This is a genomic window from Burkholderia sp. Ed8 (assembly GCF_040761425.1).
Classification (GTDB): Bacteria; Pseudomonadota; Gammaproteobacteria; order Burkholderiales; family Burkholderiaceae; genus Burkholderia; species Burkholderia seminalis.
Genome location: NZ_CP142886.1, coordinates 792899 through 850023 on the forward strand (window position 1 = coordinate 792899; position 57125 = coordinate 850023).

General features: G+C 68.4%; 50 protein-coding genes and 1 pseudogene (2 of these 51 running past the window's edge). 25 read left to right on the forward strand and 26 right to left on the reverse strand.

Features of this window, described 5'->3' with window-relative positions; translation table 11 throughout:
- The 4 genes from tauA to VXM69_RS17620 all read right to left on the reverse strand — a co-directional run.
- Positions 1 to 907, reverse strand: partial view of a taurine ABC transporter substrate-binding protein gene (tauA, locus tag VXM69_RS17605; RefSeq protein ID WP_034189202.1) — the 5' portion only. Its footprint begins 110 nt before the window's first position; the window shows 907 of its 1017 coding nt (coding positions 1–907); it begins with the start codon at positions 905 to 907; the stop codon falls past the left edge of the window.
- 252 nt (positions 908 to 1159) lie between these two features.
- Positions 1160 to 2152: a lipoyl synthase gene (gene lipA, locus VXM69_RS17610; protein ID WP_034189201.1), complete on the reverse strand. Its 993-nt coding sequence runs from the start codon at positions 2150 to 2152 to the stop codon at positions 1160 to 1162.
- On the reverse strand, positions 2145 to 2891 hold the full coding sequence (gene lipB, locus VXM69_RS17615; RefSeq protein ID WP_367189961.1) for a lipoyl(octanoyl) transferase LipB: 747 nt from the start codon (positions 2889 to 2891) through the stop codon (positions 2145 to 2147). Before lipB ends, lipA begins: the two co-directional genes overlap by 8 nt.
- An 84-nt stretch (positions 2892 to 2975) precedes the next feature.
- Complete coding sequence (locus tag VXM69_RS17620) at positions 2976 to 3302, reverse strand: DUF2917 domain-containing protein (RefSeq protein WP_034189295.1); 327 nt, start codon at positions 3300 to 3302, stop codon at positions 2976 to 2978.
- A gap of 102 nt (positions 3303 to 3404) precedes the next feature.
- Here VXM69_RS17620 and VXM69_RS17625 point away from each other — a divergent pair, with 102 nt between their 5' ends.
- Positions 3405 to 4397, forward strand: a complete 993-nt coding sequence (locus tag VXM69_RS17625) for a transcriptional regulator GcvA (RefSeq protein ID WP_034189199.1) — start codon at positions 3405 to 3407, stop codon at positions 4395 to 4397.
- On the opposite strand, the gene VXM69_RS17630 is transcribed toward VXM69_RS17625, so the two are convergent.
- The 10 genes from VXM69_RS17630 to VXM69_RS17675 form a co-directional block, all read right to left on the reverse strand.
- Positions 4394 to 4702, reverse strand: coding sequence for a YbeD family protein (locus VXM69_RS17630; protein ID WP_034189198.1), 309 nt, complete (start codon positions 4700 to 4702; stop codon positions 4394 to 4396). The two genes, VXM69_RS17625 and VXM69_RS17630, sit on opposite strands and share 4 nt — an antisense overlap.
- Positions 4702 to 5628 (reverse strand): D-amino acid aminotransferase, encoded by a 927-nt coding sequence (locus VXM69_RS17635; RefSeq protein WP_034189197.1) that lies wholly within the window; start codon positions 5626 to 5628, stop codon positions 4702 to 4704. The genes VXM69_RS17630 and VXM69_RS17635 overlap by 1 nt, the downstream gene beginning before the upstream one ends.
- Positions 5629 to 5676: 48 nt before the next feature.
- A complete protein-coding gene (locus VXM69_RS17640; RefSeq protein WP_034189196.1) occupies positions 5677 to 6987 on the reverse strand; it encodes a D-alanyl-D-alanine carboxypeptidase family protein in 1311 nt (436 codons plus the stop codon).
- Positions 6988 to 7616: 629 nt separating this feature from the next.
- Complete coding sequence (locus tag VXM69_RS17645) at positions 7617 to 8261, reverse strand: alpha/beta hydrolase (RefSeq protein WP_049032355.1); 645 nt, start codon at positions 8259 to 8261, stop codon at positions 7617 to 7619.
- A gap of 13 nt (positions 8262 to 8274) precedes the next feature.
- Entirely contained in the window at positions 8275 to 8592 is a 318-nt protein-coding gene (locus VXM69_RS17650; protein WP_011694422.1) for a ferredoxin, read from the reverse strand.
- A 154-nt stretch (positions 8593 to 8746) separates the two neighbouring features.
- Positions 8747 to 9898: a VanZ family protein gene (locus VXM69_RS17655; protein ID WP_049032354.1), complete on the reverse strand. Its 1152-nt coding sequence runs from the start codon at positions 9896 to 9898 to the stop codon at positions 8747 to 8749.
- Positions 9899 to 9917: 19 nt separating this feature from the next.
- The gene (locus VXM69_RS17660; protein WP_034189294.1) at positions 9918 to 10541 is read right to left on the reverse strand and encodes an ABC-type transport auxiliary lipoprotein family protein; all 624 of its coding nucleotides are present in this window, start codon (positions 10539 to 10541) and stop codon (positions 9918 to 9920) included.
- A gap of 83 nt (positions 10542 to 10624) precedes the next feature.
- The gene (locus VXM69_RS17665) at positions 10625 to 11554 is read right to left on the reverse strand and encodes an MlaD family protein (protein WP_034189193.1); all 930 of its coding nucleotides are present in this window, start codon (positions 11552 to 11554) and stop codon (positions 10625 to 10627) included.
- A gap of 24 nt (positions 11555 to 11578) precedes the next feature.
- Positions 11579 to 12493, reverse strand: a complete 915-nt coding sequence (locus VXM69_RS17670) for an ABC transporter ATP-binding protein (RefSeq protein ID WP_034189192.1) — start codon at positions 12491 to 12493, stop codon at positions 11579 to 11581.
- A complete protein-coding gene (locus VXM69_RS17675) occupies positions 12490 to 13683 on the reverse strand; it encodes an ABC transporter permease (protein ID WP_226194153.1) in 1194 nt (397 codons plus the stop codon). Before VXM69_RS17675 ends, VXM69_RS17670 begins: the two co-directional genes overlap by 4 nt.
- Before the next feature lie 258 nt (positions 13684 to 13941).
- Between VXM69_RS17675 and VXM69_RS17680 the strand changes: the two are divergent.
- Positions 13942 to 16005 (forward strand): annotated as a pseudogene (locus VXM69_RS17680) (bifunctional 2',3'-cyclic-nucleotide 2'-phosphodiesterase/3'-nucleotidase); the annotation flags it as partial.
- 8 nt (positions 16006 to 16013) lie between these two features.
- Positions 16014 to 16859, forward strand: coding sequence for a tetratricopeptide repeat protein (locus VXM69_RS17685; RefSeq protein ID WP_367189962.1), 846 nt, complete (start codon positions 16014 to 16016; stop codon positions 16857 to 16859).
- A 357-nt stretch (positions 16860 to 17216) separates the two neighbouring features.
- Here VXM69_RS17685 and VXM69_RS17690 read toward each other — a convergent pair whose 3' ends face one another.
- From VXM69_RS17690 to VXM69_RS17705, 4 genes are all read right to left on the reverse strand, one after another.
- The gene (locus VXM69_RS17690; RefSeq protein ID WP_167361878.1) at positions 17217 to 18344 is read right to left on the reverse strand and encodes a fimbrial protein; all 1128 of its coding nucleotides are present in this window, start codon (positions 18342 to 18344) and stop codon (positions 17217 to 17219) included.
- 37 nt (positions 18345 to 18381) lie between these two features.
- Entirely contained in the window at positions 18382 to 21012 is a 2631-nt protein-coding gene (locus tag VXM69_RS17695) for a fimbria/pilus outer membrane usher protein (RefSeq protein WP_059558816.1), read from the reverse strand.
- A 200-nt stretch (positions 21013 to 21212) separates the two neighbouring features.
- Positions 21213 to 22025, reverse strand: coding sequence for a fimbria/pilus periplasmic chaperone (locus tag VXM69_RS17700; RefSeq protein ID WP_319001974.1), 813 nt, complete (start codon positions 22023 to 22025; stop codon positions 21213 to 21215).
- Positions 22026 to 22077: 52 nt separating this feature from the next.
- The gene (locus tag VXM69_RS17705) at positions 22078 to 22668 is read right to left on the reverse strand and encodes a fimbrial protein (protein WP_034189185.1); all 591 of its coding nucleotides are present in this window, start codon (positions 22666 to 22668) and stop codon (positions 22078 to 22080) included.
- A 1024-nt stretch (positions 22669 to 23692) separates the two neighbouring features.
- On the opposite strand from VXM69_RS17705, the gene VXM69_RS17710 reads away from it, so the two are divergent.
- The 3 genes from VXM69_RS17710 (at position 23693) to VXM69_RS17720 (ending at position 25832) form a co-directional block, all read left to right on the forward strand.
- A complete protein-coding gene (locus tag VXM69_RS17710) occupies positions 23693 to 24610 on the forward strand; it encodes a biotin--[acetyl-CoA-carboxylase] ligase (RefSeq protein ID WP_049035986.1) in 918 nt (305 codons plus the stop codon).
- A complete protein-coding gene (locus VXM69_RS17715) occupies positions 24607 to 25392 on the forward strand; it encodes a type III pantothenate kinase (protein WP_124608988.1) in 786 nt (261 codons plus the stop codon). Before VXM69_RS17710 ends, VXM69_RS17715 begins: the two co-directional genes overlap by 4 nt.
- Positions 25393 to 25589: 197 nt before the next feature.
- Positions 25590 to 25832: a hypothetical protein gene (locus VXM69_RS17720; RefSeq protein WP_034189182.1), complete on the forward strand. Its 243-nt coding sequence runs from the start codon at positions 25590 to 25592 to the stop codon at positions 25830 to 25832.
- Between the two features lie 16 nt (positions 25833 to 25848).
- Here VXM69_RS17720 and rfaE2 read toward each other — a convergent pair whose 3' ends face one another.
- From rfaE2 to VXM69_RS17750, 6 genes are all read right to left on the reverse strand, one after another.
- Positions 25849 to 26334 carry a D-glycero-beta-D-manno-heptose 1-phosphate adenylyltransferase gene (rfaE2, locus tag VXM69_RS17725; RefSeq protein ID WP_006477674.1) on the reverse strand — a complete coding sequence of 162 codons (486 nt, stop codon included), beginning with the start codon at positions 26332 to 26334 and terminating at the stop codon, positions 25849 to 25851.
- 150 nt (positions 26335 to 26484) lie between these two features.
- Entirely contained in the window at positions 26485 to 27363 is an 879-nt protein-coding gene (locus VXM69_RS17730; protein WP_034189181.1) for a diiron oxygenase, read from the reverse strand.
- Between the two features lie 466 nt (positions 27364 to 27829).
- On the reverse strand, positions 27830 to 29056 hold the full coding sequence (locus VXM69_RS17735) for a patatin-like phospholipase family protein (protein ID WP_200086521.1): 1227 nt from the start codon (positions 29054 to 29056) through the stop codon (positions 27830 to 27832).
- Positions 29057 to 29080: 24 nt separating this feature from the next.
- The gene (locus VXM69_RS17740) at positions 29081 to 29824 is read right to left on the reverse strand and encodes a PhaM family polyhydroxyalkanoate granule multifunctional regulatory protein (RefSeq protein ID WP_367189964.1); all 744 of its coding nucleotides are present in this window, start codon (positions 29822 to 29824) and stop codon (positions 29081 to 29083) included.
- Between the two features lie 81 nt (positions 29825 to 29905).
- A complete protein-coding gene (locus VXM69_RS17745; RefSeq protein ID WP_367189965.1) occupies positions 29906 to 30733 on the reverse strand; it encodes an enoyl-CoA hydratase/isomerase family protein in 828 nt (275 codons plus the stop codon).
- A gap of 109 nt (positions 30734 to 30842) precedes the next feature.
- Entirely contained in the window at positions 30843 to 31835 is a 993-nt protein-coding gene (locus VXM69_RS17750) for a fumarylacetoacetate hydrolase family protein (protein ID WP_034189177.1), read from the reverse strand.
- Positions 31836 to 31965: 130 nt separating this feature from the next.
- Here VXM69_RS17750 and VXM69_RS17755 point away from each other — a divergent pair, with 130 nt between their 5' ends.
- The 5 genes from VXM69_RS17755 to metH all read left to right on the forward strand — a co-directional run bounded on the left by VXM69_RS17755 (position 31966) and on the right by metH (position 38743).
- Entirely contained in the window at positions 31966 to 32832 is an 867-nt protein-coding gene (locus VXM69_RS17755; RefSeq protein WP_034189176.1) for an IclR family transcriptional regulator, read from the forward strand.
- Positions 32833 to 32939: 107 nt separating this feature from the next.
- Positions 32940 to 34205 carry a DUF3108 domain-containing protein gene (locus VXM69_RS17760; RefSeq protein WP_367189966.1) on the forward strand — a complete coding sequence of 422 codons (1266 nt, stop codon included), beginning with the start codon at positions 32940 to 32942 and terminating at the stop codon, positions 34203 to 34205.
- Positions 34206 to 34459: 254 nt separating this feature from the next.
- A complete protein-coding gene (locus VXM69_RS17765) occupies positions 34460 to 34717 on the forward strand; it encodes a DUF3567 domain-containing protein (protein ID WP_006477667.1) in 258 nt (85 codons plus the stop codon).
- Positions 34718 to 34918: 201 nt separating this feature from the next.
- Positions 34919 to 35986: a homocysteine S-methyltransferase family protein gene (locus VXM69_RS17770; protein ID WP_034189174.1), complete on the forward strand. Its 1068-nt coding sequence runs from the start codon at positions 34919 to 34921 to the stop codon at positions 35984 to 35986.
- Positions 35987 to 36025: 39 nt separating this feature from the next.
- Positions 36026 to 38743: a methionine synthase gene (gene metH, locus VXM69_RS17775; protein ID WP_049030054.1), complete on the forward strand. Its 2718-nt coding sequence runs from the start codon at positions 36026 to 36028 to the stop codon at positions 38741 to 38743.
- A 111-nt stretch (positions 38744 to 38854) separates the two neighbouring features.
- Here metH and VXM69_RS17780 read toward each other — a convergent pair whose 3' ends face one another.
- Positions 38855 to 39178, reverse strand: coding sequence for a DUF1840 domain-containing protein (locus VXM69_RS17780; RefSeq protein ID WP_011353361.1), 324 nt, complete (start codon positions 39176 to 39178; stop codon positions 38855 to 38857).
- Positions 39179 to 39378: 200 nt separating this feature from the next.
- Here VXM69_RS17780 and argS point away from each other — a divergent pair, with 200 nt between their 5' ends.
- The 6 genes from argS to VXM69_RS17810 all read left to right on the forward strand — a co-directional run bounded on the left by argS (position 39379) and on the right by VXM69_RS17810 (position 47382).
- Complete coding sequence (gene argS / locus VXM69_RS17785; RefSeq protein WP_034189171.1) at positions 39379 to 41160, forward strand: arginine--tRNA ligase; 1782 nt, start codon at positions 39379 to 39381, stop codon at positions 41158 to 41160.
- 81 nt (positions 41161 to 41241) lie between these two features.
- Positions 41242 to 42129: an SPOR domain-containing protein gene (locus VXM69_RS17790; protein WP_049032406.1), complete on the forward strand. Its 888-nt coding sequence runs from the start codon at positions 41242 to 41244 to the stop codon at positions 42127 to 42129.
- Between the two features lie 70 nt (positions 42130 to 42199).
- Positions 42200 to 42838 carry a thiol:disulfide interchange protein DsbA/DsbL gene (locus VXM69_RS17795; protein ID WP_034189169.1) on the forward strand — a complete coding sequence of 213 codons (639 nt, stop codon included), beginning with the start codon at positions 42200 to 42202 and terminating at the stop codon, positions 42836 to 42838.
- Between the two features lie 19 nt (positions 42839 to 42857).
- Complete coding sequence (locus VXM69_RS17800) at positions 42858 to 43631, forward strand: SDR family oxidoreductase (protein ID WP_049032404.1); 774 nt, start codon at positions 42858 to 42860, stop codon at positions 43629 to 43631.
- A gap of 320 nt (positions 43632 to 43951) precedes the next feature.
- Positions 43952 to 45547 (forward strand): ABC transporter substrate-binding protein, encoded by a 1596-nt coding sequence (locus VXM69_RS17805; protein WP_069706975.1) that lies wholly within the window; start codon positions 43952 to 43954, stop codon positions 45545 to 45547.
- Between the two features lie 191 nt (positions 45548 to 45738).
- Positions 45739 to 47382, forward strand: a complete 1644-nt coding sequence (locus VXM69_RS17810) for an ABC-F family ATP-binding cassette domain-containing protein (protein WP_367189967.1) — start codon at positions 45739 to 45741, stop codon at positions 47380 to 47382.
- A 16-nt stretch (positions 47383 to 47398) separates the two neighbouring features.
- Here the strand turns inward: VXM69_RS17810 and VXM69_RS17815 are convergent, their stop codons facing one another.
- A complete protein-coding gene (locus tag VXM69_RS17815; protein WP_367189968.1) occupies positions 47399 to 48478 on the reverse strand; it encodes an MBL fold metallo-hydrolase in 1080 nt (359 codons plus the stop codon).
- 304 nt (positions 48479 to 48782) lie between these two features.
- On the opposite strand from VXM69_RS17815, the gene aceK reads away from it, so the two are divergent.
- From aceK to bioD, 8 genes are all read left to right on the forward strand, one after another.
- Positions 48783 to 50600 (forward strand): bifunctional isocitrate dehydrogenase kinase/phosphatase, encoded by a 1818-nt coding sequence (gene aceK / locus VXM69_RS17820; protein WP_034189164.1) that lies wholly within the window; start codon positions 48783 to 48785, stop codon positions 50598 to 50600.
- Positions 50601 to 50668: 68 nt separating this feature from the next.
- Positions 50669 to 51439, forward strand: a complete 771-nt coding sequence (gene can / locus VXM69_RS17825; RefSeq protein WP_034189163.1) for a carbonate dehydratase — start codon at positions 50669 to 50671, stop codon at positions 51437 to 51439.
- A 102-nt stretch (positions 51440 to 51541) separates the two neighbouring features.
- On the forward strand, positions 51542 to 52219 hold the full coding sequence (locus VXM69_RS17830) for an SDR family oxidoreductase (protein WP_034189162.1): 678 nt from the start codon (positions 51542 to 51544) through the stop codon (positions 52217 to 52219).
- 39 nt (positions 52220 to 52258) lie between these two features.
- Entirely contained in the window at positions 52259 to 52696 is a 438-nt protein-coding gene (locus VXM69_RS17835) for a YchJ family protein (protein WP_301742857.1), read from the forward strand.
- 106 nt (positions 52697 to 52802) lie between these two features.
- Positions 52803 to 54068, forward strand: coding sequence for a CocE/NonD family hydrolase (locus VXM69_RS17840; RefSeq protein ID WP_034189160.1), 1266 nt, complete (start codon positions 52803 to 52805; stop codon positions 54066 to 54068).
- 467 nt (positions 54069 to 54535) lie between these two features.
- On the forward strand, positions 54536 to 55882 hold the full coding sequence (gene bioA / locus VXM69_RS17845) for an adenosylmethionine--8-amino-7-oxononanoate transaminase (RefSeq protein WP_069706972.1): 1347 nt from the start codon (positions 54536 to 54538) through the stop codon (positions 55880 to 55882).
- Positions 55879 to 57063 carry an 8-amino-7-oxononanoate synthase gene (bioF, locus tag VXM69_RS17850; protein WP_034189158.1) on the forward strand — a complete coding sequence of 395 codons (1185 nt, stop codon included), beginning with the start codon at positions 55879 to 55881 and terminating at the stop codon, positions 57061 to 57063. Before bioA ends, bioF begins: the two co-directional genes overlap by 4 nt.
- Positions 57060 to 57125: the start of a dethiobiotin synthase gene (gene bioD, locus VXM69_RS17855; RefSeq protein ID WP_034189157.1), read on the forward strand. The gene runs 657 nt beyond the window's last position; the window shows 66 of its 723 coding nt (coding positions 1–66); its start codon is at positions 57060 to 57062; the stop codon falls past the right edge of the window. Before bioF ends, bioD begins: the two co-directional genes overlap by 4 nt.

Consider the following 57125-nt stretch of genomic DNA (forward strand, 5'->3'; position numbering starts at 1 on the left):
ACTTCGCGGCGCCCGATTGCGCGCCGCCGCCGAGCCACGTCGGCGACGCCTGCTCGGCTGCCGTCGGAAACGCGTAGAGCGCGAGGCTCGCCGGCACGTCCTGCGCGTTCGCGCCCGACACCTTCGCGACCGCGGCGACCTGCGGCGAGCCGACCTTCCATGCCGCAGCATGCGTGCGGTAGTCGGCGTCCGCCGCCGCGAGCACCTTCACGAAGCGCGTGACGAACTCGGGATTCTCGCGCGCGAACTTGCGGCTCACGACGAAGCCGTCGAAGGTCGCCTTGCCACTTTCTTTCGCAACCTGGCCCGACGTCGTCAGCACGGTGCCCGACTGCTTGACCTTCGCGAGCACCGGATCCCAGATGTAGGTCGCGTCGATGTCGCCGCGCGCCCATGCGGCCGCGACTTCGGGCGGACGCAGGTTGACGATCTTCACGTCGTTCGGATTGACGCCCGCTGCCTGCAGCGCGACGAGCGTATGGAAGTGCGACGTCGATACGAACGGCACACCGATCTTCTTGCCCTTCAGCGATGCGACGTTCGTGACGCCCGAGCCGTTGCGCGCGACGAGCGCCTCGGCGTCGTTGATGTTGTCGAGCACCCAGAACAGCGAGATGTCGAGCCCCTGCGACAGACCGGCGGCGATCGGGCTCGACCCGGCTTCGCCGAGCTGCACGGAGCCCGACGCGAGCGCGCGGATCACGTCGGCGCCGCTGTCGAGCTTGCGGAACGTGACCTTGTAGCCGGTCGCCTTTTCGACTTCACCGCTCGCCTGCGCGTAACGCCACGGCACGACCATGTCCTGGTACGCGATCACGACTTCGCGCGATTCGGCGTGCGCCGCGCCAAGCGCGGCAAAGGCGGTCAGCGCGACGACGGCGCGGCGGATGAAGCTGAAACGGGACATGCGGCTCTCCTTCGGAATGCGGGCATTGCTGCGGGAGAGCCGACTTTACGAGCTTTGTGTGCCGCGAGAGCGAACTTATCCTGCGAAGCTATCGATGCCGTTTCAGCTTTGCTTTCCACGTTCGACCGGATCGCATGTCCGGTCCGGTGGCGATTGCCGTGCGGCAGCACGGACGGCCGGCGCGGCAACGAAAAAGCCCGCATCGCTGCGGGCTTGTTTCGACTGCATGAGACTGCTGCGCGAACGCGGCGCTCAGACCACGCCGGCCCCGTGCGCCTGCAGATCGGCGTGATAGCTCGACCGCACCATCGCGCCGACGGCCGCGTGCGTGAAGCCCATCTTGTACGCCTCTTCCTCGTACATCTTGAACGTGTCCGGATGCACGTACGCGCGCACCGGCAGGTGGTGCTCGGACGGCTGCAGGTACTGGCCGATCGTCAGCATGTCGACGTCGTGCGCGCGCAGGTCGCGCATCACCTGCAGGATTTCCTCCTCCGTCTCGCCGAGGCCGACCATCAGGCCCGACTTCGTCGCGACGTCCGGATGCTGCGCCTTGAAGTCCTTCAGGAGCTTCAGCGAGTGCGCGTAGTCCGAACCCGGGCGCGCTTCCTTGTACAGGCGCGGCACCGTTTCGAGGTTGTGGTTCATCACGTCGGGCGGTGCGGCGTTCAGGATCGAGATCGCGCGGTCGAGACGGCCGCGGAAGTCCGGCGTCAGGATCTCGATGCGCGTTTCCGGCGACTGCTCGCGCACTTCGCGGATGCACTCGACGAAGTGGGCGGCGCCGCCGTCGCGCAGGTCGTCGCGGTCGACGCTCGTGATCACCACGTACTTGAGCTTCAGCGCGGCGATCGTGCGCGCGAGGTTCTTCGGTTCGTCGGCGTCGAGCGGATCGGGGCGGCCGTGGCCGACGTCGCAGAACGGGCAGCGGCGCGTGCACTTGTCGCCCATGATCATGAACGTCGCGGTGCCCTTGCCGAAGCATTCGCCGATGTTCGGGCAGCTCGCTTCCTCGCACACGGTGTGCAGGTTGTGCTCGCGCAGGATCGTCTTGATCTCGTTGAAGCGCGAGCTGCCGGTGGCCGCCTTCACGCGGATCCACTCGGGCTTCTTCAGCTTCTCGATCGGAATGACCTTGATCGGGATGCGCGCCGTCTTCGCCTGCGCCTTCTGCTTGGCGGTCGGATCGTAGGCAGCGGTGGCGGCCGAATCGGCCGGTGCGGGAGAAGCGGTAACGTCAGTCATTCGATTGTTCCAGTGCCTGCGGCTTGTCGGCGGCCGCGGATGCGCCGTCGAGGTTGGCGATCAGACGGCGCACCAGCGTGTGCGCGACGTCGTTCCAGTCGGCGGCAACCTCGAGGCTCGCCATGTCGACGGTTTCCAGTCCGGCATAGCCGCACGGGTTGATCGCAAGAAACGGGCGCAGATCCATCTTCACGTTCAGGCTGAGCCCGTGATAGCTGCAGCCGTTGCGGATCTTCAGGCCGAGGGCCGCGATTTTCGCGCCCTCGTGCACGCCGGATGCCACGTAGATCCCCGGCGCGCCCGCCTTGCGGACCGAAGCGAGATTATACGCCGCGAGGGTTTCGATCACGGCCTCCTCGATCTTCGTCACGAGCGTGCGCACCATCAGCTTGCGCCGGCGCAGGTCCAGCAGCAGGTAGACGACGATCTGGCCGGGGCCGTGGTAGGTGATTTGTCCGCCGCGGTCGACCTTCACGAGCGGCACGCCGCTGTCGGCCACCAGCAGGTGGGCCGGGTCGCCGGCCTGGCCGAGCGTGTAGACGGGCGAATGCTCGACCACCCAGATCTCGTCGCCGGTATCGGCCGTACGCACGTCGGTGAACGCGCGCATCGCGTCGAAGCTCGTCTCGTAGGCCTCGAGGCCCCGCCAGCGCACGGTGACCGGCTGGGCCGGGGAATCGGCGGGCGATGCGGAAACGGCGACAGGGGTGGACACGATGTAAACCGGCGAAACGGACATGGACGGTAGTTTACCGAAAACCCATGGGTCTCGCCGGCCTTGGGACGGGGACGGATCGCCGGTATCCGTCGGACGACATGCAGGTCAGACCGTGCGCCAGCCGTCGTGGAACAGCGCGCTCACGCGTTCGCGCAGCCGTGCCAGCCCGCCGAGCGCGACCTCCCGGGGCGGCCGCGACACCGAGAACGCGACGCACGCGCCCTCGCGGCCTTCCGCGCTGAGCCACAGCCGCTCGCCGCGGCGCAGCTTCAGCGTCTCGCCGTCGACCAGGAAGTAGTCGTCGACGTCGTTGCTGCGCGTGGCCCAGACCGGCCCGCATTGAACGATCAGCCGCGTGCTGCGTTGTACCTTCATCGGTACGGTTTCGCCCGCCGGGATTTCGAACGTGATGCTTGAAGAGATTTCTTGCATGATCGACTCCGCCAATAAGTGCTTCGATGGCTACAATCGTAGACACTTCAAGGCGTCCGACAAAACGACCAATTTTCACGTCGATGTGAGGAAAATTAGCAAATGGACCTCCGCCAGCTGCCTGCGCTGAATGCGATTCGCGCGTTCGAAGCCGCCGCCCGTCACGAGAATTTCTCGCGCGCCGCCGACGAGCTGTACGTCACGCACGGCGCGGTCAGCCACCAGGTTCGCGCACTCGAGGAGGAGCTCGGCGTGCAGCTGTTCACACGCAACGGCAAGCGGCTGTGCCTGACCGACGCCGGCATGCGCTACGCGCAGCAGATCCGCACCGCGCTGATGGTGATCGCGGACGCGACGCGCGAGGTGCGCTCGAGCGACCGCGACCGGCGGCTCGTCGTGTCGATGCTGTCGTCGTTCGCCGCGCGCTTCATCACGCCGCGCATCGGCTCGTTCATCGAGCGGCATCCGGAAATCGACGTCGAGCTGCAGTCGACCAACTCGCTCACCGATTTCGCGCGCGACGACGTCGACCTCGCGATCCGCTTCGGCTCCGGCACCTATCCGGGGCTGCACGTCGAGCCGCTGTTCGAGGAGGTGTTCTTTCCGGCCTGTGCGCCGACGCTGAACGGCGGCAAGCTGCCGCAAACGCCCGCCGATCTCGTCCACTACAATCTGCTGCGCTCGGACGACGAGCTGTGGCGGCCGTGGTTCGACGCGGCCGGGCTCGATACGCTGACCGAGCCGAAACGGGGGGTGCTGTACCAGGATTCGTCGAACCTGCTGCTGGCCGCGATCGACGGCCAGGGCATCGCGCTGGTACGCCGCTCGCTCGCGGTACACGACCTGCTCGACGGGCGCATCGTGCGCCTGTTCGACATCGACGGGCAGAGCCCGTGGCACTATTTTTTCGTGTGCCCGCCGCCGCTTCTGAACACGCCGCGCGTGCAGGCGTTCAGGACCTGGCTGTTCGAGCAGGTCGTGGAATACAAGCGGCTGTGCGACGAGCTGGACGCGCGGCGCGCGGCGGGGAAGACCCCCGCCGAGTGCGCGCGGGAAGGAGGATGGAAAGCGCTCAGGCGGCTGGAAGGCGCTTAAAGAACGACCTTGACCATCGGATGGCCGGTCAGTGCGCGGTAGATGCTGTCGAGCTGCTCCTGGCTCGTCGCGCGCACGGTGATCGTGAGGCCCGTGTAATTGCCGCCGCTCGACGCGCGCTCCTCGATCTTCTCGACATCGATCTCGTTGTCGTGAACGGCCACGACCTTGAAGATCGTGTCCTTGAACTCCGGATGCGCCTTGCCCATGATCTTGATCGGGAAATCGCACGGAAACTCCAGCAGCGACTCCTTCCGGGTATCGATCGCGCCGGTCACCTCGATGGTTTTGGTCGGTTCGCTCATCACTTTCTCCGGGTTAGGTCAAACTGTTCAAACTCGCGTGCCTTCGCACGCTGGTACGCGTCGTACAACGCCGCGAACACGGGGCCCGGCTTGCCGCCCTGGACGGGCAGGTCGTCGAGCAACGTGACGGGCAGCACTTCCTTCGTGGCCGACGTGATCATGATCTCGTCGGCCGCGCGCAACTCCACTTCGCTGATCTCGCGCGCGACGAACGGGATCTTGCATTCGTCGGCCAGCTGCTCGACCAGCGCGTAGCGGATCCCTTCGAGGATCTTGTTGCTGCGCGGCGGTGCGATCAGCTCGCCGTTCTTCACGATCCACACGTTCGACGACGAACCTTCGGTCAGGTTGCCGTCGCGCAGCTGCAGCGTCTCGAACGCGTCGCGCTCCGCCGCATGCTGCGCCATCAGCACGTTGCCGAGCAGCGAGATCGACTTGATGTCGCAATGCAGCCAGCGGCGATCCTCGGCCGTCACGCAGCGCACGCCCTTCGCGCGCTCCTCTTCCGACGGCAGGCGCAGCGGGCTCGTCATCGCGAACACCGTCGGCACCGCGTTCGCCGGGAACGCATGGCCGCGCTTCGCGACGCCGCGCGTCACCTGCAGGTAGACGAGCGCGTTGCCGTCGCCGAGGCCTTCGGCATTCGCCGCGACCACGCGCTCGATCAGCGCGCGCCAGCCGGCCGCGTCGTGCGGATCGTCGATGCCGATCTTCTTCAGGCTGCGCGCGAGCCGCTCCAGATGCTGATCGATCCGGAACGGCACGTGCGCGCCGTCGTGCGCATAAACGGGCACGACTTCATACACGCCGTCGCCGAAGATGAACCCGCGGTCGAGCACCGGCACACGGGCTTCGGACAGCGGCACCAGTTCCTCCTGCGACGCAACGCTGAGGTAGACGATCGGTTCGAATTCGGCTTGGCTCATAGTGATGACAGATGGGGATGAAGTCGTGAAAACAAAGGCCCGTCGGGCTTACTTCTTCTTGCTGAACATCAGCAGGATCGAGTCCCAGATACGCCCGAAGATACCCGCTTCCGGCACCGCCTGCAGTGCGACGACCGGGAATTCGGACAGCGTCTTGCCGTCGGCGACGATCTTCACGGTGCCGACCTGCTGGCCTTCCGCGAGCGGCGCGATCAGCGGCGCGTTGACGTCGACCTCCGTCTTGACCTTGTCGCCGAGGCCGCGCGGCACGGTCGCCCACTGGTCGCTCTTCACGCCGACCTGCACGGTGTTTTCCTTGCCCTTGTAGAGGCGCGGCGTCGAGATCGCCTGGCCGCCCTTGAACAGGCGCACCGAATCGAACGCGCTGTAGCCGTAGTTCAGCATCTTCATGCTGTCCTGCGTGCGCTCGCCTTCCTTCTGCTCGCCCATCATCACCGACACCAGGCGGCGCTGGCCGTCGACGCCCGGAATCGCGCGCTTCGCCGATGCGATCAGGCAGTAGCCGGCCGCCTGCGTATGGCCCGTCTTCAGGCCGTCGACCGTCGGATCCAGCCACAGCAGGCGGTTGCGGTTGCCCTGGCGGATGTTGTTGTACTTGAATTCCTTCTCCGAGAAGATGCTGTAGTACTGCGGAAAATCGCGGATCAGGTGCGCGGACAGCTTCGCGAGGTCGCCGGCCGTCGTGTAGTGGTTCGGGTCGGGCATGCCGTTCACGTCGGCGAAGTGCGTGCCCTTCATGCCGAGGCGCTGCGCTTCGTCGTTCATCAGCGTGACGAACTGCCCTTCGCTGCCGCCGACGAGTTCGGCCAGCGCGATCGCGGCGTCGTTGCCCGACTGGATGATCATCCCGTACACGAGGTCATGCACGGACACCGGCTTGTTCGCCTCGATGAACATGCGCGACTCGTCGCGGCCGACGCGGCGCACGGCGTCGCTCGGCGTGACGATCTGTTCCATCGAGATCTTCTTCTTGTCGAGCGCCTCGAACACGAGGTACGCGGTCATCAGCTTCGTCAGCGAGGCCGGCTCGACGCGTTCGTCCGCATTGCCCGATGCAAGCACCGTGTTGCTGGTCGCGTCGACGAGCACCCACGAGCGCGCGTTCACGCCCGGCGGCGGCACCGCGCCCGGCATGTAGGTCGCGGGCGCGCCGGTGAACTGCTCGGCGGCCGGCGCCGCATGCGCGGCCTTGGCCTTGGCGGCCGGTTTCGCCTCGGCGACGACGATCGTCGATGCGAGCGCGACGGGCAGCATCACGCCGAGCGCGACGTTGCGCGCGGCGGTGCCGAAGGCGATGGAGGAAGCGAGGGACTTGAGGCCTTGGGAAGACAGACGCATGATCGATTCAGGCTGATGGCAGAAAGTGCGGTGCGAAACGCGCAGGGTTGAACGGCAAGGCGGCGGGCGTTCCGGGCACGCGCCCGACAGCGTCGGGCGGCGCGAAACGCGCCGGTTGGACTCGTGCGGACGCGTTCGGTTCGCGGCCGTCGCGAGCGGGCGGACAGGCGGCGAAACGAGCGCCGCATGGGCCCAGCCGGGCCGCGGGCGACGCGGAATCCGGCCATTATACGTGGCCGCGCAGGGCGTTTTCGCGAACCTTGTGTCGCGTTCGGTGCGAAACGGTGTCGATGTCCCGGCCGACTCGCGCTCGCGGCATCGCGCAAACCGGCGCGCTGCCCGGCCGCGTCGGGGCACCTGGCGATGCCGCCACGGATGCGGAAAGACGGCACATCGAGGGCGGCGGAAGTCGAGCCCCGACCCGTCGGCGGGCAGCGCGCCTCGGCCTCGGGCAGCTGCCGTAGGCGATCGCGCGTGAAGCCCCTCGAAAGGCGCGTGCAGGCGGCGTGCAAGTCGAAGCGAGCGCCGCGTGCGGCGCGATGCCGCGCGGGCGGGTCGCGCCCGCGGCAAGCGCGGGCAAGCGCTGCGGGCACCGGCCTGCGGCCGTCACCCCCGCGCGCGGGCGCCGGTTACCGCCACGCGTCGACGATGATGCGCTTCAGCACGTGCAGCTTGCGATGCAGGAAATGCTCGGCGCCGGGGATCACGACGACCGGCAGCTCCTGCGGCCGCGCCCAGTCGTACACCGACGCGATCGGCACCGTGTCGTCGGTTTCGCCGTGGATCACGAGCGTGTTCTCGGGCACGTCGGCCACCTGCCAGCGGCTCGCGGCCGTGCCGACGAACACCATCCGCTCGATCGACTCGCCCGCGTCGCGCAGCCGCTTCGCGACGTGCGACAGCACGAAGGTGCCGAACGAGAAGCCCGCGAGCACGAGCGGCAGGTCCGCGTACGCGGGCTGCGCGCGCATGTGCGCGAGCACCGCGAGCAGGTCGTCGGCTTCGCCGGCGCCGTTGTCGTGCACGCCTTCGGTGGCGCCGACGCCGCGGAAGTTCGACCGGTAGACGACGTAGTTCAGCTGCACGAGCGTGCGCGCGAGCGTCTGCGCGACCTTGTTGTCCATCGTGCCGCCGAACAGCGGATGCGGATGGGCGACGAGCGCGATGCCGCGCGGCGCGGCGCCGCTTTCGCGCACGGCATCCGGCAGGTCGACCGCGATTTCGATCTGCCCGACCGGACCCGCGATCAGCGATTTCTGCGTATGTACGTTCATTCGGCCGGCCCGCTCAGATCTTCAGGCGGTCGACGACCTTGCCGTCGCGCAGGTGCGATTCGACGATCTCGTCGATGTCGGCCTGGTCGACGTACGTGTACCACGTGCCTTCCGGATACACGACCATCACGGGCCCTTCCTCGCAGCGGTCGAGGCAGCCGGCCTTGTTGATGCGAACCTTGCCGGGCCCCGCGAGGCCGAGTTCCTTCACGCGCTTTTTCGCGTACTCCTGCATGGTCTGCGCATCGCATTGCGCGCAGCTCGGACGTTCGGCGCCCGGTTCGCGCTGGTTCAGGCAGAAAAAGACGTGGTGCTGGTAGTAGGAATCCATGGTGGTGACGAGCGGCCCGGCGCGACGCCGTGCCGAAAAGAAGGGCGATGGATTGCCGTTGCGCGGGAGGCAACGGAGGATGCGGACGATTATAGCGACCGGCGCACGCGGCTGCCCGCGCAAGCGCCGCTGCCGCCCCACCCCGGCGGCCCGGTCAGCGGCGCAGCGCGCCCGGCAGCCAAGCATGCTCGACGCGCTGGCCGAGCCAGATCAGCGCCGCATAGGGCCAGATCCACGCGAGCCAGCGCGCGATGCTGTTGAAGTGCACGTAGCGGCCCTGCCGCCAGCCCGACAGCGTGAAGTCGAAGAACGGGTTGACCGGCAGCAGGTTCACGAGTGCCACGCCGGCCAGCAGCGCCAGCGCCGCGAGCGCCGCGCGCCAGGTCTGCGGCACGCGCAGCGCGACGAGCGCGGCGGCGAAGCCGAGCTCGATGCCGAGCCGCGCGCCGGGCGTCGCCCACACGACGACGAGGCCGGTGGCCGACTGCATGAACGTCGCGGCCGCCTTCAGCACGAGCGTGACGACGACCAGCGCGACCAGCAGCCGGATGCGCGGCGCGCGCGGCCGCATCGCGAGCGACGCGATCGCCAGCGCGGCGAACAGCATCAGCCCGCCGAGCACGGCCTCCCACGCGGAATCGGACAGCCAGCCGTCGACCCGCTCCGGCCATTCGCTGACGCGCCACGCGGCCGGCAGCCACGCGAGCAGCGCGTCCTGCATCGACGCGTCGGCGCGTTCCCACAGCGCGGCCGGCCAGTCGCCGATGCCGAACAGGAACGGCGACGGAAACAGGATCGCGAACGGCCACAGCGCGGCCAGCAGCAGCGGTGTCGCGCCGTCGGCCTCGAACCACGCGAAACGCAGCCGGCGCAGCGCGCCGCGGTCGAGCAGCGCGCCCGTGGCCGGCGCGACGAGCGCCGCGCCCAGCAATGCGCCGAGCGCGTTGGCGCCGAGATCGAGATTCGACGCGACGCGCGTCGGCAGGTAGGTCTGCAGCGCTTCCATCGAACCGGACAGCAGCACGCCGAGCGCACCCGCGATCAGCGTCGCGGCCACGCCGCGCCAGCGCGGGTGCAGCGCGAGCACGCCGAGCGCGCCGAACGGCAGATAGCCGAGCACGTTCGTGACCACGTCGAAGGCGGTCACGTAGCGCTGCATCGGTGCGAACAGGTAATCGAACGGCCCGATGCCGAGCGACACCCAGCCGTCGAACGGATACAGCGACGCGTAGACGACGAGCGCCGCGTAAGCGGCGAAGGCCTGCCGCGCGAGCGGCGATGCGCGATGCGTGCCGGTCGCGTTCATCGCGGCTGCGCGGGTCGCGTCACGGCGTGCCCGCGTACGCCTGCATGCCGGCCCATGCGGCGATCTGCGACACGAGCTCGTCGCTCGCCGCCGCGAGCGCGCGCGCGCCGCCTGCGGCGTCCGGCGTGCTCGACGGTGCCCGCGCGACGAACGTGCGCTGGCCGAGCACCTTGCCGTCGAGCGTCAGCGTCGCGCGCGCGGTCACCGCGCCGTGGCTCTGCGACTGCCCGTCGAACACCTGTTCGAATTCGTTCAGGTCGACCTTGAGAGTCGGCGCGCGCACGCCGTCGGCCCCTTCGAGCACCGCGCCGCGCGACGACAGCGCGCCGCGCAGCCGCTGCGTGAGCAGTTGCGCGGGCGGCGCGGTCCAGCGGCTGTCGCGATAGGCGGCCACGTGCTGCGCATCCGCGTAGGCAAGGCGGTACGCGAACTTGTCCGAGTCGAGCGCGTCGGGCGCGACGACGTCGAGCACCTTCAGCGCGGGGCCCGAACCGGCCGTCACGACCGACGACGGTGGCCCGAGGTCGTAGCGAACATTCGACAGCACCGCGCTGTTGCCGGCGCAGCCGGCCGCCAGCGCGAGCGTCAGCACGGCAAGCGCGGCCGCGGCGGGACGCAGCGCGCGGTCAAGGATTCGTGGCATGGCATGTTCCTGCATGAGGTTTCCGGTTTCGATGGGCGTCATGGCCCGGCCGTTTCCGGCCGGACGGTCGATGGATGCGCGCTTCATTTCCCGGCGGTCGCACCGGGCCAGACGAAGCCCGCTTCGCCGGGCCCCGGCGCCGCGCCGGGCGAACCGAACAACAGACTGCGCGGGTTGCGGCCGAGTTCACCGGCCACGTCCTTCAATTGCCGCGACGCGTCGCCGACGCTGCCGGCCAGCGAATTGAAGCGCGGCAGCGTGTCGTACTGCACGCGCGCGTTCAGGTCGTTCAGCGCGACGCCGACCTGCTCGGCGGCCGTACCGGCCTTGTTCAGGTTCGACACCAGCGGCCCGTTCGGCTGCAGCAGCGTGTTCGCCGACGCCATCGCGCGATTCACCTCGTGCATCGTCTCCGGCAGCGCGGTGACCGCCGGGCCGAGCTGCTTCGTCAGCGTCGCCGCGCCGTCGGCCGCGTGCTGCAGGCTCTCTGCCGTCGCACGCAACTGCTCGCGCATCTCGGGCGACATCAGCGCGTTCGCGCTCTTGGCCGCCAGCTCGAGCTGGCGCAGCAGCACGTCGCCGCGCTCCTGGATCTGGTCGAACAGGCTCGGCCGCATCGGGATCTGCGCGATCGACTTCGCCGACGACGGCAGCGGCGCCAGGTCGCGCCCCGTATCCTCGAGCTGCACGAACGCGATGCCCGTCACCCCCTGGAAGCCGAGGCTGCCGTAGGTCGACTGCGTGATCGGCGCGTCGTGGTCGACGAGGATGCGGATCCGGATCTGGCCCGGATGCGTGCGGTCGAAACCGATCGACTGCACCTTGCCGACGTCGAGGCCGCGAAAACGCACGGCCGCGTCCGGGAACAGCCCCGTCACGTTGGTGCGCGCGAGCAGGTCGTACGGCACGCGCACGGTGCGGTCGACGTTGAACCAGAACACGGTGCCCGCGATCGCGAGCGTCAGCGCGATCGTGAACAGGCCGGCCCAGAACGCATGTGATTTGTTTTCCATCAGAGGGTTCCTTGTCCTTGCCTGTTACAACTCGACGCTCGACAGCGCCGGTTCGAGGGCCGCCTTCGGCAGCTTCGCGCGCCGCTCGGGCGGCAGCGCCTGCAATGCGCGGCGCCCGCGCAGCCCCAGGAAATATTCGTGAATGAACGGATGGTCGACGTTCGCGGCCTCCTCGACAGGCGCGGCGACCAGCACCTTGCGGTCGGCCAGCACCGCGACGCGGGTCGACAGCGCGACCATCGTGTCGAGATCGTGCGTCACCATCACGACGGTCAGCCCCAGCGTGCGGTGCAGCGTCGCGATCAGTTCGACGAATTCGTCCGACGCCTGCGGATCGAGGCCGGCCGTCGGCTCGTCGAGGAACAGCAGCTCGGGCTCGAGCGCGATCGCGCGCGCGATGCCGACCCGCTTCACCATCCCGCCCGACAGCGCGGCCGGCATCTTCGACGCGTGCTTGCACGGCAGGCCGACCATCTCGAGCTTCAGCATCACGATGTCGTGCAGCAGGTCCGGCGGCACGCGGCCAAGCTCGCGCAGCGGCTGCGCGACGTTGTCGAACACCGTCATCGACGAGAACAGCGCGCCCTGCTGGAACAGCATTCCCGAGCGCGTGCGCATCATCCGCGCGCTCGCGTCGTCGATCGTCGCCGTATCCTCGCCGAATACCTTGATCGTGCCCGACGTCGGCCGCTCGAGGCCAAGGATCTGCCGCACGAGCGTCGTCTTGCCGGAGCCCGAGCCGCCGACGATCGACACGATCTCGCCGCGCCGCACGTCGAAGTCGAGCTTCTGGTGAATGATGTTGCGCCCGTAGCGCTTGGTCAGGTTGCGCACCTCGATCACGAGGTCGCCGGCGTCGGCCTCCCCGGCCGGCCGCGGGCCGACCGACCCGGCGCCGATGGCCGCCGCATGCGCGGTCGTTTCGTTCGATGCGTTCATCCGAGCCCCACGTTCTGGAACAGGATCGCGAACACCGCGTCGGCGAGGATCACGACCGTGATCGACGACACGACCGACGTGGTCGTGCCTTCGCCGAGGCTCTGCGAGTTCGCCTTGATCCGGAAACCGAAATGGCACGCGACCAGTGCGATCAGCATGCCGAACACGACGCCCTTGCCGACGCCGATGTACAGGTTCGCGATCGGCACGACGCCCGGCAGCGAGCGCACGAAATAGTTGACGTCGATCCCGAGCACGAGCTTCGCGGCCAGCGCGCCGCCCGTCAGCGCGATGATGTTGGTCCACATCACGAGCAGCGGCATCGCGATGCCGAGCGCGAGCACGCGCGGCAGGATCAGCCGCAGCCCGTGCGGGATGCCCATCACGCGCATCGCGTCGAGCTCCTCGGTCACGCGCATCACGCCGATCTGCGCGGTGATCGCCGAGCCGGAGCGGCCCGCGACGAGGATCGCCGACAGCACGGGGCCGAGCTCGCGGATCACCGACAGCCCGAGGATGTTCACGATGTAGCGGTTCGCGCCGAACATCTGCAGCTGCTGCGCGGACAGGTAGCTGAGCACGATGCCGATCAGGAACGCGACGAGCGCGGTGATCGGCAGCGCCTGCGCGCCGGCGCTGTAGATGTTCGCCGAGGTTTCCTTCCACGGCATCGTCCGCGGGCGGCGCAGCACCGACAGCGCATCGAGGATCACGAGGCCGAACATCGCGATGCCGCCCTGCAGGTGCTCGCCGAACGCGAAGATCGCCTGGCCGAGCCGCGTGACGGGATCGACGCGCACGAGCCGCTCCGGCGCCTCGCGGCCGCTGTCGAGCCGTTCGATGCGCTCGAAGATCGTGCGCTGCGTGGCGCTCAGCGCGACGCCGGCCGGCAGCTTGCGCCCCCATACGCGCCACAGCGCCTGGCCGCCGACGTGGTCGAGCCGCTCGATGCCGGACAGATCCCATTCGCTCACGCGGCCGGTGGCGATGCCCGCGATGCGGCGCGCCACGGCGCCGCGATTGCGCGCGAGCGCGAGCGCGGTCCACTGGCCGTACAGGCGCACCGTCTGGCCCTGGCCGCCGGCGTCGACCGAGAGGCCGGGAGGAGTCTCGAAGTCCAAGGGCAGGTTGTTTGCAAAAGGATGACAGCGGCCATTGTAGCGAACCGCCCGATGCCGCGACGTGACGATTTCCGCGACCGCGCCGGGCGGGGGCGCCCCGCCGCGGCCGCCCGGTCCGGGCCAGCCCGGCGCCGCCGTCTGCCGCGGCCCGATGCCGGCCGCCGGTTGGCGGTTGACCGCTGCCGGCGTCGCGACCTTTCATTCTTCCGTCACGTTTCCTTTCGATACTCTCTCGCGCCGCACATCAGGCCGTCGGCGCGCCGCGCCGCCATTCGCTGCATCCCTCGCGTTTCATAAAACAGAACACCGAACAGGACAACCGATGCGCTTCCCCCGTTTTCCCGCCGCCACGTACCGGCCGCCGCCGCGCTCGCCAGCCTCGCCTTCGCCCTCGCCGGCTGCGGCGGCGACGACGTCACCGCCACGCAACCGTCACAGCCGCAGGCCCAGACGCCCGTCGGCACGACGGCCACGCTCGCGCTGCTCGAGACGACCGACCTGCACACCAACGTGCTGTCATACGACTATTTCAAGCTCGCCGCCGACAATTCGCTCGGTTTCGAGCGCGTGTCGACGCTGATCGCGCAGGCGCGCAAGCAGTACCCGAACACGCTGCTGCTCGACAACGGCGACACGATCCAGGGCACCGCGCTGTCGGACTACCAGGCGCTCGTGAAGCCGATCGGCTGCGACCAGACGCTCGCGATCTACAAGGTGATGAACGCCGCCAAATTCGACGGCGGCGGAATCGGCAACCACGAGTTCAACTACGGGCTGCCGTACCTGTCGCAGGTGACCGGCAACACGTTCGAGGTCGACGGCCTGCCCGCGCCGGCCCAGCAGAAGAAGTGCGCGGGCCCGACCTTCCCGCAGGTGCTCGCGAACGTGATCAGCGCGAAGACCAACGCGCCGCTGTTCACGCCGTACACGATCCTGACGCGGACGGTGACGGCCACGACGCCGGACGGCAGGACGGTCAGCGCGCCCGTGAAGATCGGCATCATCGGCTTCACGCCGCCCGCGATCATGAACTGGGACAAGCGCTGGCTCGACGGCAAGGTCTACACGACCGGCCTGAAGGAAGCCGCCGAGAAGTACATTCCGGAAATGCGCGCGAAGGGCGCCGATCTCGTCGTCGCGATCTCGCACGGCGGCCTCGACAATTCCGCGTACTCGCCGACGATGGAAAACGGCAGCTGGTGGCTGTCGAAGGTGACGGGCATCGACGCGATGCTGATCGGCCACTCGCACCAGGTGTTCCCGGACGCGAACAGCACCGTGTCGCAGTTCACCCTGCCGGGCGTCGACAAGGTCAAGGGCACCGTCAACGGCGTGCCGACCGTGATGGCCAACTACTGGGGCAAGCACCTCGGCGTGATCAAGCTCGGCCTGAAGTTCGACGGCAAGACATGGAGCGTCGACCCGTCGCAGACGACCGTCGAGGCGCGGTCGATCCAGAATGCCGACAAGAGCTACGTCGCGCCCGATCCGTCGGTGTCCGCCGCGATCGCCGCCGAGCACCAGGCGACGATCGACTACGTGAAGACGCCGATCGGCTCGACCGACTACCGGATGAACTCGTACTTCGCGGATGTCGGCGATCCGGGCGCGATCCAGATCGTCAACGAGGCGCAGGCCGACTACGTGAAGACCTACGTGCAGGCGAACCTGCCGCAGTACGCGTCGCTGCCGGTGCTGTCGGTCAGCGCGCCGTTCAAGAGCGGCTTCGGCGGCGGCACCGACTACACCGATGTCGCGCCGGGCGCGCTCGCGATCAACAACGCGGCCGACCTGTACCTGTATCCGAACACCGTGTACGCGGTGAAGGTGAGCGGCGCCGACGTGAAGAACTGGCTCGAGACGGCCGCGAAGCGCTTCAACCGGATCGACCCGACCAAGGCGACCGTGCAGCCCCTCGTCAGCACCTTCCCCGGCTACAACTTCGACATGTTCACGTCGGCCGACCTCGCGTATGAAATCGACGTCACGCAGGCCGTCGGCAGCCGCATCAAGAACCTGACGTACAAGGGCGCGCCGATCGATCCGAACGCGCAGTTCATCGTCGCGACCAACAACTACCGCGCGAGCGGCGGCGGCAACTTCCCGGGCCTCGACGGCAGCAAGACGATCTTCGCGTCGCCCGACGCGAACCGCGACGTGCTGATCGCGTTCATCAAGAAACGCGCCGCGATCACGCGTGCGGCCGACGGCGCGCAGCGCAGCTGGCGCTTCACGAAGCTCGCGAGCTCGGTCGCGCACGTGCAGTTCGCGTCCGCGCCGAACCGCCTGGGCGACGCAGCGGCGGCCGGCCTGACCGGCATCACGCAGGTCGCGGCCGACGACGGCTCGGGCAAGAACCTCGCGACCTACGAGATCGACCTCACGCAATGAGACATCCGATGCAACCGATCCGGACGATGCGGCCTGCCGAAACCGGCGTCGCCGCCGCCGCGCGGCGCGTGCTGCGCGCGAAACTCCCGCCGGCCGCCCTGCTCGCGGCGGCGGCCGTGACCGTCGCGGCCGTCGTCGCGGCGACCGGCCTGCGCGGCAACGGCCCCGCGCCGAGCGCCGCGCAGCTCGACGAGTGGCAGGCGATGGTCACGCAGGCCACCGAGCCGCACGCGCTGGCGCAATTGCGCACGCTCGCGCGCCGCGGCTCGGGCGCCGCGCAGGCGGCGCTCGGCATCGCGCTCGTCGACGCACGCGAACCGGGGCTGCGCGACGAGGGGCGCGGCTGGCTGGAAACGGCCGCGACGGCCGACGGCAAGGCCGACGCACCGGCCGCGAGGCGCGCGCAGCTCGCCCTCGGCAAGGCGCTGCTGCTCGGCAGCAGCGACATCCCGAAAGACTACGCACGCGCCCGCGCGCTACTCGGCGCGGCGGCCGGACAGGGCGACCCGGCCGCCGCGTATTACCTCGGGCTGATCTATCGCAGCGGCTACGGCATCGCCGCCGATCTGGTGCAGGCCGCGCACTGGTTCGAGATCGCGTCGCGCGCGGACATCCCGGCCGCGGATTTCATGCTCGCGAACGCGTACCGCGACGGCAGCGGCGTGCCGCGCGACGACGCGCGCGCGCTGGCGCTCTATCGCCGCGCCGCCGAGCACGAGCTGCCGGAGGCCGTGCAGACGCTCGCGATGGCCTATCGCAACGGCGAGCTGGGGCTCAAGCCCGATGCGGATGAATTCCACGCGCAGTGGATCGAGACCGCGCATGCGCTGAAGCATCCGGTTGTCGCGCCGTGACGAAAACCCGGAAAGCGACGCATCAGTTCCGTCGCTTTCCGTTACTTGGCACGTTACCCATCGATGCCGGATGGTGCCAGCCGGTCTCTTGCCGAAGCACCAATGCCGCCTATATCGGCCTGATCGATGGCGTCGCGAACCAGTGCGCAGCCACGAGCGCGCTCACCAAGGCACCTCGTTGAATCCATGATCTCCCTTCCCCCGGGTCCATTTCCCTCGCATTGGCGCCAGGTGATCTTGCCGAAGAGCGCAACGTCATAGCAGGCGAGCCCGCCACCACTCGCTGCGGCGGGCGGCGCCCGGGCAACAAGCGTCCACCATGACTAACCATGGCATCGACGTACCGCGCGTTCCGATTTACTGATAGGAAAACGTGATGCTGCTCTTGGCCTTCACGCTGCCGGGGCTGATCTTGGCGTCCGTCTGCACGTACTTCACCTCGAACGGAATCGTGAATATCTGAGCGCCGGACGCGGTATTGCCGACCAGCCACTGGTTGACGTTGCCCTTCCGCGACGAATCCGGACCATACATGATGGGCTGCGTCTCGTCGCGCTTGTACAACCGCAAGCCAACACCCGCGGCGGAAGAGTCCGGGCCGAGACTGAGCGTATTGCCGGTATTGGACGGATTGCTCACGTCCGTCATGGTCGCGTAGACCGCGACGTCCTGATCGCATGCAATGCCGATGGTGAACCGGTTCGACGCGCCCACCGTGGAGCCGACGCCCTTGAAGGCATAGGTGGCAACGGTCGGCAGCGTGATCGCTTGGTTCCCGCCCTGCACGACCTTGCATCCGCGGCTCTTGGCTTCGACTGTGAACGCGCCGAGGGTCAGCGAAAGCGGTGTGGCGACGGGCTTCTTGTTGCCGTCCAGCGCGATCATTTTCGCCACGACTCGCGGTGCGAAAAAATGCGTGCCGGACGGCACCGGGCCTGTCGCAATGAGTTTGATCTGCGTGGTGAATCCCAACGACGTTTGTCCGCCACCGGTCGTCGTGCCAGGCGCCGGATAGGTCTGCGTTTGCGGCGGCGCGACGCTGATCCAGTTGCTCGCATTGGGATCCTTGATGCCGATGACATAGCCGACCCCGGGAATGCCCGTCGGGTAAACCGGATAGGACTCGCCGTCGGACTGATGCGTGAGGCCGTTGATCGGCGCATCCTGCGGAACCGCATTGGCAGTCCAGCCGGGACAGTTGGCGATGTCGAACGCCCGCTTGTCCGTGACCTGACCGCTCCAGCCGCCGATCTGCGCGCCGAGCGGGTTCGCATCGGCCGGCCCACTGAACGTGAGAGGACTCGGAAGCGTGACGATCATCGAGTTCGCCTGGCAGGCGGCAAACGCGGGATGAGCAAGCATCGCGAGCAGCGAGAAAGCGAATGCCTTGATGAAACGCGGCGCCGGCGCGTGGAAATTGAATGTTGCACGCGGCAACAGAAGGGGGGCCGACGCGAGAGGCGATGCAAACGGTACTCGTTTCATATCGATTCCAGAAGGGTGCGGGGGCGTAACCCGCGAATCAAAGCGCCGCGGCATGCGTCTTCGCGCCGCATACGCCCTTGATCGGCTCGAAGGAAGCCGGCTTGTTGTTGCCTTGCTTGACCGGCAACATGTATTCGATGCGGCAGATCGAGCGGGCGTCGTCTCCCCACTTCACCGTGAGTTCGCCCTGGTCCTTCAGGCCGCGCACGAAGATCTTGCTGGCCTGGCCGACGACGCCGAGGCTCTTGCCGGTATCGTCGGTCACGGCCGCACCGAACGGCAGCGGCGTGCCGTCCGCCCGGCGCGCCTGGATCACGGCGGCGCGCCCGGTATCGGTGTCGAACCTGAGCAGCGGCACGGCGCCGGCGCGCGGCGCGACCTGCTGACTCGTTTCCTTCAGTTCGACATCCATCGAGATGCCTTTCGGGTCGAGTTCGACCGTGTTCATGTTGTACGGCGTGAGGTAAGGCACGATCGCGTAACCGCGGTGGTCGACCCGCGCGCCCGACGCGCTCGTGAGCCGTGCACCCTCCGCGCCCTTGGCCTCGACGATGGCGAACGTTTCCGACAGCGGTTGCGACAGCGTGATGCCGCCGCCGTGCGCGACCGCCGCGCCGCGAATGCCGACCGAACCCTGCCGGTAGTTCGAACTGCCGCCGGCACTGACGTTGAACTCGGCGAAGCGTGCGCGATATGTGACGTTGCCGCTGCCGTCGGTGCTCGCGCTGCCCTGGCCGTTCGTGTGGTTCGCGGCGACGCTGTACGACAACGCGTTGTCGACGCCGAGCGAGCCGGACAGCATCGATTGCAGTTGCGTGCGGCCTTGCGTGTCGTGCGACAGGTTGCTGGTCAGCATCGTCGAGCCGGACTTGCCGAACGGAATCGTCGCGCTGGCGTAGTACAGCGTGCTCATGTTGCCGCCGACATTGCGCTGGCGCGTGGCGGACAGGCTGTACGAGATATTCCGGAACGAATTGTTGTAACCGACCGAGTAGTCGATGTCCGAGCCCGAGCGGTTCCAGTAACTGGCGGCCGACGCGGTCAGGCTCAATTGCCCGCCCGATTTGCCGAGGCGCTGGCTGACCATCAGCGATGCGCGATTGCGCTGCCGCCAGACGGTGTCGACCGAATAGCCGTTGCGGACCGAGTCGCGGGCGCTCATCGCGTCGTTGAGGTTGAAATAACCGTTCGTCGAGTAGCGGTATGCGGCGATCGATACGTCGGTGCCAGTCGATGCGACGGACTTCGAATAGCTGATCCGCAGGCTCGAGCCGCTGAAGCGTTTCACGCCGGGAACCGACGTGACGGCCTGCGTGAAGTCGAGACCGAGCGCGCCGACCCGCGTAGTGAAGGCGCCACCCAGCATCGCCGCCGTATAACCGGCCGCAACCGTCACGCCACCGTATCCGGTCAGCAGGTTCGTCAGGCCGCGCTGATAGGTGGCTTGCGCGAACAGCGGGTTGCTCGTGCCCTGCTGGTTGCGCAGCGCGCCCGCGACGAAGCTGTAGCGCTGGATACCGGGTCGCAGCGACAGCGGAACCGCCGCATAAGGGACGGAGAACGTATGGACGGAACCGTCCGCCTCGGTGACGGACACGCGCAAGTCGCCGCCATAACCGGTCGGGTACAGGTCGTTGATCTCGAACGGACCGGCCGAGACGGTCGTCTCGTACAGCGTCACGCCGTTCTGGCGGATCGTCACCTTCGCGTTGCTGTTCGCGACGCCGCGTACGACGGGCGCGTAGCCGCGCATCGAGTCGGGCAGCATCCGGTCGTCGGTCGACAGCCGTACGCCGCGAAACTGGGCCGAGTCGAACAGCTCGCCGGACGTGAACGTTTCGCCGAGTACGAGTTGCGACGACAGCGCGGGCAGATCGCGCTGCACGTAGGTCGACACGTTCTGATAGCGGCTGCCGCCGCGCTCGGACCACGAGTACGAACCATTGTGGCGGAAGTGCCAGTTGCCGATATTGACGCCGCTGTTCAGCCCGAGATAACCCTGCGTGTCCGCACGGCTGCCCTTGACCTTCGAACTGTAGACGTTCAGGTTGTAATCGAGCATGCCGACAGGCACGCCGTCGTCCCACTGGTCGGGGCTCACATAGCCTCGCGCACGGCGTACCAGTGACGCCTGCGGGATGCTGAGCGTCAGGCGCTGCTCGCTGAAGTCGAACGACGCGCTTGCCTCGGGCACGAGCTGGCCGATACGCCGGCATTCTCCGTCGATCGTGACGGCCTTGACGGTTTGCGCGGGAAGTTTCGTGAAATCGATGCCGATACGGCGCAGCGTTTTCTCGTCGAAGCAAGGCTGCGCGTCCGGCGTGCCGGGCGCGGCCTTGAATTCGATGTCGTATCGACCGACCCAGTCCTCGCCGACGACGAGATCGACGGTGTAGGTACCCGGCGCGGTGACGTTGCCGCGCGCAAAGCGCGTGATGTCGACTGCCTGGCCTGCGCCGTTGCTCAGGAAGTCGGGGTCGAACTGGGCCTGCGCGACGTCGATCTGCGCGACCTGTAACGCTTCCCGGGCAGCGGGCACCGCGGTGTCGGTGTTTGCGCGGCTGTCGATCGACCAGACGGCAAGGGCGGACAGCATCAGCACAGACATCGGCTTGAGCCGCGGCAATCGGGTCTCATCCGGACGAAGATGTCGGATCGACGATGTCATTCCTGAGGACTCCTATTTGCGTCGGATTGAAATCGAAAACACGGGCCGGGACATGGGCGCCCGATGGGCGCGGATGGCAAGGGCGCTCCGGGAGAGGCAAAAAGGCCATGAAGCGGCGCGCGCCTGCGCAATCACGCACGACGCGTTACACGAGTAGGCGCTGTGTCAGGCAGCCCTGCCGGCGAGCAGCCGGCTCGGCGTCATTGCATCGAAACGGGCATCTCGTGGTTGGCCGAGGCGCCCCAGTCGTTGATGCTGCCGAACCGGACACGCGCATCGGCCGCGGGCGGCGCCTTGAGGTCCGGGACCGGGAAGGCCTGGGTGCCGCCCGGCAGGACGTAGCCCGCGCCCGCATCGTATTGATGGCCGCTCGATTGAAGCTGCACGCTGCCCAGGTTGACGACGTAGGGCGTCGGATTGGTCGCGTTGAGCACGTAATGACCGCCGGTGCCGCGCGCGACTTGCCAGCGGACCTGCGCCGGCGCGTTCTGCGCGCTGCCGGGCAGGTTCTGCGGGCGGAACATGATCTTGATGCGCGTCCGGAACGCGACCTGAAGCTGGTTGCGCTCGGCGTTCGCGATCTTCGGGGGGATTTCCAGCACGTTGAGCCAGAACAGCGATTCCTTGTCGGCAGGCAGCGGCTCGTTCGCATACAGCAGCCGCAAGGTTTGCCCCTTGTTCGGCTCCATGCGGAACATCGCCGGCGTCAGCGTGAACGGCACGTCGACGGCTTCCGGCGACGCATGCGCGTCACCTTTGTCGATCCAGGCCTGGATCAGCGCCGGCCCCGGACCATCGTTCGTCAGCTTGATCGTCATCTCGCGCTCGTTGCTCGGAAAAACGACGCGCGTCGCGGAGATCACGACGCTCGCGCAGGCTTGCGAAGCAATCAGGACGGTGGCCAGAGCGACGGTTTGGAGCGATTTTCTGATGACGTTCATGTGAACTCTCGAAGGGTGCTGGTCGTTGATGTCGACGGGCGGCAAGGGGATGGCCCGCGGGGCGGCATGCATCGGCACACCGCCCCGGGCCCGTCGAACGAGCGGGCCGGAGCAAGCGCGAGACTTACTGGTAGATGAGCGAGTACTGGACCTTCGAATTGGCCGAACCGCCGGTCGCCGCGCCCGTCGCCAGGTATTCGGCGAAGAAGTTCAGCTGGGCGGTACCGTCCTCGCCGATCGAGACGACTTGCGAGTTCTGGTCCAGCGAGTTCGCGCCGACCTTGATCGGGGCTTGCTGGTCGTTCAGGACCTGCAGGACGACGTTCTTCGCTTCGGGCGCTTCGATCGTGCCCTTGTCGAGCGACAGCTTGCCGTCGGCCGTCACGTTCGTTGCGTTTTCAAACATGACCTGGACCTTCGTCGGGTTGCCCTTCGAATTGTCGCTATCCACCGCGCAGCCCGTCAGCTTGAAGCCGAAGGCCGTGCGGCCGGCGACCGCGCCCGCGGCGTTCAGCGAGCCCGAGCTGACCGTCGGCATGGCGACCGACTTGTTCGACGTCGCGCCCGCGGCCGTACCGTCGATCTTGCAGGTCGCCGCGGTAACGTTGCCGGTGAACGTAATGGTGCCGTCCGCCGCGTGGGCCGCCGATGCCAGGCCGAGGCCTGCCACGGCCAGAAGGGTCGAAACGATCTTGGTGCTGGTTGCGAGTTTCATGGTATTGATCTCAAACGATGGTTGATGATTTGAAACGTGCATGCATCATTCGGTGCTCGTGTCTAAAAATGACGAAGCGCGATTCGAAGACCATTATCGAAATTTCGGACAATTTATCGAATTGGACGCGACCGATTTGATTTGCTTTTCAAATAGGACAAGTACGATATTGAGGTTTTTCGTTTGATGTCCCATATGAGCGGACCCGCGAGCCAAGCCGGTCATCGACCAGGAAGACGCGACCCGTTGTGACCGGAGTGCAGGTTGGGGACGAGTCAGATTTCTTCGATGCTTTTGCGGTATCGCGAGTGCGAACGACCACCCGAAGCCTGCTGTTGGCGAGGATGCTTTTCGTCGGCTTCTTCTGTCCGGCGTATCGCGCGCAGAAGCCCTAGCTTGCGGATACGTCCGAGTCGCGGCGGCAGCGCCGATCGCCCCGGCCGGCATCTCCGCGTCGCGCGACGCATTGGTACCGGGCACGCTGATCGGCACGCGTGCGCTGAAGACATCGACCACAAATGCGCTGTACAACGACTGTCCGACAGATCGGGGCACAGCGGCCTGACATGGCACATTCGTTCCGAACGTGACGTATGTCCTCGCCGGGCGTTCGCATCCCGTTTATGAAACGGATGCGCCGGGAATCGGATACGCTGCCAGGGACAATGCGGAGAGTTCGAGCGGAAATCCTCGAATTCATGGGAAGGCAGTGACGCGACGCTCGCCGCAACCCGTGATATCGGACCTGAGAAATGGTGGAGCAATCTCGCGGCCCGGCGACTCATCCGCGGTCCTCTTTCATCTCGAATTGGCGAAAATCGCGCAGCTCCCCAAACGCGTGACCGCAAATCGGGAATCAATCACGAAAATTCGAAACCCCGAATAACGATCGTCCCCTTGGCCGACAACGCCACGCGATGGCGTCGAGCATTCAGCGACGACCCGGCCCCGGCACCGCAAGGGGCGCATCCCCGCCTCCCCGCTTCCCGACGCGCCCCCGCCCCCTGTCGCTACAATAGGCGCCATGAACGCCCCCACCTCCTCCGACACGCCCGAATCCGGCGACGCGCACATCGCGCGCAACCGGCTCGAGGCCCATCTGGACGCCGCGCCGCGCGCGTGGCCGCTCGACATCGTCGCCGCCACCGGCTCGACCAATGCCGACGTCTCGGCGCGGCTCAAGGCGCTGCCGCGCAACGCCCAGGCCCTGCCCGCGCCGCTCGTGCGCGTCGCGTTCGAGCAGACGGCCGGCCGCGGCCGGCAGGGCCGCCCGTGGTTCGCGCAGCCCGGCAATGCGCTGCTGTGCTCGGTCGGCTGCATCGTGCCGCGCCCCGTCGACGCGCTCGGCGGCCTCAGCATCGCGATCGGCGTCGCGCTCGCCGAAGGGCTGGCCACGCTGCCGCTCGACGCGCGCGCGCGCGTCGCGCTCAAATGGCCGAACGACCTGCTGCTGATGACCGACGACGGTGCGCCGCACATCGTCGGCAAGCTCGCCGGGATCCTGATCGAAACCGTCTGGACCACCGCCGACGCCACCGCCGTCGTGATCGGCTTCGGCATCAACGTGCGCGGCGCGGAAGCCGTCGCCGCGCAGGTCGATGCGCTGCGCGCGCGCGAAGCGACGCTCGCGAGCGGGCTGCCGCCCGCCGCGCTGTCGATCGCATGCGCGTCGGCCAACCTCACCGATACGCTCGCCGCGTCGCTGAACGCACTCACGCCCGCGCTCGCGCAGTTCGGCACCGACGGCCTCGCGCCGTTCCTGCCGCGCTGGCACGCGCTGCACGCGTATGCGGGCCGCGAAGTCGTGCTGCTCGAGCAGGGTGTCGAACGTGCGCGCGGCATCGCGACGGGCATCGACTCGACCGGGCAACTGCTGCTCGACACGCCGGACGGCGTGCAGACGATCGCGGCCGGCGACGTATCGCTGCGCGAAGCGCAATGAGCGAGCCGCACCTGCTGATCGACGCCGGCAACAGCCGGATCAAGTGGGCGCTCGCCGACACGCGGCGCACGCTCGTCGATACGGGCGCGTTCGGCCACACGCGCGACGGCGGCGCCGATCCCGACTGGTCGCGCCTGGCGCGGCCGCACGGCGCGTGGATCTCGAACGTCGCGGGCGCCGACGTCGCCGCGCGGATCGACGCGCTGCTCGACGGGCGCTGGCCGGGCCTGCCGCGCACGACGATCCGCGCGCGGCCCGCGCAATGCGGCGTGACGAACGGCTATACGACACCCGAACAGCTCGGCAGCGACCGCTGGGCCGGCCTGATCGGCGCGCACGCGGCGTTTCCCGGCGAGCATCTGCTGATCGCGACATTCGGCACCGCGACGACGCTCGAGGCGCTGCGCGCGGACGGCCGCTTCACGGGCGGGCTGATCGCGCCGGGCTGGGCGCTGATGATGCGCGCGCTCGGCACGCACACCGCGCAGTTGCCGACGCTGACCACCGATATCGCGAGCGGGCTGCTCGCCGGTGCGCAGGCCGAGCCGTTCCAGGTCGATACGCCGCGCTCGCTGTCGGCCGGGTGCCTGTATGCGCAGGCCGGGCTGATCGAACGCGCGTGGCGCGACCTGGCCGAAGCCTGGCAGGCACCCGTGAGGCTCGTACTGGCCGGCGGTGCGGCGGACGAGGTCGCGCGCGCGCTGACGGTCCCGCACACGCGGCACGATGCATTGATCCTGTCCGGGCTCGCGCTGATCGCGGCCGAGGCCGCGCAGGATTGACGGAACAGGTGCCGGCAGCGCGCCGGTACGTGACGGCGCGGGTCCGGACGGACGCGCGTCACACCGACGATGCGGGGCGCGCGGCGCGGCTGCAACCGCCCGCGCAATCGATCGGCGCGAACCATGAAAAAGCCGGCCATGCGGCCGGCTCGACTGAATGACGTGAACCACGTCGATGACGACAAGGAGTTTCGACGATGCTGCGCTGGCTGATCGCTGTTCTCTTTCTCGCCAACATGCTCGCGTTCGTGGTGGCACGCGGCGTGTTCGGGCCGCTGCCGGCGGCCGGCCCGCGCGAACCCGGCGTGCTGTCGCGGCAGGTGCGGCCCGACGCGCTGCGCGTGACACCGCTCGCGCAGGCGACCGACCAGCCCGTCATCGGCGGCCCGATCGCGCCGCCGGCGGTCACGACCGCACCGCTCGCCGCGTCCGCGCCCTGACGGCGCCGGTCCGCGCTCAGGGCTGCTGCGCGCGCACCTTCTTCAGCAGCGCGGTGGTCGAGCGGTCGTGCTCGAACGGAATCGCCAGCGCACGGCCGCCCCAGCCGCGCACGAGCGCCGATTCCGGCAACGCATCCATGTCGTAGTCGCCGCCCTTCACGAGGATGTCCGGACGGACGGCCTCGATCAGCGACACCGGCGTCTTTTCCCCGAACGTCACGACCCAGTCGACGCTTTCCAGCGCCGCGAGCAGTGCCGCGCGGTCTTCTTCGCGATTGATCGGCCGGTCGTCGCCCTTGCCGAGCATGCGCACCGACGCATCGCTGTTCACGCCGACGATCAGGCACGCGCCGAGCGCTTTCGCGTCGGCGAGATACGTGACGTGGCCGCGATGCAGGATGTCGAAGACGCCGTTGGTGAACACGACGGGCGACGGCAGCGACGCGCGCAGTGCGACGAGGGCATCGCGGGTGATCAGCTTGCGTTCGAAGGTAGCGGACATGGTGGAGATCGGACGGAATGAGCGATGGCCCGCGCGACGGCGGCGCCAGTTAAAAAGCCCGCCGGGCTGGCCAGGCGGGCTTCATGCAACGAATACGCGACGGCGCCGTGCGGCCGGCGCGCATCACGCCGGCGGCGGCACCTGCCGGCCTCAGGCCGGCTGCGCGGCCGACGACGGGCCGCTTTCGGCCTGCAAGCGGCCGGTGACTTCCTTGCGATAGCGGTTCAGCTCCTGCGCGGTCGCGAACGTACGCTCGAACAGGATCGACAGGTTGTGCAGGATCCGCTCGACGACCTTCTTTTCCCACTCCCCGTCGAAACGGATCTGCTCGTCGAGCCAGCGCTCGAGCCATTCCGGATCGGGCAGGCGCGACTGCACGGTGTCGCGCGGGAACAGCGCCTGATTCACGTGCAGGTTGGTCGGATGCAGCGGCTTCTCGGTGCGGCGCGCCGACGCCATCAGCACGCCGATCTTCGCGAACGCGGCGCGTGCGACGTCGCCGCAGTTGTTCAGCGCCTTCTTCATGTAGCGCAGGTAGGCGCCGCCATGACGCGCTTCGTCGCGCGAGATCGTTTCGTAGATCTGCTTGATGACGGGCTCGGTGTGCCAGTCGGCCGCGCAGCGGTACCAGTGGTTCAGGCGGATCTCGCCGCAGAAGTGCAGCATCAGCGTCTCGAGCGGCGGCGCCGGGTCGAACTGGAAGCGCACCGCGTGCAGTTCCTCTTCGGTCGGCACCATGTCCGGCTTGAAGCGGCGCAGGTATTCCATCAGCACGAGCGAATGCTTCTGCTCCTCGAAGAACCACACGCTCATGAACGCGGAAAAATCGCTGTCGTGCTGGTTGTCGCGCAGGAACATTTCGGTCGCGGGCAGCGCCGACCATTCGGTGATCGCGTTCATCTTGATCGTCTTCGCCTGCTCGTCGGTGAGCAGCGAAGCGTCGAACTTGTCCCACGGAATGTCCTTCTCCATGTCCCAGCGGACGGCTTCGAGCGACCTGTAAAGTTCCGGATAAAGCATCGTGTTCATGATGGTCCCACCCCTGTTCTGCGCAATGCGACTTCTCTAAACGTGACTGTTGCCGCGCCGGCGCGCCACGCGCGCTTTTTGCAGCCAAGACTCAAATTTTACGCGGGAAACCGACCCGCCGGACGTTGATTCCTCGTCCGGCAGCCGTGCGGCCGCGTCGCCGCCGTTGGGCATGCCGCAGCCGCGCTCCGTTCGGACGGAGCCGGCCACGCTTGCCTGCGTTGGGGGCCGGCGCTGGCCGGCTCGTTGGCGCGCCCGTCCCCTGCCCCAGGCGGGTTCCCCGGAGGGTCCCGTGCGGATGCCGGATCGGCGGGCTGCTCGATATGGTGTATACGGCGGCGGCCATGATATCACGCGTGCATGACGGTTCCGAGACGCTTGCCCGGTCGCGCGCCGCCCACCGCGGTGCGGCGATCGGTCGCGGGCAACCGTCGCGAAAACGCAACCTTACATTCCCCTGCGCGTGTCAGACCCGTATTTTGCCGGCCGCTTGGCCGCCTTCCGGCGGCGTGCCGGCCGCCGTCGCGCCGCTGCCGTCCGCCTGCGCGATCCAGCCGGCAAGCGTGTCGCGCTGCGCGCGCCCGTCGACGTAGCCGAGCTCGATCAGCTCGCGCGTGAATGCCTCCTCGAACAGCAGGTAGCTCGCGAACGACGCGCCGGCCGGCTGGCTGCCGCCGATCGCGCCGAGCAGCCCGCGCATCGTCGCCGGCATCTGCTTCAGATGCTTCGCGGCGATCAGCTCGATGCGCTCGGACGGCGCGATCGCGAGCACGTCCACGTGCCGCCAGCCGCTGTCGACCTCGACCTGGTGCGGCAGGTGCTCGATCATCCGGTTGATGTGCTCGATGCGTTCGATGTCCGAACCGATCGAGTCGAGGAACACGCTCGCGAGTACCTGCTGGCCGATCTGCGCGAGCGTCGGGTAGCCGCGCACCAGCCCGGCGCCGTTCGCGGCCGGGATTTCGGGGCGCGGGTCGGCCGCGCCGATGACGACGATCCGGTCCGCACCGAAGTGGATGGCCGGCGACAGCGGCGCGATCTGCCGGATCGACCCGTCGCCGAAGTATTCGATCTGCCCGTCGAGCACGAGCGGCACGGCCGGAAACACGAACGGGATGGCCGACGACGCGAGCAGGTGCGACGCCGACAGGTCGACGAGTCGCGCGGTGCGCTGTGCGCGCCGCCATGCCTGGATCGGCTGCGCCGCCTGGTAGAACGTCAGGTGCCGGCCGCTCGAATAGCTGAGCGCGGTGATCGAAAGCGCATGCAGCAGCCGCGCCTCGAGCATCTGCTCGATCCGGTGGAAGCTCAGCTCGCGCTGCAGCAGGTGTGCGAGCGGCGTGTTGTCGAGCAACCCGCGCGGCGAGCGGCGGGCCGCCCAGCCGAACGTCATGGTCGCGAGCCAGCGCGCGCCGGCGGCCGCGATGCCGAGCCAGTCGCTGCGATACACGTAATCGGCGCGCAGCGGCTCCCAGAACTCGAGCAGGCGCCGCACGCCGTGAGAGAAATCGTCCGCGTGGCTCGCGAGCGACGTCGCGTTGATCGCGCCGGCCGACGAGCCGCACACCACCGCGAACGGCAGCGTGTGCCGCTGCGGATCGGCTTCGCGCGCGATCTCGGCCAGTGCCTTCAGCACGCCGACCTGGTAGGCGGCACGCGCGCCGCCCCCCATCAGAACGAGCGCGAGCCGCATGATCGACCTGCTACCGGCGCCGCGTCACGTCGAGCGCTTCGGCGGACGCGTTTCGGGCGACGAAGCGGCGGCGGCGCGCGCCGCGGCGGAGCCGGACGGCTTTGCGCGCTTCGCGGCGGGCTTGCGCGGCGCGGCGGCCGCCGGCGCCGGCTTCGCGACCGGTTCCGGCGCGGCGGCCGCCTCCGGCGGCGCGTCGCCGGGCGCGGCGGGCTGCATGCCCGGCTGCGCCATCGCGAGGCTCGCGAGCTGGTTGAACTGCGACTGCAGCAGGTTCCACCAGCCGGCCGGGTCGAACGCCTGCCCGGCGTCGCCGGCGAGCGCATCGGCGGCATCCGGCGCCGGCGCCGGCGCCGCGTCGCCGGACGGTGCGGCCTTCGCCGCCTGCGCGGCGGCAACGGCCGCGTCCTCGGCCGCCGACATCGAGCTTTGCGCGAACGCGCCGAACGCTCGCAGCGTCGCGAGCGTCGCACGCTGCACCTCGAGCGCCTGGATCGCGGACTGCAGCATCCCGAGGTTGAGCTTCAGCCACTGCTCGACCGCGCGCAGATCGGTGATCCGCTTGTCGAGTTCCTCGACGCTCGTGAGCGGCGCCATCATGTCGGACATGCTCGACAGCGACGGCGGCAGCCCTGTCGCCGCGCCGGGAAACGGCGCCATGCCGCCGAACGGCGACATCCGCATCATGTCCCACATGCGGTCCATCATGTCGGCGGGCTTGAAGCCGGCAAAGCCGGCGAAAGGGTTGGCGTCGGAGGCATCGGTCGTCATACGGGCATCCTGTTTGACTGGGGAAGCGAGGCGGCCGCCATGCGTCGCGCGGCCGCGCGTGAATCGATCATAGCGCGCGCGTCAGAACGGCGCGTCGCCGGGGAACGCGGGCGGGCGCCGCTCGCGCAGCGAGCGGATGCCCTCCTGCACGTCGGGCCCCGAGAAGCCCATGAACTCGAGCGCGAGCGACGTATCGAAGGTCGGGCCGGCCGAGCGCAGCCAGTTGTTCAGCGCGTACTTGGTCCAGCGGATCGCCGACTGCGAACCCTGCGCGAGCCGCTCGGCCACTTCGTACGCCTTCGGCAGCAGGTCGGCCGGCTCGACCGCGAGCGAGACCAGCCCGATCCGCTCGGCCTCCGCGCCGCTCACGGGCTCGCACAGCAGCAGGTAGTACTTCGCCTTCGCCATCCCGCACAGCAGCGGCCACACGATCGCCGCGTGGTCGCCGGCCGCGACGCCGAGCCGCGTATGGCCGTCGATGATGCGCGCATCCCGCGCGGCGATCGAGATGTCGGCGAGCAGCCCGGCGACGAGCCCCGCGCCGACGGCCGGGCCATGCATCGCCGACACGATCGGCTTGCTGCAGTTGATCACGTTGTAGACGAGGTCGCGCGCCTCGCGCCACACGCGGGCGCGCACGTCGAAGTCGTTGGCCATGTCCTCGACGAGCGCGAGATCGCCGCCCGCCGAAAAGCCCTTGCCTTCGCCGCGGATCACCGCGACGCGCGTGTCGGGATCGCGGTCGACGTCGCGCCAGATGTCGGCGAGCTCGCGATGCATGCGCGCGGTCGCGGTCGCGAGGCCGCTGCGGTTCGCCCCCTCGCCGCTCATCACGATGTCGAGCACGCCGTGGTCGCGGCGCGTCACCTTCAGTGCTTCGTAACCGCCGTACGCGGCGAGATCGGCCATGTGCCGCTCCTTGTTCGACGCTCTTGAATCGAGTGTAGCCAAGCCCGCGCGGGCAAACATCGGGCGAAACCCGGCGCGCGGACCGGGGCCGGGTGTCGCGGTACGCCGCTTACGCCGCGCCGTCGGGCGGAGCGACCGACTGCTCGATCGCGCCGAAGATCGACTTGCCGGCCGTGTCGAACATCTCGATGCGCACGGTGTCGCCGTAGCGCATGAATTCGGTCTGCGGCGCGCCGTGCTCGATCGTCTCCAGGCAGCGCTTCTCGGCGATGCAGCAGTAGCCGCGCTTCGCGTCCTTGTTCGACACCGTGCCCGAGCCGACGATCGAGCCGGCACGCAGGTTGCGCGTCTTCGCCGCGTGTGCGATCAACTGGCCGAAGTGGAACACCATGTCGGTACCCGCATCGGGCTGGCCGACCTTCCTGCCGTTCCAGTGGACGATCATCGGCCGGTGCACGCGGCCTTCGCGCCATTCGTCGCCGAGCTCGTCGGGCGTCACGGCGACCGGCGCGAACGCGGTGGCCGGCTTGCTCTGGAAGAAGCCGAAGCCCTTCGCGAGCTCGGCCGGAATCAGGTTGCGCAGCGACACGTCGTTCACGAGCGTGACGAGCCGCACGGCCTTCAACGCGGCGTCGGGCGATGCGCTCATCGGCACGTCGCCGGTGATCACCGCGACTTCCGCCTCGAAATCGATGCCCCATTCCTCCGACGGGCACACGACGTCGTCGCGCGGGCCCAGGAAATCGTCGCTGCCCCCCTGGTACATCAGCGGATCGGTCCAGAATTCGGGCGGCATCTCCGCGCCGCGCGCGCGGCGCACGAGCTCGACGTGGTTCACGTAGGCGGAGCCGTCGGCCCACTGGAACGCACGCGGCAGCGGCGCCATGCAGTTGGCCGGATCGAACGCGAATGCATGGCGCGCGCGGCCGTGGTTCAGCGCGTCGTACAGGTCGCGCAGCTGCGGCGCGTAGAACGCCCAGTCGTCGAGGACGCGCTGCAGCGTCGGCGCGATCGTGTCGGCGATCGCCGCGGTGTGCAGGTCGCGCGACACGACGATCAGCTGGCCGTCGCGCGTGCCGTCCTTCAGCGAAGCAAGTTTCATAAGGGGGACTCTGCCGTTGTAGTGACGATGGAGGGAATCTATTTTACGATGGTGAATCCATGCGGCGCGCGACGATCGCGCCTGCCGTTTCCGCCCCGATTCCTGTCGCATTTTCGCGCACCCGTTGCCCATGCCCGCCAGCCCGCTTCCCGACGACGATCTCGCCGACTCCGACACCGATGACGCCGCTTCCGGCGAGCACGGCGAGAAAGTCCGTTCCGGCATCCAGTCGATCGAGGTCGGCTTCCGCCTGCTCGACGTGCTGACGAGCGAGCCGCGCGCGATGATGCTGCGCGATCTCGCGCAGCGCGCGGGCATGAGTCCCGCGAAGGCGCACCGCTACCTCGTCAGCTTCTCGCGGCTCGGTGTCGTATCGCAAGACCCGGTGTCCGGCCGCTACGAGCTGGGCGGTTTCGCGCTGCAGATGGGGCTCGCGCGGCTCGCGCGCGTCGACGGCGTGAAGCTCGCGCGGATCGCGCTGACCGAATTCCGCGACCGCCTCGACCAGACGGTCGGTATCGCGGTGTGGGGCAACCAGGGGCCGACGATCGTGCACTGGATGGAATCGAGCCATCCGGCGAAGGCGTCGCTGAAGCTCGGCGACGTGATGCCGCTGCTCGGCTCGGCGACGGGCCTGCTGTTCGCCGCGTACCTGCCGCGCGGCAAGACCGCCGCGATGCTCGAGCGCGAACTCGCCGATACGCGCCGCTCGCCGCACCACGGCGGCCCGCGCACGCTCGACGAGGTCGACGCGGTGCTCGCCGACGTGCGCCGGCACGAAGCCGCGCGCGTCGAAGGGATGCTGCTGCCGACGATCCACGCGTTCTGCATGCCGGTATTCGATGCGGTCGGCGAACTCGCGCTCGCGCTCGTCGCGCTCGGCCAGGAAGGCTCGTTCGACATCGCGTGGGGCGGCGAGATCGACACCGCGCTGCGCGCATGCGCGCGGAAACTGTCTTACGAACTCGGCTATAGTCCCGACGCACGCGACGCCTGACGCACCGGTACACGTCTCGCATCGCGAACGCGCAGCGCATCCGACGGTCCGATTCCTGTGGCGCGCTTGCGCGCCCGACGTCACGCGACCGCCCCGATCCTGTTCCGATGCCCATTCAGCCCGCCGACATCCGCCCGAGTCACGCCCTGCCCCGCCGCTGGCTGCGCGTGGCCGTCGCGCTCGTCGTCGTGCTGGTGCTGCATGCGCTCGCCGCCGTCTGGCTGATGCGCAGCCGCGAATCGTTCACGCCGCCGCCCGCCGAAATCCCCGTGCAGATCGAGCTGCTGAAACCGCGGCCGATCGAGCGCCAGCCCGCCCCGCCGGCGCCGAAGCCGGTCGAACGCCCGGCCCCCGCCGCGCCCAGGGTTGCCGCGCCGAAACCCGCGCCGGCGCCCGAGCCGGTCCTCACGTCGACGCAGACGGCCGAGCACGGCGAACCGCCGCCTGCCGCCGCGTCGGCGGCGAGCGGCGTACCGGGTGCGTCGGGCGCGCAAGCCGCATCGGCCGCCGGCGCCGGCAGCGCCGCGACGCCGGGCCCCGCGACGAGCGGCGTGAAGTTCGCCGCGCCGCCGTCCGGCGACCTGCAATACGACACGTTCTACAACGGGATGCAGAACATGATCGGCACGATCCGCTGGCGCACCGACGGGCACACGTACGACCTGTCGGTGTCGATGCCCGTGCCGTTCGTCGGCCCGTTCACCTATCGCAGCGAAGGCCGCATCGACGCGTTCGGCATCGCGCCCGACCGTTACGTCGAGAAGCGTGGCAAGCGGCCGGAAGACATCGCGATCTTCAACCGCGAGATCCGGCAGGTCGTGTTCACGCGCACGCCGAACAACGCACCGCTGCCCGACGGCGTGCAGGACCGCTTCAGCATGCTGATGCAGTTGTCGGGGCTCGTGCGCGGCAATCCGTCCGCGTACAAGCCGGGCGTCACGCAGCAGTTCTTCGTGATCGACAACAACAGCGGCGAGACCTGGCCGATCGCCGTGATCGGCGACGAGCAGGTGCAGACGCAGGCCGGCATTATCGACGCGCGGCACTTCATGCGCCTGCCGCGCCGGGACGGCGATACGCGCCGCATCGACATGTGGCTCGCGCCGTCGCTCGGCTGGCTGCCCGCGCGGCTCATGCAGACCGAACCGAACGGCGCGCAGATCGAGCTGGTGTGGCATGGCCGCCTCGCGGCGCCGAGCGTGCCGGCCGACGCCGCGCCGCCGGGCGGCGCAACGAACGCGCCCGCCGGTGCGCCGGCGCCGGGGGCCTCGCCCACACCGGCCGCGGAACCGGCCCAACCGGTGCCGCCGGCCGCCGTGCAGCCGCCCGCCCAACCGGCTGCGCCGCCGGCTGCTTCGACTGTCACACAGTGAACCCGCGCGTAAGCGCACGCGATTCGGCAATTTCGACCGATTACAGATTCCCGTGAAATGGCCGATGACACTCTTTAACAACTATTTCCGTCCACCGGCAGACAATGGGAAACGTTTCATCGATATCGGCTTCTAACCGATACACCCCACGCAAACGGGAACGGGGTGTGCAGCGCAAGCCCCTTGAAACCGGCAAGGCTCGCCCCACCTAGGGGACAACAAGGCCAGATGCCACTGCGAAGAGGAGTGCCGCCATGCAAATGATCTACAACAGCCCCAACTACTGCGTCGTCGAATTCGCGCCGCAGGCCGGCCATCATCTGATGAATGCCGGCGGATACGAAATCGTCGACAAGAACGCGCAGCGCGAAATCTTCATCGACGGCGAGCTTGCCGAACGATTCCGCGCACACGTGAAGCAATTGATCGAGGATGAGCCGTCGCTCGACGAGGTCGACGAATTCCTCGGACAATTCGACAGCCTGATGATGATGCCCGTCGTGCTGCACTGACGACCCGCGGCCCGGCGCCTCGTGCGGCCGGGCCATTCGCCGCGCACGCCGCGCGGCCCCCGCGAGCACTCCGATCACGCCCCCGCCCGGTTCGCCGGCGGGGGTTTTCATTTGGCGGGCCGCCCGCGCGGCGCAAGGCCGGGCGGCGCCCAGGCGCACCGGCTACAATGGCGGTTTTCCGTCTTCGCCGGTCTTCCGCCCATGTCTGCGACCCCTCTCGCCGCTTCCGTCCCGCTCGACGCGCCCTACACGCGCGGCGCCGCACTGCCCGCGCTGCTGAAATCGCGCATCCTGATCCTCGACGGCGCGATGGGCACGATGATCCAGCGCTACAAGCTCGACGAAGCCGCGTATCGCGGCGAGCGCTTCAAGGATTTCCCGCGCGACATCAAGGGCAACAACGAGCTGCTGTCGCTCACGCAGCCGCAGATCATCCGCGAGATCCACGACCAGTACTTCGCGGCAGGCGCCGACATCGTCGAGACCAACACGTTCGGCGCGACGACCGTCGCGCAGGCCGACTACGGGATGGAAGATCTCGTCGTCGAGATGAACGTCGAGTCGGCGAAGCTCGCGCGCGAATCGGCCGCGAAATACGCGACGCCGGACAAGCCGCGCTTCGTCGCGGGCGCGATCGGGCCGACGCCGAAGACGGCCAGCATCTCGCCCGACGTCAACGATCCGGGCGCGCGCAACGTCACGTTCGACGAGCTGCGCACGTCGTACTACCAGCAGGCGAAGGCGCTGCTCGACGGCGGCGTCGACCTGTTCCTCGTCGAGACGATCTTCGACACGCTGAACGCGAAGGCCGCGCTGTTCGCGCTCGACGAGCTGTTCGAGGATACCGGCGAGCGCCTGCCGATCATGATCTCGGGCACCGTCACCGACGCGTCGGGCCGGATCCTGTCGGGCCAGACGGTCGAGGCGTTCTGGAATTCGCTGCGCCATGCGAAGCCGCTCACGTTCGGCCTGAACTGCGCGCTCGGCGCGGCGCTGATGCGCCCGTACATCGCCGAGCTCGCGAAGCTGTGCGACACCTACGTGTCGTGCTACCCGAACGCGGGCCTGCCGAACCCGATGAGCGACACGGGCTTCGACGAAACGCCGGACGTCACGTCGGGCCTGCTGAAGGAATTCGCGCAGGCCGGGCTCGTGAACCTCGCGGGCGGCTGCTGCGGCACGACGCCCGAACACATCGCCGAAATCGCGAAGGCGCTCGCCGACGTGAAGCCGCGCCGCTGGCCGAACCAGTACAGCGACAACGCCTGACCGCCCCCCACGTCCTTCATCACCAGAATTCGCACCGCCATGACCGATCACATGATGCGCCTTGCCGGCCTCGAGCCGTTCAACGTCACGCCCGGGACGCTCTTCATCAACGTCGGCGAACGCACCAACGTCACCGGCTCGAAGGCGTTCGCCCGGATGATCCTCAACGGCCAGTTCGACGAGGCGCTCGCCGTCGCGCGCCAGCAGGTCGAGAACGGCGCGCAGGTGATCGACATCAACATGGACGAGGCGATGCTCGATTCGAAGGCGGCGATGGTGCGCTTCCTGAACCTGATCGCATCGGAGCCGGACATCGCGCGCGTGCCGATCATGATCGACTCGTCGAAGTGGGAGGTGATCGAGGCCGGCCTCAAGTGCGTGCAGGGCAAGGCGATCGTGAACTCGATCTCGCTGAAGGAAGGCGAGGACGCGTTCCGCCACCACGCGAACCTGATCCGCCGCTACGGCGCGGCCGCGGTCGTGATGGCGTTCGACGAAACGGGCCAGGCCGACACGTTCGAGCGCAAGACCGAGATCTGCAAGCGCTCGTACGACTTCCTCGTGAACGAAGTCGGCTTCCCGCCGGAAGACATCATCTTCGACCCGAACATCTTCGCGGTCGCGACGGGCATCGAGGAGCACAACAACTACGCGGTCGACTTCATCGAGGCGACCCGCTGGATCAAGCAGAACCTGCCGTACGCGAAGGTGAGCGGCGGCGTGTCGAACGTGTCGTTCTCGTTCCGCGGCAACGACCCGGTGCGCGAGGCGATCCACACCGTGTTCCTGTATCACGCGATCCAGGCCGGGATGGACATGGGCATCGTGAACGCGGGCCAGCTCGGCGTGTACGCCGATCTCGACGCGGAACTGCGCGAGCGCGTCGAGGACGTGATCCTGAACCGCCGCGCGGATTCGACCGACCGCCTGCTCGAGATCGCCGACAAGTTCAAGACCGGCGCCGCGAAGAAGGAAGAGAACCTCGAGTGGCGCAACCAGCCGGTCGAGAAGCGCCTCGCGCACGCGCTCGTGCACGGCATCACGAACTTCATCGTCGAGGACACCGAGGAAGCGCGCGCGAAGATCGCCGCGGCCGGCGGCCGTCCGATCAACGTGATCGAAGGGCCGCTGATGGACGGGATGAACGTCGTCGGCGACCTGTTCGGCCAGGGCAAGATGTTCCTGCCGCAGGTCGTGAAGTCGGCGCGCGTGATGAAGCAGGCCGTCGCGCACCTGATCCCGTTCATCGAGGAAGAAAAGCGCCTGCTCGCGGAAGCGGGCGGCGACGTGCGCGCGAAGGGCAAGATCGTCATCGCGACCGTGAAGGGCGACGTGCACGACATCGGCAAGAACATCGTGTCGGTCGTGCTCCAGTGCAACAACTTCGAAGTGGTCAACATGGGCGTGATGGTCCCGTGCAACGAGATCCTCGCGAAGGCGAAGGTCGAGGGCGCGGACATCATCGGGCTGTCGGGCCTCATCACGCCGAGCCTCGAGGAAATGGCGTACGTCGCGTCCGAAATGCAGCGCGACGACTACTTCCGCGTGAAGAAGATCCCGCTGCTGATCGGCGGCGCGACGACGTCGCGCGTGCACACGGCCGTGAAGATCGCGCCGCACTACGAAGGCCCGGTCGTCTACGTGCCGGACGCATCGCGCTCGGTGTCGGTCGCGTCGAACCTGCTGTCCGACGAAGGCGCGGCGAAATACCTCGACGAGCTGAAATCCGACTACGAACGCATCCGCGACCAGCACGCGAACCGCAAGGCGCAGCCGATGGTCACGCTCGCCGAGGCGCGCGCGAACAAGACCCAGGTCGACTGGGCCGGCTATACGCCGGTGAAGCCGAAGTTCATCGGCCGCCGCGTGTTCAAGAACTACGACCTGGGCGAGCTCGCGAACTACATCGACTGGGGCCCGTTCTTCCAGACCTGGGACCTCGCGGGCCCGTACCCGGCGATCCTGAACGACGAGATCGTCGGCGAATCGGCGCGGCGCGTGTTCTCCGACGCGAAGTCGATGCTCGCGCGCCTGATCCAGGGTCGCTGGCTGACCGCGAGCGGCGTGATTGCGCTGCTGCCGGCGAACACCGTCAACGACGACGACATCGAGATCTACAGCGACGAATCGCGCTCGGAAGTGCTGCTCACGTGGCGCAACCTGCGCCAGCAGAGCGTGCGGCCGGTGGTCGACGGCGTGATGCGGCCGAACCGTTCGCTCGCCGACTTCATCGCGCCGAAGGCGTCGGGCGTGGCCGACTACATCGGGATGTTCGCGGTGACGGCGGGCCTCGGCGTCGACGTGAAGGAAAAGCAGTTCGAAGCCGACCACGACGACTACAGCGCGATCATGCTGAAGGCGCTCGCCGACCGCTTCGCGGAAGCGTTCGCCGAAGCGATGCACGCGCGCGTGCGCCGCGAGCTGTGGGGCTACGCGAGCGGCGAGACGCTCGACAACGACGCGCTGATCGCGGAAAAGTACGCGGGCATCCGCCCGGCGCCCGGCTACCCGGCCTGCCCCGATCACCTCGTGAAGCGCGACATGTTCGACGTGCTGCATGCGGACGAGATCGGCATGAGCGTGACCGACTCGCTGGCGATGCTGCCGGCCGCGAGCGTGTCGGGCTTCTACCTCGCGCATCCGGACAGCCGCTATTTCTCGGTCGGCAAAATCGGGCAGGATCAGCTCGAGGATTACGCGCGGCGCATGGCGCTGTCGCTCGACGACGCGCGCCGCGCGCTCGCGCCGCAGCTCTGATCGACGCGGACGGGCGGCCACCCGCCCTTTTGATCAGACAAAAGAAAAAGCCCGCGTTCGAGCGGGCTTTTTCTTGCGTTGCCGGTCTTTCGACCTGCCGGGCAACGAAGCTCAGAAGCCCCAGTGCACGTCGGCCTCGCCGGCCTTCGCCTCGCGCAGCATCGTGAGGAACGGCGCGACGCGCTGTGCCAGGCTCGGCGGCACTTCGTGGTGCGCGTGGTCGGCTTCGTCCTCGTGGAAATGGCCGGCATGCTCGGCGCGTTCCTGCTTCGCCTGCGCAACGGCGCCTTCCAGCTTGGCGATCGCGTGGTCCAGCTCGTCGTGCGTAATCACACCGCGCTCGCCCAGCTGCTTGCCGACGAGGCCCAGCACGTACACGGCGAAATCCTTCAGCACGTCGAGATCCTGTGCCGCCTTGCTCTTGAACGTAATCATGACAATTCCCTTTTCATCTTGTTGTGCCTGCGCGGCGCGGTTGGGGAACGCTGGCAGACCGGCGTCCGGCCTCGCGGACGCGGACCGCCTGAGCGGCATATTAGCACCTGTTAAAATTCTGCGATCCCTGAAACGCGCGCTTAAAAAGCGCGCCGGCGGGCCGGCGTTTCCGGCCGCCACCAACGAAGCCTTCTACCAGCATGCTGCCAGCACACAAACAGACCCTCGAAGCCCTGCTCGCGGATAGCGTCAAGCAGGTCGCACACGCGCTGAAAGGCGCCGATGCGGCGTCCGTCGCCCCGACCATCACGCTGGAGCGTCCGAAGGTCGCCGCGCACGGCGACGTCGCGTGCAACGTCGCGATGCAGCTCGCCAAGCCGCTCGGCACGAACCCGCGCCAGCTCGCCGAACAGATCGTCGCCGCGCTCACCGCGCAGCCGGCCGCGCAAGGCCTCGTCGAAGCCGCCGAGATCGCCGGCCCCGGCTTCATCAACCTGCGCCTGTCGGCCGCCGCGAAGCAGGCGGTGATCGCCGCCGTGTTCGACCAGGGCCGCGCGTTCGGCACGTCGGATCGCGAAAAAGGCAAGCAAGTGTTGCTCGAATTCGTGTCGGCGAACCCGACCGGCCCGCTGCACGTCGGCCACGGCCGCCAGGCCGCGCTCGGCGACGTGCTCGCGAACGTGATCGCGAGCCAGGGCTACGCGGTGCACCGCGAGTTCTACTACAACGACGCCGGCGTGCAGATCGGCAACCTCGCGATCTCGACGCAGGCGCGCGCACGCGGCCTGAAGCCGGGCGACGCGGGCTGGCCGGAAGCCGCGTACAACGGCGAATACATCGCCGACATCGCACGCGACTTCCTGAACGGCGAGACGGTCGCCGCGTCGGACGGCGAACCGGTCAAGGGCACGGGCGACGTCGAGGATCTCGACGCGATCCGCAAGTTCGCGGTCACGTACCTGCGTCGCGAGCAGGACATGGACCTGCAGGCGTTCGGCGTGAAGTTCGACCAGTACTACCTCGAGTCGTCGCTGTACAGCGAAGGCCGCGTCGAGAAGACGGTCGACGCGCTGATCAAGGCCGGCATGACCTACGAGCAGGACGGCGCGCTGTGGCTGCGCACGACCGACGAAGGCGACGACAAGGATCGCGTGATGCGCAAGTCGGACGGCACGTACACGTACTTCGTGCCGGACGTCGCGTACCACGTGACGAAGTGGGAGCGCGGCTTCACGAAGGTGATCAACATCCAGGGCTCGGACCACCACGGCACGATCGCGCGCGTGCGCGCCGGCCTGCAGGGGCTGCACATCGGGATTCCGAAGGGCTATCCCGACTACGTGCTGCACAAGATGGTCACCGTGATGCGCGACGGCCAGGAAGTGAAGATCTCGAAGCGCGCGGGCAGCTACGTGACGGTGCGCGACCTGATCGAATGGTCGGGCGGCGCGGCGGCGGGCCAGGAAGCGGCACCCGACCTGATCGACGAGGCCACCATCACGCGCGGCCGCGACGCGGTGCGCTTCTTCCTGATCTCGCGCAAGGCCGATACCGAATTCGTGTTCGACATCGACCTCGCGCTGAAACAGAACGACGAAAACCCGGTCTATTACGTCCAGTACGCGCATGCGCGGATCTGCTCGGTGCTCAACGAACTGAAGTCGCGCTACAACGTCGACGTCGCGCAGCTGCCGGGCGCCGACCTGTCGCAGCTGACGAGCGCGCAGGCGGCCTCGCTGATGCAGAAGCTGGCCGAGTACCCGGACATGCTCACGCACGCGGCGAACGAGCTGGCGCCGCACGCGGTCGCGTTCTACCTGCGCGATCTCGCTGGCGAATTCCACTCGTTCTACAATGCGGAGCGCGTCCTGGTCGACGACGAAGCGCCGCGCAATGCGCGCGCCGCGCTCCTCGCCGCGACCCGGCAGGTGCTCGAGAACGGCCTGGCGGTGCTCGGCGTGTCCGCGCCCGCCAAGATGTAAGCAGCCCGATCCGGGCAGCGAATGGCCGCGGCAGCGCCTGCCGCGGCCTTTTCACGATTCTTTTTGCAGGTGACTCAAGCAATGGCACAACCACGCCGAACTTCGAAGCAATCGAAACAAGCCGGAGGGACATTTCTTGGAATCGTGCTGGGCCTGATCGTCGGCCTGGCGATCGCCGTGGTGGTGGCGCTCTACATCACGCGTTCGCCGTCTCCGTTCGTGTCGAAGGTCGCGCCGCCGCCGGCCGACAACGGCGCGAGCCAGCCGCAGCAGTTCGACCCGAACCGCGCGCTGCAGGGCAAGACGCCCGGCCAGCCGGTGCCGCAGGCCGCGCAGCCCGCACCGCCGAACACCGCGCCCGGCCAGGCCGCGAACCAGACCCAGGGCGGCCTGCTGCCCGAGCCGCAGATCGTCGAGGTGCCGCCGTCGGGCAACCCGAACGGCACCAGCGGTTCAAACAACACCGCGGCATCGAACAATACGTCGTCGGGCAACGGCGTCGCCGTCGCACCGAAGCCGGCCGACACCACGCCGCCGCCGAAGAAGACGCAACAGGCGCAGCAACAGCAGCAAGGCGGCGAGGACGACCTCGCACGCTTCGCCGCGCAGAAGCAGGCGCAGCAGGCCGCCGCGCAAAAGCAGCAACAGCAGCTGGCCGCGAACACGCCGAAGCCGACGTCGTCGGCTGCCGCCGCGGCCGCCGCGAAGCCGCCGACCGCGAACGACGCGAACACCGGCTACTTCCTGCAAGTGGGCGCGTACAAGACCGAAGGCGACGCCGAGCAGCAGCGCGCGCGCCTCGGCTTCCAGGGCTTCGAGTCGAAGGTGTCGAAGCGCGACGTCAGCGGCGTGACCTATTTCCGCGTGCGCGTCGGCCCGTTCTCGAAGTTCGAGGATATGAACTCGGCCCGTCAGCGCCTGTCCGACGCAGGTGTCGACACGGCTGTGATCCGCTTCACCAAGCAGTAAGCCAACCGGCCGAGCCCACGCAGAACCCGTTACGTTCCGTAACCCGAGCAACTGATTCGACGTTCACAACATGAAAAAACTGCTTAGCACGCTCCTTCTGTCCCTGGGCCTGGCCGCCGGCCTCGTCCACGCCTCGCCCGCCGCGCCGGTCGCCGGCAAGGACTTCGAGGTGATGAAGTCGCCGCAGCCGGCGTCCGCGCCGGCCGGCAAGGTCGAGGTGATCGAGTTCTTCTGGTACGGCTGCCCGCACTGCTACGAATTCGAGCCGACGATCGAGGCCTGGGTGAAGAAACAGGGCAACAACATCGACTTCAAGCGCGTGCCGGTCGCGTTCCGCGACGACTTCGTTCCGCACTCGAAACTGTTCTACGCGGTGTCCGCGCTCGGCATCGCCGAGAAGGTCACGCCGGCGATCTTCAACGCGATCCACAAGCAGAAGAACTACCTGCTGACGCCGCAGGCGCAGGCCGACTTCCTGGCCACGCAAGGCGTCGACAAGAAGCAGTTCATGGACGCGTACAACTCGTTCAGCGTGCAGGGCGAGGTGAACCAGTCGGCCAAGCTGCTGAAGGACTACGCGATCGACGGCGTGCCGACGGTCGTCGTCCAGGGCAAGTACAAGACGGGCCCCGCCTACACGAACAGCATCCCGGGCACGGCCCAGGTGCTCGACTTCCTCGTGAAGCAGGTTCAGGACAAGAAGCTCTGATCCCCGTCCGCGCACCGGCATGACTACTCCGCTGAAGGTCTTCATCACCGGTGCGTCGAGCGGCCTCGGCCTCGCGATGGCCGAGGAATACGCCCGCCAGGGCGCCACGCTCGCCCTCGTCGCGCGGCGCACCGATGCCCTCGATGCGTTCGCGCGGCGCTTCCCCAAGCTGTCCATCTCCGTCTATTCCGCCGACGTGCGCGACGCCGACGCGCTCGCGACGGCCGCCGCGTCGTTCATCGCGACGCATGGCTGCCCCGACGTCGTGATCGCGAACGCGGGCATCAGCCAGGGCGCCGTCACGGGCCAGGGCGACCTCGCGACGTTCCGCGACGTGATGGACATCAACTACTACGGGATGGTCGCGACGTTCGAGCCGTTCGTCGGCCCGATGACGGCCGCCCGCCACGGCACGCTGGTCGGCGTCGCGAGTGTCGCCGGCGTGCGCGGCCTGCCGGGCTCTGGCGCGTACAGCGCGTCGAAATCGGCCGCGATCAAGTATCTCGAATCGCTGCGCGTCGAATTGCGCCCGGCCGGCGTCGGCGTCGTGACGATCGCGCCCGGCTACATCCGCACGCCGATGACCGCGCACAACCCGTACCGGATGCCGTTCCTGATGGACGCCGACCGCTTCGCCGCACGCGCGGCGCGCGCGATCGCGCGGCAGCACGCGTTCCGCGTGATTCCGTGGCAGATGGGCGTCGTCGCGAAGGTGCTGCACGTGCTGCCGCGCTGGCTGTACGACCGCCTGTTCGAAAAGGCGCCGCGCAAGCCGAAGGCCGGCGCGCACTGACGATGCGTCGGCGCGGCCCGCGCGACGTGCGCCGGGCCGTATCGTCGACGCGTCGGTTCCGCGTCACCGTCCGAGGCGCCCTCGCCGCGCCCGTCCGCTTCGCCGTCCGCCCGTCCCCCTCCCCGCGCCTGCGCCGCATCAACACCCGTTCCGTCGCGAACGCAGCCGTTTTTCGGTCAATTCGCCGCGTTCCGGCGCCTTTTTTCACGCGTCGCGCGCTTTGACGGTATGCTATTCGCCAGCCGCGCCGGCCCTGCCCGCTTCCGGGCCGCGCCCGCATCCGTCACCCAGCAAAAAACACAAGCCACGTGGGAGATCCTATGCACGTCAAGCTGTTCGCGGCGGCCGCCGTTGCCGCCGCCCTCGCCGCCCCCGGCCTCGCCGCCGCCAAGCCGCTCACCGTCTGCACGGAATCGAGCCCGGACGGCTTCGACGTCGTGCAGTACAACTCGCTCGTCACGACCAACGCATCGGCCGACGTGATCTTCAACACGCTCGTGTCCTACGACGAAGCCGCGAAGAAGGTCGTGCCCGCGCTCGCCGACAAATGGGAAGCGAGCGCCGACGGCCTCACGTACACGTTCCACCTGCGCCCGAACGTCGCGTTCCAGACCACCGACTATTTCAAGCCGGGCCGCGCGCTGAACGCGGACGACGTCGTGTTCACGTTCACGCGGATGCTCGACGATTCGAACCCGTGGCACAAGGTGGCCGGCGCGAGCGGCTTCCCGCACGCGCAGTCGATGGGCCTCGTGAAGCTCGTGAAGTCGGTCACGAAAGTCGACGACGGCACCGTGAAGTTCGTGCTGAACGAGCCGAACGCGACGTTCGTGCCGATCCTGACGATGGGCTTCGCGTCGATCTATTCGGCCGAATACGCGGACCAGTTGCTGAAGGCCGGCAAGCAGGCCGACCTGAACGCGAAGCCGGTCGGCACCGGCCCGTTCGTGCTGAAGAGCTATACGAAGGACGCGCTGATCCGCTACGACGTGAACCCGACGTACTGGGGCACGAAGCCGAAGGTCGACCGGCTGATCTATGCGATCACGCCGGACCCGTCGGTGCGGCTGCAGAAGGTGAAGGCCGGCGAATGCCAGATCGCGCTGTCGCCGAAGCCGCAGGACGTGCTCGCCGCGAAGGGCGACAGCGCGCTGAAGGTCGTGCAGACGCCCGCGTTCATGACCGCGTTCGTCGCGCTGAACACGCAGAAGAAGCCGCTCGACAACGACAAGGTGCGCGAGGCGCTGAACCTCGCGTTCGACCGCGCGACCTACCTGAAGGTCGTGTTCGACAACACCGCGACGGCCGCGAACAACCCGTACCCGCCGAACACGTGGAGCTATGCGAAGGATGTCGCGCCGTATCCGTACGATCCCGCGAAGGCGAAGCAGCTGCTCGCGCAGGCCGGCTTCCCGAACGGCTTCTCGACGACGATCTGGACGCGCCCGACCGGCAGCGTGCTGAACCCGAACCCGAAGGTCGGCGCGGAACTGCTGCAGGCCGACCTCGCGAAGATCGGCGTGAAGGCCGACGTGAAGGTGATCGAGTGGGGCGAGCTGATCAAGCAGGCGAAGCTCGGCCAGCACGACATGCTGTTCATGGGCTGGGCCGGCGACAACGGCGATCCGGACAACTACCTGTCGCCGCTGTTCAGCTGCAATGCAGTGAAGTCGGGCATCAACTTCGCGCGCTTCTGCGACGCGCAGCTCGACAAGCTGATCGCCGACGGCAAGTCGACGGCCGATCAGGCGAAGCGCGCGAAGCTGTACGAATCGGCGCAGAAGATCATCCACGACCAGGCGCTGTGGATCCCGCTCGGCTACCCGACGGCCGCCGCGCTCACGCGCACGAACGTGGGCGGTTATCACGTGAGTCCGTTCGGACGCCAGAACTTCACGACGGTGGCCGTGCAGTAACCGCGCGTGGCGCGCAAGCGACGGCCCCGCGCCGCTCGCTTGCGACCCGCGCGCGCCGCTTGCTACACTGCGCGCCTGTTCCTCCTACCGGACGCCAGCCAAAGTGAACCACTAAGCCTTCCCGAAATGTTTTCGCCGCCCGTGCCACGCACGCCGCGCGCGAAGGTCTTCACGCATTTTTGGAGGTGCTCATGGCTGCAGCCACGCCCGCCGGCGCGCTCGTCGCGCTTCATCACGTTTCCTTCCGCTTCGACGACGGCGTCACGCTGTTCGATTCGCTCGACCTGACCATCGATCGCACGCCGACCGGCATCGTCGGCCGCAACGGCGTCGGCAAGAGCCTGCTCGCGCAACTGATCGCGGGGCGCCGCGCGCCGAGCGCGGGGACCATCGAGCGGCACACGCCCGTCGTCTACGTCGCGCAGCAGCACGACGCGCTCGCCGCCGCCGGCCCGCGAACCGTCGCGCAGGTCGCCGCGCTCGATGTGCCGCTCGGCGCGCTCGCGCGTCTCGCGCACGGCCGCGCGGAGCCTCAAGATTTCGACTTGATCGGCGATCGCTGGGATCTCGCGGAGCGGCTGCGCACGGCGCTCGATGCGGCGGGCCTGCACGACGTGCGCCCCGACACGCCCGCTCATGCGCTGAGCGGCGGCCAGCGCGCACGCGTCGCGCTGACCGGCGCGCTGCTGTCCGGCGCCGGCCTGCTCGTGCTCGACGAACCGACCAACCATCTCGACGCGCCGGGCCGCGCGTGGCTGCGCGCGGCGCTCGACGGCTGGCGCGGCGGCGTCGTCATCGTCAGCCACGATCGTGCGCTGCTCGCCGGCGTGCAGCGCATCGTCGAGCTGACGCCGCACGGTGCGCGCTCGTATGGCGGCAACTACGCGCTCTACCGCGCGCAGCGCGACGCGGCGCAGCAGGCCGCCCAAGCGGCGCTCGACCATGCACGCACCGAGCGCGGGCGCGTACGGCGCAGGCTCGAACAGGAACACGACACGATCCAGCGTCACGCGGCCGCATCGCTGCGCGACGCGAAGACGGCGAACCTGTCGTCGGGGGCGAAGCAAAGCCGCAAGGGGGCGGCGCGCAACATCATGGGGGCCGTCCGGCGTCAACAGGGCGACTTCAAGGCGACGCTCGACGAACGCGTGCAGGAAGCGGCCGCGCGCGTCGAAGAAGATGCCCCCGTGCTCGTATCGCTGCCGGGTACCGAGGTCAGCGCGCGCCGCCAGCTGTTCACGCTCGACCGTGCGCAACCGCCGTGGCGCGTCGCGGGCGGCACCGGCGAAATCACGTGGTCCGCGAGCGGCCCCGTGCGCGTCGCGCTGACGGGCCCGAACGGCTGCGGCAAATCGACCTTGCTGAGGATGCTCGCGGGCGAACTCGAACCGCGCTCAGGTGCCTGCACGACACACGTCAGCGCCGCCTATCTCGACCAGCGGCTCGCGCTGCTCGACCCCGAGCATTCGATCGTCGAGCAGTTGGGGCTGCTCGATACACCGCTCGCCGAAGACGACCTGCGCAGCCGTCTCGCGTTGTTGCAGCTCGATGCAACGCGCGCGACGCAGCCCGCCCGGCAGCTGAGCGGCGGCGAACGGCTGAAGGCCGCGCTCGCCTGTGCGTTGTGGCGCGGCACGCCCGCGCAGCTGTTGCTGCTCGACGAGCCGACCAATCACCTCGATCTCGAATCGGTGCGTGCGATCGAAGCCGCGCTGGCCGGTTTCCCCGGCGCAATCGTGGTGGCGTCGCACGACGGCGCGTTTCTCGCCGCGCTCGAGCCGACGCACACGATGCAATGGCATCGCGACGGGTGGCGCTACGAACCCGTCGTGTAAGGACGACGAAGCGCGCTCAGCCGGCGGCGCGGAACCGCAGCACGCCGTCGTCGCCCTGCTCGCGCACGAGCTCGCCCGCGAGCCACAGCAGGTTCAGGTGCGCGAGTGCCTCGCCGAGCGCGAACGTCATCTGGTGGATGTCGAGCGCGCGGCGGCGGAACATGATCGGCACGATGTCGGCCGCGCTCGTCGGCTTTTCCGCGCACGCGACCCGCACTTCGGCGAGCCGCGCATCGTGGTGCTCGCGCAGCTGCGCGATGCGCGTGCGCACGCCGCGGAACGGCTTGCCGTGCGACGGCAGCACGAGCGTGTCGGCCGCCATCGTCTCGTAGCGGCCGAGCGACTGCAGGTACAGCGCGAGCGGGTTCCCTTCCGGCTCGAGGTCGAACACCGACACGTTCGTCGAGATGCGCGGCAGCACCATGTCGCCGGAAATCAGCACGCCGTCCGCTTCGCTGTGCAGCGCGCAATGTTCAGGCGAATGGCCGAAGCCGGTGACGACGCGCCACGTGCGCGCCCCGATCCCGACCGCGTCGCCTTCGCGCAGGCGGCGGTAGCGCGGCGGCACGGCCGGCACGAGATCCGAGTAGTAGCCGCGGCGGTTGCGCAGCTTGTCGAGCGCGGCGGGATCGGTCAGCCCGTGGCGCGCGAAGTGATCGGCGGCGGCCGCGCCGCCCGCGTTCGAGCCGTTGCCGGCCGCCATCAGGCAGCCGAACATGTATTCGCCGAGCGTCATCCACAGCCGCACGTTCCAGCGGCCCTGGTCGCCGCCTTCGCACAACCAGTTCGCGAGGCCGAAGTGATCGGGGTGGCAGTGCGTGACCAGCACGCGCAGCACCGGCAGGCCGTCGAGATGCGTGTCGAAGATCTGCTCCCAGTGCGCGCGGATCGCGTCCGACGAGATCCCGCAATCGACGATCGTCCAGCCTTGCTGCCCGTCGATCTCGTCGCGCAGCAGCCAGAGATTGATGTGATCAAGCGAGAACGGCAGCGGCATGCGCAGCCAGCGCACGCCGGGCGCGACCTCGAACGTGTCGCCCGCGGCAGGCAGCGTGTCGGCGAAGGGATAGTCGAGTTGGTGTTCCAGTGCGTTCATCGGTGGGGCGTCTCGTCGTTATCGGTGCGAATGCCCGCCGGCGGCAGGCACGGCGGGCGGTGCGTCGATTCTATCGCCGTCGTGCGGAACGCGTGCCCGGCGGCGGCCGGGCGGTCAAAAAAAGTTCGTGCCAGAATCGGTTCCGTACCCGTATCTTTACGCGAAGATGCACCGAACGGCACGCAACGGCGAACAACGCGCCGATTGGACGCCGTTGGCGCGTCACCTCGAAAGTCATTGAAACGCCGACTTGGGCGCTAAAATGGCGAGTGCTTACAGCCCCTCCCGAACGAGCCTGCACGCGATGAATCACTTCCCCAAACTGCTGTCGTCGCAGATCGGTTTCGACGTCGCGCAGACGATGCTCGAATACTTCGATCGCCATTACCGGATCTTCCGCGAAGCGGCGGTCGAGGCGAAGACGCTGTTCGAGCATTCCGACTGGCACGGGCTGCAGCGGCTCGCACGCGAGCGGATCACGTCATATGACGAGCGCGTGCAGGAATGCGTCGAGCTGCTGGAAGACGAATACGACGCGGAGAACATCGACGACGAAGTGTGGCAGCAGATCAAGCTGCACTACATCGGCCTGCTCACGTCGCACCGCCAGCCCGAGTGCGCGGAAACCTTCTTCAATTCGGTGTGCTGCAAGATCCTGCACCGGTCGTACTTCAGCAACGATTTCATCTTCGTGCGCCCGGCGATCTCGACCGAGTATCTCGAGAACGACGAGCCGGCCGCGAAACCGACCTACCGCGCGTACTATCCGGGCACCGACGGGCTCGCCGCCACGCTCGAGCGCGTCGTCACGAACTTCCAGCTCGAACCGGCGTTCGAGGATCTCCCGCGCGACATCGGCTGCGTGATGCAGGCGATCGACGACGAATTCGGCCACTTCGACGCGGCGCCGAATTTCCAGATCCACGTGCTGTCGTCGCTGTTCTTCCGCAACAAGAGCGCGTACATCATCGGCCGCATCATCAACGCCGACCGCGTGCTGCCGTTCGCGGTGCCGATCCGCCACGTGCGGCCGGGCCTGCTCGCGCTCGACACGGTGCTGCTGCGCCGCGACCAGCTGCAGATCATCTTCAGCTTCTCGCACTCGTACTTCCTCGTCGACATGGGCGTGCCGTCCGCGTACGTCGACTTCCTGTGCACGATCATGCCGGGCAAGCCGAAGGCCGAGATCTACACGTCGGTCGGCCTGCAGAAGCAGGGCAAGAACCTGTTCTACCGCGACCTGCTGCACCACCTGTCGCATTCGAGCGACCGCTTCATCATCGCGCCCGGGATCAAGGGCCTCGTGATGCTCGTGTTCACGCTGCCGTCGTTCCCGTACGTGTTCAAGATCATCAAGGACCACTTCCCGCCGCCGAAGGAAACGACGCGCGCGCAGATCATGGAGAAGTACCAGCTCGTGAAGCGCCACGACCGCCTCGGGCGGATGGCCGACACGCTCGAGTATTCGAGCGTCGCGCTGCCGCTCGCGCGGCTCGACCACGCGCTCGTGCGCGAGCTCGAGAAGGAAGTGCCGTCGCTGCTCGAATACGAGGACGACAACCTCGTGATCAAGCACCTGTACATCGAGCGCCGGATGACGCCGCTGAACCTGTACCTGCAGAACGGCAGCGACGCGGACGTCGAGCACGGCGTGAAGGAATACGGCAATGCGGTGAAGGAGCTGATGAAGGCGAACATCTTCCCGGGCGACATGCTGTACAAGAACTTCGGCGTCACGCGCCACGGCCGCGTCGTGTTCTACGACTACGACGAGATCGAGTACCTGACCGACTGCAACGTGCGCCGCGTGCCGCCGCCGCGCAACGAGGAAGACGAGCTGTCCGGCGAACCGTGGTATACCGTCGGCCCGCACGACATCTTTCCGGAGACCTACGGACCGTTCCTGCTCGGCGACCCGCGCGTGCGCGACGTGTTCATGAAGCACCACGCGGACTTCTTCGATCCCGCGCTGTGGCAGGCGAGCAAGGACCGCCTGATGCAGGGCGAATTGCCCGATTTTTATCCGTACGACGCAGCGCTGCGCTTCAACGTGCGCTACCCCGCGCGCTTCGGCGCGACGGACCAGAACGACGGCGAAGGCGACGCGCAGCGCGCCGCCTGACGCCGCGGACACCGAACCTGCCGATCGATCCGATATCGATCCGATTTCCGTCAACGGAATCCACACCGATGAATACCCCAGACAATCCGCTCTCACATCTGTTCGACAACAACGAAGCCTGGGTCAAGCGCAAGCTCGAGGACGATCCGCAATTCTTCGCGCGCCTCGCCGACCAGCAGGCGCCGGAGTACCTGTGGATCGGCTGCTCGGATTCGCGCGTGCCCGCGAACCAGATCATCGGCCTGCCGCCGGGCGAAGTGTTCGTGCACCGCAACATCGCGAACGTCGTCGTGCACAGCGACCTGAACTGCCTGTCGGTGATCCAGTTCGCGGTCGACATCCTGCGCGTGAAGCACATCATGGTCGTCGGCCACTACGGCTGCTCCGGCGTGAACGCGGCGCTGCTCAACCGGCGCGTCGGCCTCGCGGACAACTGGCTGCATCACGTGCAGGACGTGCGCGAGCGTCACGCGGCGCTGCTCGAGGACTGGCCGGTCGGCGAAGCGCGCTATCGCCGCCTGATCGAGCTGAACGCGATCGAGCAGGTCGTCAACGTATGCCGCACGACGATCGTCAACGACGCGTGGGCCCGCGGCCAGTCGCTCACCGTGCACGGGCTCGTGTACGGCGTGCACGACGGCCGGATGCGCAACCTCGGGATGGCCGTGTCGAACTTCGACGCGCTCGACGAGACCTACAAGCGCTGCGTGGCCGCGCTCACCGCCGGCGGCAACCATGCGCCGGACAACGACATGATCGCGGCGGACGCCGCGCGGCGGCTCGAAGGCGTCGCGCAGGCGGTCGCCGCCACGCTGAAGCCGTGCGACGACGCGCAGTAACGCGGCATGCGCGTGGCGGCCGCCGTCACGCGGCCGCGACCCATTTCGAACGGATCTGACACCGGCACCGCCCAGGCGGCGCCCAGGAAAGGAGCGACGGGCATGAAAACCGTATTGATCGTCGGCGCATCGCGCGGCCTCGGCCGCGAATTCGTCCGGCAGTACCGGCGCGACGGCTGGAACGTAATCGCGACCGCGCGCGACGAAGCGTCGCTCGACGCGCTGCGCGCGCTCGGCGCGCACGCGCATGCGCTCGACATCGCGCGGCCCGAGCAGATCGCGGCGCTCGGCTGGAAGCTCGACGGCGAACGGCTCGATGCGGCCGTGCTCGTGTCGGGCGTGTACGGGCCGCGCACCGAAGGCGTCGAGACGATCACGGCCGAGGATTTCGACGCGGTGATGCATACGAACGTGCGCGGGCCGATGCAGCTGCTGCCGATCCTGCTGCCGCTCGTCGAGGACGCGCGCGGCGTGCTGGCGGTCGTGTCGAGCCGGATGGGCAGCATCGCCGAGGCGACCGGCACGACCGGCTGGCTGTACCGCGCGAGCAAGGCCGCGCTGAACGATGCGCTGCGCATCGCGTCGCTGCAGACGCGCCATGCCGCGTGCATCTCGCTGCACCCCGGCTGGGTGCGCACCGACATGGGCGGCGCGCAGGCCGCGATCGACCCGGAAACGAGCGTGACCGGCATGCGCCGCGTGATCGCGGAATCCGGTGCGGACGTGTCGCAGGCCAACGGCCGCTTCTTCCAGTACGACGGCATCGAGCTGAGCTGGTGAGCCGAACCGACAACCGAACGTCGTTAATTCCCGTTTCGCATGATTTTGAACCGACCTGACGCGTGCCCGTGCGGCGGCGCGTCCCCCGCGCCCGCCGGCAAAGCGCCGGCGCCGCGCTATGCGGCGTGCTGCGGCCGCTTCATCGACGGCGGCGAGGCCGCGCCGACCGCGCTCGAGTTGATGCGCTCGCGGTACAGCGCGTACGTACTCGGCGCGACCGACTACCTGCGCGCAACCTGGGCCGCGCGCACCTGCCCGCCCGATCTCGATACCGAGCCCGACGCCCCCGACGCGCCGCGCTGGCTCGGCCTCGCGGTCAAACGCCATGCGCCGCTCGACGAACGCCACGCGGAGGTCGAATTCGTGGCCCGCTACAAGGTCGGCGGGCGCGCCCACCGGCTCCACGAGACGAGCCGTTTCGAGCGCGACGAGCACGGTTTCTGGCGTTACGTCGACGGCGAAGTAAGCGATCGCTGACAAATAGTTGCTGTGTCAGACGCCGGGTAATTCCCGCATTGCACAACCCGATTTTGTCGGGCTAGGATGACCTCGAATTGGTCATGTTGCATGGCAGGGCTTACGAATGGCGTTCAGCAAGGTATTGGTGGGATGGATGGCGGCCGGCGCGCTGTCGGCCGCTCAGGCCGGTGCGCTGCCGAACGCAACGCCGGGTGCGGGCGCGAGCGGCTCGCTCGCCCATGCCGAGCGCTTCGATTACGGCGACTCGAACCTGCCGCAGGTTGCGGCCGATCTCAACGAACAGATTCTCCGCATCCCGGCCGACGCTTCGGGCGCCGTCACGCTCGAGGCGACGCTCTTCAAGCCGGACGGCCCCGGCCCGTTCCCGCTCGTCGTCTTCAACCACGGCAAGAACACCGGCGATCTGCATCTGCAGCCGCGCAGCCGGCCGCTCGCGTTCGCGCGCGAATTCGTGCGCCGCGGCTATGCGGTGATCGCACCGAACCGCCAGGGCTTCGCCGGCTCGGGCGGCACGTACCAGCAGGAAGGCTGCAATGTCGGCAAGAACGGCCTCGCGCAGGCCGCCGACGTCGACGCGACGGTGCGCTACATGTCGCACCAGCCGTACGTCGATGCGTCGCGCATCGTCGTCGCCGGCACGTCGCACGGCGGCCTCGCGTCGGTCGCGTACGGCACCGAAGCCGCGCCGGGCGTGCGCGGCATCATCAACTTCTCGGGCGGGCTGCGCCAGGACCTGTGCGACGGCTGGCAGCGCAACCTCGTCGATGCGTTCGACCAGTACGGCGCGCACACGGCCGTGCGCTCGCTGTGGCTGTACGGCGACAACGATTCGGTCTGGACGCCCGCACTCGTCGCGCAGATGCACGACGCGTACGTGTCGCACGGCACCCAGGCGCTGTTCATCGATTTCGGCCGCTACAAGGACGACGCGCACCGGCTGATCGTCGATCGCGACGGCGTGCCCGTGTGGTGGCCGGCCGTGCATGCGTTCCTCGCGGAACTGAACCTGCCGACCTCGGTGCGCTACGCGGTCGCGAACCCGCACGAGCCGAAGGCCACCGGTTATGCGTCGATCGATGCGGTCAACGCGGTGCCGTATGTCGACGAAGCCGGCCGCGAAGGCTATCGCCGCTTCCTGAACCAGCATCCGAGCCGCGCGTTCGCGGTATCGTCGGAAGGCGCGTGGTCGTGGGCGGAAGGCGGCGACGACCCGATGGCGCTCGCGCTCGACAACTGCGCGAAGCAGGGCGCGGGCGCGTGCCGGCTGTATGCGGTCAACGACCGGGTCGTGTGGAACACGACGCAGACGGCCGACAACGGCGACGCCAACACGCGCGACGCCGATACGCACGCACTCGCTTCGCGCTGACGCGCGGCGGATCGTCCGCCGCGCCCGTTCCGCCCGATCCGGCACCTCCTTCCGCGTTGCCCCTGCTCGCGGCCATGCGGCATGCCGCCCCGCCTGCCCTGCCGGCCGCCCCTGTTCGCCGCTGATTCCGTAGACCATTCGGCCGCCGCCTCGCGTGCGTGGCGTCACGCCGCCCCCTCGCGCCGGTCTTCGATCCCCGTTTTTCCCGGTCATGCCGGCGCGCGGCCCGCGATTTTTTTCTGTCAGGGGGGCTCACTCGAACGTCGTCATCTACGGTCATTTTCCCGCATCCGCCGCGTTCGGTTCCGAGCCCCCCGAACTGCGCCGAACTCCCGCCCGGCAAGGCTTTGCGGGGTTTGTAACCGCTAGTGCAACGTCCGGCGGAACACGCTAATCTCACCGCGTTTCGTGTTCCGCCGCGCGGCATCCGTCGATGCCGCGCGGCCGTTTTACCCCCCGGAGTCGCCTTGAGTACGCCAGCCACCGACGACTGGGTCGCGCGCAGCCTGCGCGCGGTCTGGCATCCCTGCACCCAGATGAAGCATCACGAGCGCCTGCCGCTCGTCCCCGTCGCGCGCGGCGCGGGCGTGTGGCTGTACGACCGTGACGGCCGCCGTTACTTCGACGCGATCAGCTCGTGGTGGGTCAACCTGTTCGGCCATGCAAACCCGGACATCAACGCGGCGCTGAAGGATCAGCTCGACACGCTCGAGCACGCGATGCTCGCCGGCTGCACGCACGAGCCCGCGATCGAGCTCGCCGAACGGCTGCACGCGCTCACCGCGCGCACGCTCGGCCATGCATTCTTCGCGTCGGACGGCGCGTCGGCCGTCGAGATCGCGCTGAAGATGAGCTTCCACGCGTGGCGCAACCGCGGCCGCGCGAACAAGCAGGAATTCGTCTGCGTCGCGAACAGCTATCACGGCGAGACGATCGGCGCGCTCGGCGTGACCGACGTCGCGCTGTTCAAGGATGCGTACGATCCGCTGATCCGCCATGCGCACGTCGTCGCATCGCCCGATGCACGCGGCGCGCTGCCCGGAGAAACGGCCGCCGACGTCGCGGGCCGCGCGCTCGCGGACGTGCGGCGCCTGTTCGTCGAACGCGGCGAGCGCATCGCCGCGCTGATCGTCGAGCCGCTCGTGCAGTGCGCGGCCGGCATGGCGATGCACGATCCGTCGTACGTGCGCGGGCTGCGCGCCCTCTGCGACGAATTCGGCGTGCACCTGATCGCCGACGAGATCGCGGTCGGCTGCGGCCGCACGGGCACCTTCTTCGCGTGCGAGCAGGCCGGCGTCTGGCCCGATTTCATGTGCCTGTCGAAAGGCATCAGCGGCGGCTACCTGCCGCTGTCGCTCGTGCTCACGCGCGACGACGTGTACGCGGCGTTCTACGACGACGACACGACGCGCGGCTTCCTGCACTCGCACTCGTACACCGGCAACCCGCTCGCGTGCCGCGCGGCGGTCGCGACGCTCGACCTGTTCACGCGCGACGACGTGCTCGCGCAAAACATCCGCAAATCGGCGGCGCTGCGCGCGGCGCTGGCGCCGCTCGACGCGCATCCGCGGGTGCGCCACCTGCGCGCGCGCGGCACGCTGTTCGCATTCGACGTCGCGCTCGACGGCGACGCGGCGCGCGGCTTCTCGCGGCGCTTCTTCGAACACGCGCTGGCGCGCGAGCTGCTGCTGCGCCCGATCGGCACGACCGTGTACCTGATGCCGCCGTACGTGATGAGCGACGACGACATCGCGTGGCTCGCGCAGCGCACGCGCGACACGCTCGACGCGACGCTGGAGGACATCGGCCGATGAGCCTGCTCGACACCCTGCAACGCGGCCTCGCCGATCTCGACGCGCAAGGGCTGCGCCGCGTGCGCCGCATCGCCGACACCGCGTGCGACGCACGCATGACCGTGAACGGCCGCGAGATCGTCGGCTTCGCGAGCAACGACTACCTCGGCCTCGCCGCGCATCCGGCGCTCGTCGCCGCGTTCGCCGAAGGCGCGCGGCGCTACGGCTCCGGCAGCGGCGGCTCGCACCTGCTCGGCGGCCATTCGCGCGCGCACGCGACGCTCGAGGACGAACTCGCGGGCTTCGCGGGCGGCTTCTCGGATGCACCGCGCGCGCTGTACTTCAGCACCGGCTACATGGCGAACCTCGCCGCGATGACGGCGCTCGCCGGCCAGGGCGCGACGATCTTCTCCGACGCGCTGAACCACGCATCGCTGATCGACGGCATGCGGCTGTCGCGCGCGAACGTGCAGGTCTATCCGCACGCGGATACGGCCGCGCTCGCCGCGCTGCTCGACGCCTCGGATGCCGAAACGAAACTGATCGTCAGCGATACCGTGTTCAGCATGGACGGCGATCTCGCGCCGCTCGCCGAACTCGTCGCGCTGGCCGAACGCCACGGCGCGTGGCTCGTCGTCGACGATGCGCACGGCTTCGGCGTGCTCGGCCCGCAGGGCCGCGGCGCCCTGGCCGCCGCCGCGCTGCGTTCGCCGCATCTCGTGTACGTCGGCACGCTCGGCAAGGCGGCCGGCGTCGCGGGCGCGTTCGTGATCGCGCATGAAACCGTGATCGAATGGCTGATCCAGCGCGCGCGCAGCTACATCTTCACGACGGCCGCGCCGCCGGCCGTCGCGCATGCGGTATCGGCCAGCCTGAAGGTCATCGCGGGCGACGAAGGCGACGCGCGACGCGCGCACCTCGCCGCGCTGATCGACCGCACCCGCGCGCTGCTGCGCAACACGCGCTGGCAGCCGGTCGATTCGCATACGGCCGTGCAGCCGCTCGTGATCGGCAGCAACGACGCGACGCTCACGGCGATGCGCGCGCTCGACGCGCACGGCCTGTGGGTGCCCGCGATCCGGCCGCCGACCGTGCCGGCCGGCACGTCGCGGCTGCGCGTGTCGCTGTCGGCCGCGCATTCGTTCGACGATCTCGCGCGGCTCGAAGCCGCGTTGATCCAGGCCAGCGAGGAAGCCGCATGAACCCCGCCCCGCTCTCCCTGTTCGTCACCGGCACCGACACCGAGATCGGCAAGACCTTCGTC

Excerpts from the sequence above, each read along its gene's own strand:
- VXM69_RS17635 (WP_034189197.1), bottom strand. The coding sequence starts at position 5,628 with ATGAGCCAAGCCGAATTCGAACCGATCGTCTACCTCAGCGTTGCGTCG.
- bioF (WP_034189158.1), top strand. The coding sequence starts at position 55,879 with ATGAGCCTGCTCGACACCCTGCAACGCGGCCTCGCCGATCTCGACGCG.
- VXM69_RS17835 (WP_301742857.1), top strand. The coding sequence starts at position 52,259 with ATGATTTTGAACCGACCTGACGCGTGCCCGTGCGGCGGCGCGTCCCCC.
- VXM69_RS17720 (WP_034189182.1), top strand. The coding sequence starts at position 25,590 with ATGCTGCGCTGGCTGATCGCTGTTCTCTTTCTCGCCAACATGCTCGCG.
- VXM69_RS17645 (WP_049032355.1), bottom strand. The coding sequence starts at position 8,261 with ATGAACGTACATACGCAGAAATCGCTGATCGCGGGTCCGGTCGGGCAG.
- VXM69_RS17650 (WP_011694422.1), bottom strand. The coding sequence starts at position 8,592 with ATGGATTCCTACTACCAGCACCACGTCTTTTTCTGCCTGAACCAGCGC.
- VXM69_RS17690 (WP_167361878.1), bottom strand. The coding sequence starts at position 18,344 with ATGAAACGAGTACCGTTTGCATCGCCTCTCGCGTCGGCCCCCCTTCTG.
- VXM69_RS17760 (WP_367189966.1), top strand. The coding sequence starts at position 32,940 with ATGCCCATTCAGCCCGCCGACATCCGCCCGAGTCACGCCCTGCCCCGC.
- can (WP_034189163.1), top strand. The coding sequence starts at position 50,669 with ATGAATACCCCAGACAATCCGCTCTCACATCTGTTCGACAACAACGAA.
- VXM69_RS17705 (WP_034189185.1), bottom strand. The coding sequence starts at position 22,668 with ATGAAACTCGCAACCAGCACCAAGATCGTTTCGACCCTTCTGGCCGTG.
- VXM69_RS17620 (WP_034189295.1), bottom strand. The coding sequence starts at position 3,302 with ATGCAAGAAATCTCTTCAAGCATCACGTTCGAAATCCCGGCGGGCGAA.
- VXM69_RS17830 (WP_034189162.1), top strand. The coding sequence starts at position 51,542 with ATGAAAACCGTATTGATCGTCGGCGCATCGCGCGGCCTCGGCCGCGAA.
- VXM69_RS17700 (WP_319001974.1), bottom strand. The coding sequence starts at position 22,025 with ATGCATGCCGCCCCGCGGGCCATCCCCTTGCCGCCCGTCGACATCAAC.
- VXM69_RS17640 (WP_034189196.1), bottom strand. The coding sequence starts at position 6,987 with ATGCGTCTGTCTTCCCAAGGCCTCAAGTCCCTCGCTTCCTCCATCGCC.
- VXM69_RS17735 (WP_200086521.1), bottom strand. The coding sequence starts at position 29,056 with ATGCGGCTCGCGCTCGTTCTGATGGGGGGCGGCGCGCGTGCCGCCTAC.
- lipB (WP_367189961.1), bottom strand. The coding sequence starts at position 2,891 with ATGTCCGTTTCGCCGGTTTACATCGTGTCCACCCCTGTCGCCGTTTCC.
- argS (WP_034189171.1), top strand. The coding sequence starts at position 39,379 with ATGCTGCCAGCACACAAACAGACCCTCGAAGCCCTGCTCGCGGATAGC.
- metH (WP_049030054.1), top strand. The coding sequence starts at position 36,026 with ATGACCGATCACATGATGCGCCTTGCCGGCCTCGAGCCGTTCAACGTC.
- VXM69_RS17665 (WP_034189193.1), bottom strand. The coding sequence starts at position 11,554 with ATGGAAAACAAATCACATGCGTTCTGGGCCGGCCTGTTCACGATCGCG.
- rfaE2 (WP_006477674.1), bottom strand. The coding sequence starts at position 26,334 with ATGTCCGCTACCTTCGAACGCAAGCTGATCACCCGCGATGCCCTCGTC.
- VXM69_RS17710 (WP_049035986.1), top strand. The coding sequence starts at position 23,693 with ATGAACGCCCCCACCTCCTCCGACACGCCCGAATCCGGCGACGCGCAC.
- VXM69_RS17805 (WP_069706975.1), top strand. The coding sequence starts at position 43,952 with ATGCACGTCAAGCTGTTCGCGGCGGCCGCCGTTGCCGCCGCCCTCGCC.
- VXM69_RS17740 (WP_367189964.1), bottom strand. The coding sequence starts at position 29,824 with ATGACGACCGATGCCTCCGACGCCAACCCTTTCGCCGGCTTTGCCGGC.
- aceK (WP_034189164.1), top strand. The coding sequence starts at position 48,783 with ATGAATCACTTCCCCAAACTGCTGTCGTCGCAGATCGGTTTCGACGTC.
- VXM69_RS17790 (WP_049032406.1), top strand. The coding sequence starts at position 41,242 with ATGGCACAACCACGCCGAACTTCGAAGCAATCGAAACAAGCCGGAGGG.
- VXM69_RS17780 (WP_011353361.1), bottom strand. The coding sequence starts at position 39,178 with ATGATTACGTTCAAGAGCAAGGCGGCACAGGATCTCGACGTGCTGAAG.
- VXM69_RS17795 (WP_034189169.1), top strand. The coding sequence starts at position 42,200 with ATGAAAAAACTGCTTAGCACGCTCCTTCTGTCCCTGGGCCTGGCCGCC.
- VXM69_RS17695 (WP_059558816.1), bottom strand. The coding sequence starts at position 21,012 with ATGACATCGTCGATCCGACATCTTCGTCCGGATGAGACCCGATTGCCG.
- VXM69_RS17755 (WP_034189176.1), top strand. The coding sequence starts at position 31,966 with ATGCCCGCCAGCCCGCTTCCCGACGACGATCTCGCCGACTCCGACACC.
- VXM69_RS17800 (WP_049032404.1), top strand. The coding sequence starts at position 42,858 with ATGACTACTCCGCTGAAGGTCTTCATCACCGGTGCGTCGAGCGGCCTC.
- VXM69_RS17625 (WP_034189199.1), top strand. The coding sequence starts at position 3,405 with ATGGACCTCCGCCAGCTGCCTGCGCTGAATGCGATTCGCGCGTTCGAA.
- VXM69_RS17815 (WP_367189968.1), bottom strand. The coding sequence starts at position 48,478 with ATGAACGCACTGGAACACCAACTCGACTATCCCTTCGCCGACACGCTG.
- VXM69_RS17670 (WP_034189192.1), bottom strand. The coding sequence starts at position 12,493 with ATGAACGCATCGAACGAAACGACCGCGCATGCGGCGGCCATCGGCGCC.
- VXM69_RS17770 (WP_034189174.1), top strand. The coding sequence starts at position 34,919 with ATGTCTGCGACCCCTCTCGCCGCTTCCGTCCCGCTCGACGCGCCCTAC.
- VXM69_RS17745 (WP_367189965.1), bottom strand. The coding sequence starts at position 30,733 with ATGGCCGATCTCGCCGCGTACGGCGGTTACGAAGCACTGAAGGTGACG.
- VXM69_RS17730 (WP_034189181.1), bottom strand. The coding sequence starts at position 27,363 with ATGAACACGATGCTTTATCCGGAACTTTACAGGTCGCTCGAAGCCGTC.
- VXM69_RS17715 (WP_124608988.1), top strand. The coding sequence starts at position 24,607 with ATGAGCGAGCCGCACCTGCTGATCGACGCCGGCAACAGCCGGATCAAG.
- VXM69_RS17750 (WP_034189177.1), bottom strand. The coding sequence starts at position 31,835 with ATGAAACTTGCTTCGCTGAAGGACGGCACGCGCGACGGCCAGCTGATC.
- VXM69_RS17840 (WP_034189160.1), top strand. The coding sequence starts at position 52,803 with ATGGCGTTCAGCAAGGTATTGGTGGGATGGATGGCGGCCGGCGCGCTG.
- VXM69_RS17655 (WP_049032354.1), bottom strand. The coding sequence starts at position 9,898 with ATGAACGCGACCGGCACGCATCGCGCATCGCCGCTCGCGCGGCAGGCC.
- VXM69_RS17810 (WP_367189967.1), top strand. The coding sequence starts at position 45,739 with ATGGCTGCAGCCACGCCCGCCGGCGCGCTCGTCGCGCTTCATCACGTT.
- lipA (WP_034189201.1), bottom strand. The coding sequence starts at position 2,152 with ATGACTGACGTTACCGCTTCTCCCGCACCGGCCGATTCGGCCGCCACC.
- VXM69_RS17685 (WP_367189962.1), top strand. The coding sequence starts at position 16,014 with ATGCAACCGATCCGGACGATGCGGCCTGCCGAAACCGGCGTCGCCGCC.
- VXM69_RS17660 (WP_034189294.1), bottom strand. The coding sequence starts at position 10,541 with ATGCCACGAATCCTTGACCGCGCGCTGCGTCCCGCCGCGGCCGCGCTT.
- VXM69_RS17765 (WP_006477667.1), top strand. The coding sequence starts at position 34,460 with ATGCAAATGATCTACAACAGCCCCAACTACTGCGTCGTCGAATTCGCG.
- VXM69_RS17630 (WP_034189198.1), bottom strand. The coding sequence starts at position 4,702 with ATGAGCGAACCGACCAAAACCATCGAGGTGACCGGCGCGATCGATACC.